The sequence below is a fragment of the Candidatus Saccharimonadales bacterium genome, assembly GCA_035945435.1.
GTDB lineage: Bacteria > Patescibacteriota > Saccharimonadia > Saccharimonadales > DASZAF01 > DASZAF01.
In genome coordinates this window covers 1-40,773 of record DASZAF010000020.1, presented here as the reverse complement: position 1 = coordinate 40,773, position 40,773 = coordinate 1, and the positions used below count along the sequence as shown (strand labels likewise).

General features: G+C 49.3%; 49 protein-coding genes, 1 tRNA gene and 1 riboswitch. Of the genes, 22 read left to right on the top strand and 28 right to left on the bottom strand.

The window, feature by feature from the left end; translation table 11 throughout:
* From VGS28_02595 to VGS28_02570, 6 genes are all read right to left on the bottom strand, one after another.
* On the bottom strand, positions 1 to 488 hold a 488-nt coding region (locus VGS28_02595), incomplete at its 3' end, for a histidine kinase dimerization/phospho-acceptor domain-containing protein (GenBank protein HEV2412674.1).
* Positions 488 to 1,171, bottom strand: a complete 684-nt coding sequence (locus tag VGS28_02590; protein ID HEV2412673.1) for a response regulator transcription factor — start codon at positions 1,169 to 1,171, stop codon at positions 488 to 490. The genes VGS28_02595 and VGS28_02590, both read right to left, overlap by 1 nt.
* Positions 1,172 to 1,234: 63 nt before the next feature.
* A complete protein-coding gene (locus VGS28_02585; GenBank protein ID HEV2412672.1) occupies positions 1,235 to 1,852 on the bottom strand; it encodes a hypothetical protein in 618 nt (205 codons plus the stop codon).
* Positions 1,853 to 1,872: 20 nt separating this feature from the next.
* Positions 1,873 to 2,331 carry a hypothetical protein gene (locus VGS28_02580; protein ID HEV2412671.1) on the bottom strand — a complete coding sequence of 153 codons (459 nt, stop codon included), beginning with the start codon at positions 2,329 to 2,331 and terminating at the stop codon, positions 1,873 to 1,875.
* A gap of 67 nt (positions 2,332 to 2,398) precedes the next feature.
* Positions 2,399 to 3,127 carry a hypothetical protein gene (locus tag VGS28_02575; GenBank protein ID HEV2412670.1) on the bottom strand — a complete coding sequence of 243 codons (729 nt, stop codon included), beginning with the start codon at positions 3,125 to 3,127 and terminating at the stop codon, positions 2,399 to 2,401.
* Positions 3,128 to 3,203: 76 nt separating this feature from the next.
* The gene (locus tag VGS28_02570; GenBank protein ID HEV2412669.1) at positions 3,204 to 4,421 is read right to left on the bottom strand and encodes a hypothetical protein; all 1,218 of its coding nucleotides are present in this window, start codon (positions 4,419 to 4,421) and stop codon (positions 3,204 to 3,206) included.
* 121 nt (positions 4,422 to 4,542) lie between these two features.
* On the opposite strand from VGS28_02570, the gene VGS28_02565 reads away from it, so the two are divergent.
* Positions 4,543 to 5,712 (top strand): MarP family serine protease, encoded by a 1,170-nt coding sequence (locus VGS28_02565; protein HEV2412668.1) that lies wholly within the window; start codon positions 4,543 to 4,545, stop codon positions 5,710 to 5,712.
* Between the two features lie 14 nt (positions 5,713 to 5,726).
* Positions 5,727 to 6,251 (top strand): hypothetical protein, encoded by a 525-nt coding sequence (locus VGS28_02560; protein ID HEV2412667.1) that lies wholly within the window; start codon positions 5,727 to 5,729, stop codon positions 6,249 to 6,251.
* Positions 6,252 to 6,257: 6 nt separating this feature from the next.
* Here VGS28_02560 and VGS28_02555 read toward each other — a convergent pair whose 3' ends face one another.
* Together VGS28_02555 and VGS28_02550 are read right to left on the bottom strand one after the other, a co-directional pair.
* Positions 6,258 to 11,135, bottom strand: coding sequence for a hypothetical protein (locus VGS28_02555; protein ID HEV2412666.1), 4,878 nt, complete (start codon positions 11,133 to 11,135; stop codon positions 6,258 to 6,260).
* A 206-nt stretch (positions 11,136 to 11,341) separates the two neighbouring features.
* Positions 11,342 to 12,217, bottom strand: coding sequence for a hypothetical protein (locus VGS28_02550; protein HEV2412665.1), 876 nt, complete (start codon positions 12,215 to 12,217; stop codon positions 11,342 to 11,344).
* 60 nt (positions 12,218 to 12,277) lie between these two features.
* On the opposite strand from VGS28_02550, the gene VGS28_02545 reads away from it, so the two are divergent.
* The 5 genes from VGS28_02545 (at position 12,278) to VGS28_02525 (ending at position 17,271) form a co-directional block, all read left to right on the top strand.
* Positions 12,278 to 13,030, top strand: coding sequence for a hypothetical protein (locus tag VGS28_02545; protein ID HEV2412664.1), 753 nt, complete (start codon positions 12,278 to 12,280; stop codon positions 13,028 to 13,030).
* Between the two features lie 82 nt (positions 13,031 to 13,112).
* Positions 13,113 to 14,240, top strand: coding sequence for a hypothetical protein (locus VGS28_02540; GenBank protein ID HEV2412663.1), 1,128 nt, complete (start codon positions 13,113 to 13,115; stop codon positions 14,238 to 14,240).
* Between the two features lie 48 nt (positions 14,241 to 14,288).
* Positions 14,289 to 15,311, top strand: coding sequence for a hypothetical protein (locus tag VGS28_02535; GenBank protein ID HEV2412662.1), 1,023 nt, complete (start codon positions 14,289 to 14,291; stop codon positions 15,309 to 15,311).
* An 86-nt stretch (positions 15,312 to 15,397) separates the two neighbouring features.
* On the top strand, positions 15,398 to 16,642 hold the full coding sequence (gene tyrS / locus VGS28_02530) for a tyrosine--tRNA ligase (protein HEV2412661.1): 1,245 nt from the start codon (positions 15,398 to 15,400) through the stop codon (positions 16,640 to 16,642).
* 29 nt (positions 16,643 to 16,671) lie between these two features.
* Entirely contained in the window at positions 16,672 to 17,271 is a 600-nt protein-coding gene (locus tag VGS28_02525) for a CDP-alcohol phosphatidyltransferase family protein (protein HEV2412660.1), read from the top strand.
* Between the two features lie 61 nt (positions 17,272 to 17,332).
* Here the strand turns inward: VGS28_02525 and VGS28_02520 are convergent, their stop codons facing one another.
* From VGS28_02520 to VGS28_02495, 6 genes are all read right to left on the bottom strand, one after another.
* Positions 17,333 to 18,826 (bottom strand): LPXTG cell wall anchor domain-containing protein, encoded by a 1,494-nt coding sequence (locus tag VGS28_02520; protein ID HEV2412659.1) that lies wholly within the window; start codon positions 18,824 to 18,826, stop codon positions 17,333 to 17,335.
* A gap of 218 nt (positions 18,827 to 19,044) precedes the next feature.
* The gene (locus VGS28_02515; GenBank protein ID HEV2412658.1) at positions 19,045 to 19,290 is read right to left on the bottom strand and encodes a hypothetical protein; all 246 of its coding nucleotides are present in this window, start codon (positions 19,288 to 19,290) and stop codon (positions 19,045 to 19,047) included.
* A 35-nt stretch (positions 19,291 to 19,325) separates the two neighbouring features.
* A complete protein-coding gene (locus VGS28_02510) occupies positions 19,326 to 19,961 on the bottom strand; it encodes a hypothetical protein (GenBank protein HEV2412657.1) in 636 nt (211 codons plus the stop codon).
* A 59-nt stretch (positions 19,962 to 20,020) separates the two neighbouring features.
* Positions 20,021 to 20,782, bottom strand: coding sequence for a slipin family protein (locus VGS28_02505; GenBank protein ID HEV2412656.1), 762 nt, complete (start codon positions 20,780 to 20,782; stop codon positions 20,021 to 20,023).
* A gap of 64 nt (positions 20,783 to 20,846) precedes the next feature.
* Positions 20,847 to 22,223 (bottom strand): MFS transporter, encoded by a 1,377-nt coding sequence (locus tag VGS28_02500; protein ID HEV2412655.1) that lies wholly within the window; start codon positions 22,221 to 22,223, stop codon positions 20,847 to 20,849.
* A gap of 21 nt (positions 22,224 to 22,244) precedes the next feature.
* Positions 22,245 to 22,421 (bottom strand): hypothetical protein, encoded by a 177-nt coding sequence (locus VGS28_02495; GenBank protein ID HEV2412654.1) that lies wholly within the window; start codon positions 22,419 to 22,421, stop codon positions 22,245 to 22,247.
* A 100-nt stretch (positions 22,422 to 22,521) separates the two neighbouring features.
* On the opposite strand from VGS28_02495, the gene VGS28_02490 reads away from it, so the two are divergent.
* The 5 genes from VGS28_02490 to VGS28_02470 are packed head-to-tail and all read left to right on the top strand — an operon-like array spanning position 22,522 to position 27,455.
* Positions 22,522 to 22,863: a DUF488 domain-containing protein gene (locus tag VGS28_02490; GenBank protein HEV2412653.1), complete on the top strand. Its 342-nt coding sequence runs from the start codon at positions 22,522 to 22,524 to the stop codon at positions 22,861 to 22,863.
* 59 nt (positions 22,864 to 22,922) lie between these two features.
* The gene (locus tag VGS28_02485) at positions 22,923 to 23,438 is read left to right on the top strand and encodes an FMN-binding protein (protein HEV2412652.1); all 516 of its coding nucleotides are present in this window, start codon (positions 22,923 to 22,925) and stop codon (positions 23,436 to 23,438) included.
* Positions 23,439 to 23,440: 2 nt separating this feature from the next.
* A complete protein-coding gene (locus VGS28_02480) occupies positions 23,441 to 24,175 on the top strand; it encodes an FAD:protein FMN transferase (protein ID HEV2412651.1) in 735 nt (244 codons plus the stop codon).
* On the top strand, positions 24,175 to 25,701 hold the full coding sequence (locus VGS28_02475) for a hypothetical protein (protein HEV2412650.1): 1,527 nt from the start codon (positions 24,175 to 24,177) through the stop codon (positions 25,699 to 25,701). The genes VGS28_02480 and VGS28_02475 overlap by 1 nt, the downstream gene beginning before the upstream one ends.
* A gap of 35 nt (positions 25,702 to 25,736) precedes the next feature.
* Positions 25,737 to 27,455 (top strand): GspE/PulE family protein, encoded by a 1,719-nt coding sequence (locus VGS28_02470; protein ID HEV2412649.1) that lies wholly within the window; start codon positions 25,737 to 25,739, stop codon positions 27,453 to 27,455.
* Positions 27,456 to 27,459: 4 nt separating this feature from the next.
* Here VGS28_02470 and VGS28_02465 read toward each other — a convergent pair whose 3' ends face one another.
* On the bottom strand, positions 27,460 to 27,696 hold the full coding sequence (locus VGS28_02465; protein ID HEV2412648.1) for a hypothetical protein: 237 nt from the start codon (positions 27,694 to 27,696) through the stop codon (positions 27,460 to 27,462).
* Positions 27,697 to 27,721: 25 nt separating this feature from the next.
* The gene (locus VGS28_02460; protein HEV2412647.1) at positions 27,722 to 28,159 is read right to left on the bottom strand and encodes an SRPBCC family protein; all 438 of its coding nucleotides are present in this window, start codon (positions 28,157 to 28,159) and stop codon (positions 27,722 to 27,724) included.
* An 81-nt stretch (positions 28,160 to 28,240) separates the two neighbouring features.
* Between VGS28_02460 and VGS28_02455 the strand changes: the two genes are divergently transcribed.
* Genes VGS28_02455 through VGS28_02440 form a run of 4 tightly spaced genes read left to right on the top strand, consistent with a single transcriptional unit; the run spans position 28,241 to position 30,430 of the window.
* The gene (locus VGS28_02455) at positions 28,241 to 28,687 is read left to right on the top strand and encodes a hypothetical protein (GenBank protein ID HEV2412646.1); all 447 of its coding nucleotides are present in this window, start codon (positions 28,241 to 28,243) and stop codon (positions 28,685 to 28,687) included.
* Between the two features lie 10 nt (positions 28,688 to 28,697).
* Positions 28,698 to 29,066 carry a hypothetical protein gene (locus tag VGS28_02450; protein ID HEV2412645.1) on the top strand — a complete coding sequence of 123 codons (369 nt, stop codon included), beginning with the start codon at positions 28,698 to 28,700 and terminating at the stop codon, positions 29,064 to 29,066.
* Positions 29,067 to 29,082: 16 nt separating this feature from the next.
* Complete coding sequence (locus tag VGS28_02445) at positions 29,083 to 29,574, top strand: hypothetical protein (protein ID HEV2412644.1); 492 nt, start codon at positions 29,083 to 29,085, stop codon at positions 29,572 to 29,574.
* Complete coding sequence (locus tag VGS28_02440) at positions 29,567 to 30,430, top strand: hypothetical protein (protein HEV2412643.1); 864 nt, start codon at positions 29,567 to 29,569, stop codon at positions 30,428 to 30,430. The genes VGS28_02445 and VGS28_02440 overlap by 8 nt, the downstream gene beginning before the upstream one ends.
* Positions 30,431 to 30,433: 3 nt before the next feature.
* Here the strand turns inward: VGS28_02440 and VGS28_02435 are convergent, their stop codons facing one another.
* A complete protein-coding gene (locus VGS28_02435) occupies positions 30,434 to 30,736 on the bottom strand; it encodes a hypothetical protein (protein HEV2412642.1) in 303 nt (100 codons plus the stop codon).
* Positions 30,737 to 30,855: 119 nt separating this feature from the next.
* Here VGS28_02435 and VGS28_02430 point away from each other — a divergent pair, with 119 nt between their 5' ends.
* The 5 genes from VGS28_02430 (at position 30,856) to VGS28_02410 (ending at position 34,600) form a co-directional block, all read left to right on the top strand.
* Positions 30,856 to 31,461 carry an NUDIX domain-containing protein gene (locus tag VGS28_02430; GenBank protein ID HEV2412641.1) on the top strand — a complete coding sequence of 202 codons (606 nt, stop codon included), beginning with the start codon at positions 30,856 to 30,858 and terminating at the stop codon, positions 31,459 to 31,461.
* A gap of 47 nt (positions 31,462 to 31,508) precedes the next feature.
* Positions 31,509 to 31,620: riboswitch (SAM riboswitch) on the top strand.
* 48 nt (positions 31,621 to 31,668) lie between these two features.
* Positions 31,669 to 32,805 carry a methionine adenosyltransferase gene (gene metK / locus VGS28_02425; GenBank protein ID HEV2412640.1) on the top strand — a complete coding sequence of 379 codons (1,137 nt, stop codon included), beginning with the start codon at positions 31,669 to 31,671 and terminating at the stop codon, positions 32,803 to 32,805.
* A gap of 47 nt (positions 32,806 to 32,852) precedes the next feature.
* Entirely contained in the window at positions 32,853 to 33,536 is a 684-nt protein-coding gene (locus VGS28_02420; protein ID HEV2412639.1) for an endonuclease/exonuclease/phosphatase family protein, read from the top strand.
* Between the two features lie 42 nt (positions 33,537 to 33,578).
* Positions 33,579 to 34,097, top strand: coding sequence for a hypothetical protein (locus VGS28_02415; GenBank protein ID HEV2412638.1), 519 nt, complete (start codon positions 33,579 to 33,581; stop codon positions 34,095 to 34,097).
* 59 nt (positions 34,098 to 34,156) lie between these two features.
* On the top strand, positions 34,157 to 34,600 hold the full coding sequence (locus VGS28_02410; GenBank protein ID HEV2412637.1) for a hypothetical protein: 444 nt from the start codon (positions 34,157 to 34,159) through the stop codon (positions 34,598 to 34,600).
* 52 nt (positions 34,601 to 34,652) lie between these two features.
* Here VGS28_02410 and VGS28_02405 read toward each other — a convergent pair whose 3' ends face one another.
* The 4 genes from VGS28_02405 to VGS28_02390 all read right to left on the bottom strand — a co-directional run bounded on the left by VGS28_02405 (position 34,653) and on the right by VGS28_02390 (position 36,926).
* Positions 34,653 to 34,982: a hypothetical protein gene (locus VGS28_02405; protein ID HEV2412636.1), complete on the bottom strand. Its 330-nt coding sequence runs from the start codon at positions 34,980 to 34,982 to the stop codon at positions 34,653 to 34,655.
* Positions 34,983 to 34,988: 6 nt separating this feature from the next.
* Positions 34,989 to 35,354 (bottom strand): DUF1801 domain-containing protein, encoded by a 366-nt coding sequence (locus tag VGS28_02400; GenBank protein HEV2412635.1) that lies wholly within the window; start codon positions 35,352 to 35,354, stop codon positions 34,989 to 34,991.
* 284 nt (positions 35,355 to 35,638) lie between these two features.
* On the bottom strand, positions 35,639 to 36,130 hold the full coding sequence (locus VGS28_02395) for a hypothetical protein (protein HEV2412634.1): 492 nt from the start codon (positions 36,128 to 36,130) through the stop codon (positions 35,639 to 35,641).
* A 337-nt stretch (positions 36,131 to 36,467) separates the two neighbouring features.
* On the bottom strand, positions 36,468 to 36,926 hold the full coding sequence (locus VGS28_02390; protein ID HEV2412633.1) for a hypothetical protein: 459 nt from the start codon (positions 36,924 to 36,926) through the stop codon (positions 36,468 to 36,470).
* Between the two features lie 109 nt (positions 36,927 to 37,035).
* Between VGS28_02390 and VGS28_02385 the strand changes: the two genes are divergently transcribed.
* The gene (locus VGS28_02385; GenBank protein ID HEV2412632.1) at positions 37,036 to 37,218 is read left to right on the top strand and encodes a hypothetical protein; all 183 of its coding nucleotides are present in this window, start codon (positions 37,036 to 37,038) and stop codon (positions 37,216 to 37,218) included.
* Positions 37,219 to 37,463: 245 nt separating this feature from the next.
* Here VGS28_02385 and VGS28_02380 read toward each other — a convergent pair whose 3' ends face one another.
* The 7 genes from VGS28_02380 to sodN all read right to left on the bottom strand — a co-directional run bounded on the left by VGS28_02380 (position 37,464) and on the right by sodN (position 40,707).
* Positions 37,464 to 37,742, bottom strand: coding sequence for a hypothetical protein (locus VGS28_02380; protein HEV2412631.1), 279 nt, complete (start codon positions 37,740 to 37,742; stop codon positions 37,464 to 37,466).
* Positions 37,743 to 37,858: 116 nt separating this feature from the next.
* Positions 37,859 to 38,320 (bottom strand): VOC family protein, encoded by a 462-nt coding sequence (locus tag VGS28_02375; protein ID HEV2412630.1) that lies wholly within the window; start codon positions 38,318 to 38,320, stop codon positions 37,859 to 37,861.
* Positions 38,321 to 38,383: 63 nt separating this feature from the next.
* Positions 38,384 to 39,094, bottom strand: a complete 711-nt coding sequence (locus VGS28_02370; GenBank protein ID HEV2412629.1) for a hypothetical protein — start codon at positions 39,092 to 39,094, stop codon at positions 38,384 to 38,386.
* 71 nt (positions 39,095 to 39,165) lie between these two features.
* Entirely contained in the window at positions 39,166 to 39,768 is a 603-nt protein-coding gene (locus tag VGS28_02365) for an AAA family ATPase (GenBank protein ID HEV2412628.1), read from the bottom strand.
* Positions 39,769 to 39,907: 139 nt separating this feature from the next.
* Positions 39,908 to 39,982 (bottom strand) — tRNA-Gln (locus tag VGS28_02360).
* Positions 39,983 to 40,011: 29 nt separating this feature from the next.
* Complete coding sequence (locus VGS28_02355) at positions 40,012 to 40,284, bottom strand: S24/S26 family peptidase (GenBank protein ID HEV2412627.1); 273 nt, start codon at positions 40,282 to 40,284, stop codon at positions 40,012 to 40,014.
* A 12-nt stretch (positions 40,285 to 40,296) separates the two neighbouring features.
* On the bottom strand, positions 40,297 to 40,707 hold the full coding sequence (gene sodN, locus VGS28_02350) for a superoxide dismutase, Ni (GenBank protein HEV2412626.1): 411 nt from the start codon (positions 40,705 to 40,707) through the stop codon (positions 40,297 to 40,299).
* Positions 40,708 to 40,773: the final 66 nt, after the last annotated feature.

Here is a 40,773-nt window from a genome sequence, read left to right as displayed (position 1 = left end):
AGGACGTTTGTAAGTGTAACCAGACGATCAACCTCTTCAAGATTGCTGGTGAGTAGTCTCTGATACTCTGACAATGGTAGCTTGCCATCTCGTAACGCGACTTCAATCTCTGACTTCATAGCCGTCAGTGGTGTTCGAAGCTCGTGTGAGGCATCGGCAGCGAATCTAGTCTGCATTTCATGAGCTTCTTCGATTGGCTCAAGAGTTTGCCTAGCTAGGAGATAGCTGGCGGTCGTAGCGGCTACGAGAACGATCAGGTTGAAGTAGACCAGGTCGACAAGCAACGCGTGCGAGCCGAGATTGTGCTGGCTGATTATCTCGGCTCTGATCTTAGGTACCCGTGGCAGCAGAAAGACCATCTGCTGATGAAGCCGATCGTCAAGTTCGTGCAGCGAGACCTCGTAAAGACTGACACTGAAAAGAATGCTGATAAACATGATGATTAGTGCGTACCAGGCGGTCAGTCTGACTGTAGCCGATTTGAACACTACGAGCGCTTCTCCCCAAGTCGATAACCAAAGCCGCGAACTGTATAGATAAGAGGCGGTCGGTTCTTAAAGGCCCGGTCAATCTTGTTACGAAGATAGCCGATGTAAACCTCAACCGTATTGGGAAGGATATCCGCTTCATCGTTCCAGACATGAGCAATCAGAGCATCTTTCGTAATCAGCTGCCCTTCGTGACGCACCATATACTCAAGAAGCGAGTACTGTTTGCTTGTAAGAGTAATGTCCGTATCGCCACGCCTGACTGCTTTATTGGCAACGTCTATTACCAGATCATCTACTGCAAGAAGGGTTTGGAGCGTCTTCTGTGGTCGTCTGAGTAGCGCTCTAATACGGGCGAGTAGCTCCTCAAACGCAAATGGTTTGACCAGATAGTCGTCAGCTCCAGCATCAAGACCGGCTACCCTGTCGTCTGTCTGTCCCCGTGCCGTCAGGATGAGAACAGGTGTATGAATCTTCTCGGCCCTCAGCTGACGGCAGATCGAGAGACCGTCTTGGCCTGGCAGCATCCGGTCAAGAACAACCAGATCATAGTCAGGATCAAGGGCATACGATAGACCTTCGTCTCCGTTATAAACGACATCAACGGCGTATGACTCTTGCTCAAGCCCTTTCTTAATAGCGTTCGCAATCTTTTGCTCGTCCTCAACAACCAGTATCTTCATATGGCACTATTATATACACCTTGCTAAGAAGGAGCTGAGAGAAAACTGAATCGTCTTAAGTACTTACTGGATGAGGTCACGGGTGCCTGGAAGCATAACTAGAAGGAAGGAAGCAACGAGAGTGCCGAACAGTGTTACGAATGCCATCTTGGTTAGGTTACTTTCGTTCTGTTCAACCAGTCTTAGAGAGGTCGCCGCAATGACGTATCCAGATTGGGACTTGGTGGTAAATGGTTTGATGACAGTTGCCTCACGTACACTATTGTCAGGCTGCCAGGTAATAGCGTCCTCACCCGACGCTGAGGCGCTGTTCAAGGCCGATGTTGGCGGCACAGGCGGAGTGCCGTTCAGCTGTCCAGAGGCGGCAAGAACTTTTCCGCTCTTGTTGGTAACAATGACGACGACATCGAGGCTTTTGGCCATATTAATACCATACGTAGGTGCCACTTCACTAATTGGGGCACCGTTATTGAGTGCCGTTACTGCATCTTCCGCGTATTGAGTCGGTAAGTTATTGGCAGTCTGCCTCATGTCAGACTGAACAGCCACGTAGGTAAAGAGGCTGAGTCCGGTAACGAGGACGGCGAACGGGAGCCAGAGGATGAAGACCTTAGCCATATTGACTTTCGTCATTGGGCTGGCCTTGCTGGTTGCCTGTTTAGGCGTTGACTTTGTTGGCATTGTACTTATCCCTCACTTTCTTACTCCGATTCTGCATTCGGATGTGGTTCTATTCTATGAATATATACCATAACCCAGTGCGCAATCAAAAAGGAAAGAAGCGCAAGGGGTATTTCAACGAGAACTGCGACCAGTATCGCCTGTATCTGCTGGTGGCCATGACGAGAGGTAATGGTATCAAACCAGGCGTCTATCAGAAGCAAGGTACCGAGAGCTGAGGCAAAGAGAACTGCAGCGCTCGATTGACGAGCAGTAGCTATCGTAGTCATGACTAACAAAATAAACATAAGGATGTCAAAACCGGCCCACGCCAGGTCCCAGTGATGCGAGACATATCTATTTGGTAGCTCGTCCGCAAGATAGAAGATCCATGGCAAGAGCAAGACGCTAGCTGACCCGTAAAGCCAAACCACCCAATTCGGAAAGTCAATAAACGGAAATGGCTTCCTGACAATTATCCTATTACTTTTCTGAGCCATGTTTATTTCCTAGCTTATGCTATAAGCATAACAGGGTAAATAAAAAATCACAATCTGAGGAAACTGACTAGCTCAACGTGGCACGAGCCAGTCTCGCAACATGTCCACCCAGCATATGGGCCGCAGCAACTGCCTGCATATAGGCAAGTTGTTCGGATACTTCGACGCCTCGATTGTCATCATCATAAACTACCTTGACCGTCTCACTTGTCACGGCAGGTGAACTTTCTTCGCCCTCGCTAGGACCCGTTGGTGTAACTGTAGGAGGATACCCAAAGTTGACAGCCAATAGACCAAGACGGCTCGCCCCAGAATGCAGTCGATTAAAACCAGGATCCAGCTCGTCACCGGTAACACGAGCATGTGCGAAGACTAAGCTATGTGACGGTAGTGGCTGTACTGCACCCTGTGGAGGAAGAGTGCGGATACCAGGGAATAGCCTGATACTCGTTTGGAGTCTGTCACGATCATCGGGTTGTACGGTCGCAACTAAGAGACTGCCTACGCTATCAGATGCCTGGCCCACCCTAACCCTTAGCGAGTACGTCTCACTTCCCGTGTCAACCGTGCTGCTACCTCCATTGGTCGAGCTCCTGGCTGCGAGAGACATCGCTACGATTCTTAAAGCATCGAGCGGACGACCAAGCCTAAGGCTGAGCCCATGACGGTCATGTGCACCAAACTGGGCTACAACATCACGCGCACCTACAAGAGTTAGATCCTCTAGATCCCTTAGAGCTGCTCTGGTTCTGTCACCTGATGGAAGACGATGCCTATCTATGACAGGTTCAAGCATGACTGAATCTCCGTTTCACTTTTGTTTCATAGTAACGGAGTACTGCCTCTGATACAAGTTTAACGCTGACCCGATATCAAAGACGTGGGTGCGTCAAGCGCCACCAGAATGAAGGAGCTTCGAAACGCTGACCTGAAATAGCGTACGTACTAAACTCGCTCTGACCCAAAATTACGCTCACCTTGCCCACCGTAGATCCGTTTGAAATGGGAATCTTGCTGCTAAATAGGCTGACTTTATACTGCGGTTTCTCGCCAGCCCAGGTCGCCAGTTCAATACCCTGCGCAGCGACAGCTTTGTAGGTGCCGCTCCACGGAGTTGGGTACTCCCCTACCACCTGGCCGGCGTGAACAATCGTCGAGACGCTGATAACTTTTTCTGCCTGTTGGACAAGTGATTCTCCCTGGGCAAGAGCCGCACCAAGATCTTTAGCACCTATAATCGCCCCGACAATGCTGACTGGCATATTATCGAGCGTTTCAGATGATGCCACTACATAGCACCCACCGGCCTGTGGAGTATTCCCCGTCTTAATCCCGATTATATTGTGCTGACCAATTAGTGTGTTGACGTTTGAGACAGTTCCTGCAACCGGCAAGTTAGCTTTGGGCAGAGAAACTATTTGCGTAAAAACTGGATTGGTCATAGCTACGCTGCTTAGTGTGACCAGGTCAGCAGCGGTACTGATGGTTTGTGACGAGAGTCCACTCGCGTCAGAAAAGTACGAATCGTGCATGCCGAGACTGAGGGCATAGTTATTAACGAAAGTGACATACCCACTAGCGGAACCGAACGCCCAGTTAGCAAGAATATCCGCAACGTTATCAGCGGAAGGGAGGAGGAGCGCCTCTAGGGCCTGGTACTCACTCAATTGCTCTCCTGCCACCACCGGTACAACAGAGTCCCCAGCAGCGAGATCGGCTTGGTACGCAGCTACATCCGCGGCTGAGATAGTTATTTCTGGGCCTTGCTCACCAATGTGAAGTGGTCTCTGGTCCAGTATAGCTAGGGCGGTCATTATTTTAGCCGTACTCGCCGTTGGCAGGGCAGTCTGGCCACCGTGAACAGCCAACACACCGGCGTTATTTACAGAGAGGGCGGCTTCAGATGTGACATTTGCCGGCCATGGAAAGTTATTAGTCGATTGTGAAGCTGATGTGTCCAATACGACTGTTGGCGCGAGAACTGGTAGGGGCATACTGTACGCAAAGAGTCCATAGGCTACGACTAGCAAAATAAGGCCAGCAATAGTCACCCTCATCGCTCTCTTTTTGACTGGAGTTTTAGGTATCACGGATAGTATCTCTTACGCTTATTCTACCAGCTTATAACCTATATGGAGTGCATTGTGGCGCCAGTGAAACGTAAGATGATCCTGTATACTAAGTCATAAGCAGATAGCTATTTCAAGAGATATGGACCTTATAGACATCCTCATTATTTTGACTGTAGTGGCGGCAGGTGTTCGCGGGCACCAGGCCGGGTTCTTCCGTGAAGGGCTTTCTTTCGGAGGGTTTATATTGGGAATTATCATCGGTGCAGCCGTAGCGCCATATGTCGCCCACTTTGGCAGTACGCCGTTAACCAAATCTCTCTTGACGTTTGCAACAGTTGTTTTGAGTGCCGCTGTACTGGGTGGTATCGGTGAGACAGTCGGTTTTCGTATCGCCGACCTTTTCAAACAGATCCATCTCCGCTGGTTCGATCAAGGAGGCGGTATCGTGATGGGGGCTTGTGTAGCGCTGCTTTCTGCCTGGATCGTCGGTAACATGTTCTCTAGCAGCCCGTTTGTCGCCCTTAACAGCGAGCTCCAGCGCTCAGTAATCCTTCAAGGCCTCAACAAGGAACTTCATCCACCAACTGCTCTCATTGCACGCATTAAAGGCGAATTTCAAGTCGATGGCTTCCCGCAGGTCTTTACTGGACTTGAGCCGATAGCCCCGGGTCCCGTTCAGGAGCTTGGCCAAGGTCCGGTAACAATGGCAGCCAAGCTCGATGAAGCATCAGTCGTCAAGATCGTCGGTGCCGGCTGTGGCGGTATTAAAGAAGGTACTGGTTTTATAGCCGCCAACAATCTTGTGATGACAAATGCGCATGTTGTTGCCGGTATTGCTCACCCTGAGATAGTCGACCAGAGTGGTTCGCACACGACGACAGTTGTACTTTATGATCCTAATCTTGATATTGCTATCCTTAGAACGTCAGGTTTGACAGGAAAACCATTGTCGCTTCATAACTCCATAGCTGGACGCGGTCAGCAAGGAGTTGTACTCGGCTATCCTGAAGACGGCCCATACACGGCTGATGCCGCAGCCGTTCTTGAAAAGCTGACTGCTGAAGGTCAGAATATCTACGACTCTCAGGAAGTCACACGTGATGTATATTCGCTTCAAACGACGATAAAGCCTGGTAATTCCGGAGGGCCACTGGTCGGCACCGATGGCAGTGTCTGGGGAGTTGTCTTTGCTAGTTCTTCGACTGACTCAAGCATAGGTTACGCCCTTACCTCTCAGGAGACACTATATGACCTTAATCAGGCCATCGGAAGGTACGACCCCGTCAGTACTCAGGCGTGTAACCAATAGGAGGAGCCCGACGTATGCATGAAAAGCTTCGAGATTCATCCAGTTCTAGTCTATTGATGTTTGGCATGATCGCACTGATCGTTATAGCATCTGTCTTTGCCCTTGTGGGTTGGTATTTTTATCAGAGAAGTAGTAATGCCAGCATCCCTCCTTCGGTAGTCCAACAGATCTTGTTCGGTATCTACTACCTGCCCCACGAACTACCCACAGGTTATAGAATAGACCGATCTAGTTATACGGTTCGGGAAGCAACACTTCTATTTGGCGCAACAGATAACCAAGGGGACAATATCGCCTTCAGTGAGCAGTCGGCTCCAGCCAACTTTAACTTCCAAAACTTCTACTCACAGGCCATGCTCAGACCAGTTCGACTACTCGGTACCCCGTTCAACAGTGTCGCTGGCAGAGCACGAAGCAATCAACCTCGTAACCTATTAAGTATCGAGGCTAATGGTACTTGGCTATTAATTACAGCTCCGCTCTCTCTTACAAACGCACAACTGACATCAATCGCTCAGCACATTGAACCTGGTCACTAGAAGTAGCTATCTTTGCAAGTAGGAGCCTGATGCCTGCCACTGGGCCATATAGTCCATCGTTAAGAGCGATACGGCTGTTGTGCCGCTGTTGACTGCCACAACTCCGCTACCAACAGCAGTCGTAGGGATGTCCGTTGTGGTCGTGCTCGACCATAGCGACGTCCCGCCGTTAGCACCATCTGTCCATGCTTGGTAGCTAATCGAGTTACCGGCGCTGTTGACGGTAATGCGCACCCTATACCACGTACCTGCCACAATTGTTTGGGTGGTACCCGTAGTAGCACATGTACTAGCGCTACATGATTGTCCTTCCAGTGTCGTACCGGTAATGTTGATAAACACTCCGTTAGCCGGCGCCGCACCTGAGTTAGTGCCGCTAAATCCAAGGTATTCGGTTGTACCAGAAGTAGTGGTCGGATTGAAAATAGCCTCAAACGTCTGGCCACCAGATGTCATCACACTGCTTGCTGTGTTTGTAAAGAAACGATACCCACTGCTTGCTGTGGTTGATGATTTCAGTATGTCACCGCCAGGATGATTGGCGACGCCCGTGGCCGCTGATACCGTGCCACTACTAATTGCAGCCCCTGCCCAAACGCTTGATGCACCGGTATCCAGGAACGGTTCACTGTAAAACGCCTGCTCTCTCTGGTCGTCTGGATCAATCGAGATACAGTTCTTCCACTCGCCTCCTTCATAACAACGCATGAGGCTATCGCCAACGTTATAGTACATCGCACCATTTAGGCCTGATGGATCGCTACCGGCAGTCGTGTAGTTATTGAGGACGAGTAAAGCAGTACTGGTGTTGCTGCTGGTTGAGCCTACTATAACGCGGCCGTCTGTCGTGTCGACTGTAAAGAGTGCACCAGCCGGGCTGAAGCTATCTACGACAAATGATGTTGTTGAGTTTGCCGATGGGTTTACGAGGAGCGAGTTCGCGTAGTTATCACCGAAAACTGCAGCCGTCTGGGTTCCTGCCGGAAGAGCTGCCTGAAGGGCAGTCTGGGGTGTCCAAGCCCAGGTGTCGTTGGTACTGCTAACATCTTCTGTCGTTGGAGCATAGAAGATGGTCATGTTGGTGGTTGGCAGTTCCATCCATAACTGTTCGACTTCAGAAGTACCTCCAGTTGTGGTGTTGACCGCCATGAAGTCAGCATAACCAAGATCTTCCATAACATTATCCACCTGAAGGTTGACGATAGGCGGGTTGGCTATTGTGCCCGCCTCTCTGATACGCCAAGTCAGCGTCGCTCTGACTGTTGTTGTTGCTGTCCCCTGGTTGCCTGTCAGGTTTATAACGGTCTCGCACTGCGTGTTGACGGTAATGATGGTGCACTGGGCAAGCTCAGTCCATTCGCCGGCGCCACCCGAGCCAGAGTTCGGCGTCGAGAAGCCTGACTGCGTTATGCCACCCCTTACATCCAGAGGAGCGGCTGGAGCGTTTGTGCCGATACCGACATACCCATCAGTAGTGTCAACATCAAGCGTATCGGTACCCCCCGTTTCAACTTGAAATGCGGTCGTAGAGCTGGTTCCCACTTCTGCAGTACCATTAACTGAAAGGGTTTGGCCCAATGAAGCACCCGCACCCACAGTCGTCCGATCGTTCGCTGTGTCGACAAACATATCAGCCGACCCCAAGTGGTTTTCAACCATGAATGCATTGGTCGAGTCGCTGCCGTTTGTCTCAACGACGCCTACTCCATTGATGGTGGTGGTATTATTAGTTCCTGTATTCCCTATATTGACGCTGGTGGCATTAGCGTTACCAATATCGAGAGCAGTGTTGGTAAGAACATCAAATGCCGAAGCACTATCAATATTACCTCCGGCAGTAATAGCAGCAGTAGTCGTACCCCCAGAGTTCTCAACTGCAAACGCGTTGGCCGTCTGGCCGGACCATGCCTGCAATGTCAGGGTCGTGCCCGTTGGGGCAGTGGGAGGGAATGTCGGTCCAGTTGTTGTGCCTGTGTCCGTATATGTCGGGGTTGTTCCGTTTGAGACTATAGCCAGCAGGAGTGAGCCACTCGTGAAGGTATTGGTTGTGTTACGGTATACCTTATAGCCAGTAGCACCGTTAACTTGGGCCCAGGTTAACTTAATCGTGTCATTCCCAGTCGTTGGCGTATCGTTGACCGAACCAGAGGACACCGTCTCATTCAGCCCTTGGTTGTCCGTAGCCGTTACCTCGTAGTAATAGGTGGTCCCTGTCGCCAGTGAGCCACCCGCCACTAAGCTCGGTGTTATCGATGATGGCGCACTTAAATCCAATAGGTTTGTGTTGTTCCCATAAGATACGAGTCCGCCAGAGGGCCCAAAACCACTCTCTGTAGCCCCGTTATTATCCTGGATATTAAAGGTATTCGCCGTCTGGCCAGATTCAGACTGAACGTTCTCGGCCGCTTCACCCGCCACCAATGACTGCACGTCAAAGGCCGGAGTATTCCAGAATGAGCTCCCTCCTTCAACATATGTTACCGCAGCCGTCTCGTTAGTCCGGAGTAGAGATACACCGTCTGCGGCCTCGACGTTAAAGGCGTTGTAGTTGACGTTCGCTCCATTCGAGCCAACGACAAGAAGACCGTTATTCCCATTGGCCGTATTTACTTGGAGAGCTGATGGTACAGTAGCTGCCGCAGTTGTACCAGCGTTAATGTCGACATTGCCATTGAAGGATAGGTGGCCCTCTTCATATGGTTGGAGTGTACCAGTCGCAGTTAACTGAGCACCGTCAACGTAGAAAACACGCGAAACAGCATCGCTCTGATCTATATATAGATAGGTGGAACCCGACGTCGTGCCTGTAAGAAAGGTGCATGAAATCTCTTGGAACTGAGTAGCAAAAGCCGTTTGTGCCGTCGTACAAGTCGTATTTGTACTTCCGTTTTCAGATCTTCCGAGCTCGAAGGTCCCGACAGTACCTGAGTTTGTCTCGACGAAGACCGAGAAGGTATAGGTAGTCGAGCTGGCCAGATTATAAGCATATTCAGCACCATCGTTAGCCGTAGCTGTCGTGGAGACCTTCAGGGAGTTATTACCGAACAGCGCTTTCGTTGATGACTGAGCGATCGTTGCACTCCCCTTTCCCGACCAGCCAGTCGTATTGGTCTCGATGCTTGAGTTAGTGATTAGGTTTGAGTTGGTCGTATCAATGTTAAATAAGTTGTCGCCGTTGCTGGTCTGGACTTCCAGAGCATTCGTCTGGTTAGCAAGAACTGTCTGCAGGTCAAGTGTATTAGCCACTGAGTCGCCATAAGAAGCTGTAGTCTGAGTACCTGCCGGTAAGCTCGCGTTAAGACCTGCTGATGGCGCCCATACCCACTGCACGTTTCCATCGTTAAATGTTGGTGAGAAATATGAGGTTATGAAGTTGATGTTGTACATCATCCAGAGCTGAACAACAGTTTGCGTGCCGTTGTTAGTCGTTGTTACCGTTTCAAAGTCGTTGAGCGTCTGTGCTTCGAGCGCATTATCGACATAGAGCGAGATGAGAGGGGCGCTTCCCATGGCAGCCTGCTGACGTACCCAAGCCGTTACTGTCGACTGTATGATGCTATTCGCGTTATCCGAGCCAGCAATATTGATCTGCATCTGGCAGTTCGTATGTACAACGGTCAGCGTACAGCTCCCTAATTCTGTCCACTCATTTGCACCACTTGACCCAGCGCCGGTTGCCTGCATACCTGTCTGCTGGATGCCGCCCTGTACATCTAGACCTGTGCCTGGGGTAGATGTGTTTATGCCGACACGACCGTTCGTGGTGTCTACATCAAGAACGGTGCCTGTTGTTGATGGCGCGCCCTCAACCTGAAACGCAGTTGTTGCGTTAGTCGAAGTCTGAAAGACGTCTGACCCCTGGTAGCCGAATGTGGCTGTCTTTGCCGCACTTCCATTTACAAGATCGAGAATATCCGCTGTACCTGAAGCGTTACCTTCCAGAGTCCCAGCCACTGAACTACTACTCGCTGCCTGAACGTTAAAGTTACCTGATTGGGTTGTGGTGTTGTTAACGATGTAGCCTGTGCCAGTAAAGTTACAGTTCTGAGTATTTAGACAGACCGTACCTGAGGCGTTCGGGAACTTAATAGTCTGGTTACCAGTCAGAGTGTTGGTCTCGACCTTGAGGCCGAAACCGTCTGTTGTACCATCAGCAAGCTGAACAACGCCAGTGACGTCCTGGGCAGCAGTCGTACTTATGTTGCCAACATTTACATAGCCGTTAGTGGTGTCGACACCGAGCACGTCGTAGCCTGAGTTATTCTCAACGTTAAAAGCGGCTGTCGAGTTCGAGGTATTCTCGAAAGTCGCCGTGCCGGTATTGCCGATCACGGCTGTATCTGCGCCACCCTTCTGTAATTCCAGAATGTCACCAGATGTACCGGTCTTATTAATGAAGATCGAACTGAGGGTACCGCTGTCTACCTGAACCGCGGTAGGGGCCAGCTGGACAAACTGGCTGGCAGTCAGACCGCCGAGTTCACTGGAGTTCTGCGCGTATGGGCTGGCAGTCAGCATTTGGAAAGGAGACATTTCCCCATCCCAGGTGATCGTACCGCTGGTATTCGTGCCGCCGATATTTATCGACAGACAGAGGGTGCTGGTTGTCCAGTTGACGCTCGACCCGAAAGCAGTGATGCTGCCCAGTGGCACAGAGAAGTAACCGTTTTTAACGGTCACCATCGTCGAGTTGTAGGTCCAGTCCTCAGTCCAGTCTAGGGTGTTGCCGCTCGCACAAGCACCGGTGCTCGCGTAAATCTTGAACTCCATGTTGTAGCTACCATCAGCGACGATTGCCCCCGCACTATTAAGCAGCCGCCCCTGGTAGTTTAGATCATTGATGCCACCAGCATTCGCAACGGGGCTACGCGCAACAAAAAACACACAGAATAGAGCACAGAAAATGCCGCCTAAAATATAAGCAACATTACGGCCTGTAACACGTACACACCCCAAGAATCGTGTTTGTTTTTTAATTTTTATTTTTTAACTCCACCGGCTTGCTCTTCTCAGGAACAAGCTTAGTTTGACTTCATGATACCCAAACCATAAGCATTCGTCAACAGTGAAGACACCTCAAGAACGGAAAACTATGCGTTCTCTCTGGTAGCTAGTCGCTTGGTTATAAACACACCGATCAATAATCCTATGACAAGGGCAACAATATTAGTCGCAATGATTGTCTCTTTGAAGGTAACCGGAGCACCTAGTACATGTGTTACGACATTGCTCGGGCTGAGCGGACCGTTCACCAGAAGGACGAACTGCATAAATGCCTCGTGGCCAGCCTTATCCGCTACCTGTATGACGACAGTAAAGTGGCCTGCTTTGGCATACGTATGCTCAACCGTAAATTGGTCTGTATTCTGACGGCTGAAAACGCTCGTTGAACCATCACCCCAATCAACGCTCACCGCGTACGGCGCTACCCCGCCAGCAAAATGGATTGGCAAATAAAACGGTTGGTTAACAAAAATCCCTTCTAGTGAGTATGAGTACTCAATAATGAGAGGACTGGTCGAAGATGAGCAGCTAGTTGACGAACTGTAAAAAACTCCGACAACTGATGATGGGGGACTCGGTTGGTTATTTGAGTTGTATTGATAGGCAACAATGTTGTTCTGGCAGGCTAGAAGATCAATCTCAATCGCAAAGGTGCCGTTTGGCTGGCAGAGACCCGAACCTGCGAAGAGATTATTGCGGTAAATGCCAACTACAAGGCCTGCTGTACAACCACCTTTTACCTCCACTGTCCCAGGCCCAGTAAGCTGCGAGCCATTTACTGGCGAGTCGATTGTTGGCGGCGTAGATGGTGCCGGACCCTTAACAGAACCAGTAATGCTGACCGAGCCGGTCTGGGCGTAGACATAGGCGTAATTTGCAATACCAAGCACTAAGATGAAAGACAGCAACAGCATCAGGGATGCCACTAACTTTGACCGCCGAGTCTCCCCACCAGTTTTCATGGTTGCATTGTAGCATAAGAGAGATAACTGGTTTACAATGGTGTCGTAAAGATGTTGTGGGTGAGTAAAAAACAAAAGACCAGACGTATTTTAAAGCTTGTCTACGTCATCAGCTCGATGTCGCTTCTTTTTAGTACGCCCGCCATGGCAATGAGTTCTGCAAACTACCAGGTCATCGATTCTTTTGTCGGTAACGGCGGCGTAGTCAATGGCAGTTCAGCGCACTATGAGTCAGTCACTACGAACGGATCTGACATCGGAGGCAACGAATCTTCTGGTAACGCATACCAGATCAACAGTGGCGCTATTAGCAGCAAGGATCCTAATCTCAGCTTTGGTGTCAGTACTGGCTCAATTAGCCTCGGCACCCTCCATACCAACTCGACAGCCACCGCCACTGCTGCTTTCACCGTGCTTAACTACACCAGTTATGGTTATACTGTCAGCTTGCTCGGCAACCCGCCAAGCAGCGGGTCGCATACACTTGCCAAAATCAGTGTCGGATCAGCCAACAACTCTTCAGCTGGAACGGAGCAGTATGGTATCAATTTAGAGGCAGATACTAGCCCTTCTATTTCCGGCTCTGCCGCCCCACAACAGATCCCAAGCTCAAGCTTTAGTAATGGTAATGCAGTTGGTAACTACGCTGTCTCAAACGAATTCCAATACAACTCTGGCGATACGATCGCTCAGGCCACTCAAAGCTCTGGCCAGACAAGCTATACGGTCTCCTACATAGCCAATATCTCATCAACAACGCCGAGCGGATCATATAGCGGCGTGGAGACGTTCCTGTGTACGGCGACCTACTAGACTACGAAGTGACGACCATCACAAGCAGCGACGTAGCGAATATAACCTGCTTATGGTAGAGTCGTAGTAATTCATATATAATTTGGGAATTAAGAACATCCGTCACATGTTTAAGAGAAACTTACTGACCACACTCACCTATGTCCTGATGTGCGCATCGTTGATTGTGACAGCTCTCCCTCCTCTAGCGCATGCCGGCGCAACTGGCCAACTGACCTCCCGCAAATTTGCTATGTCAACATCGCAACCAAGCGCAACCGGCGGAACCTACACGTTCACCTTTAATTCGGTAAGTGCGACAACGATCGAGTCGGTCGCCATTGACCTCTGCTCTTCGTTGACGGGTTGTTCTCCGCCATCAACAAATACGCCAACTGGTGAAACGACGACAGGCGCCAGTCTCTCTGGTACTCCGACCGTCCCCGGATCTGGGGGTAGCTGGACGGCAACCGTTTCGACAAATAACTTACTAGAGATCGCAAATGCTTCAAACACGGGCGGTAGCGCAGGTGCTGTCTCTATCGCGTTCACCGGCATCACTCTGCCAAGCACTGCCAATACAACGATCTACGCCGAGATCACGACTTATTCAGCCTCCAACTGGACAAGCCCGCTAGACACCGGTAACTTTGCCTCCAGTACAGAAAATACAGGGGGCATATCCGTTACAGCTTCAGTTTTGGAATCGTTAACGTTCTGCACCGGCACATCAGGGATCACCTCATCTAGCTGTGGTGGCGCAACTGGATCAAGCGTAGCGCTCAGCCCAAGCCCAATCACAACTGCGGCAGTTAGCACTGGCACTTCACAGCTCGGGGCCGCCACAAACGCAGGAAACGGGTACACCATTACATACTCTGGTACCACATTAACGTACGGCTCTAATACCATAACCGGGCTAGGTTCAACAGCTGCGTTGGAGACCCCAGGTTCCTCACAGTTCGGCTTCAACCTTGAGTCCGATACATCAGTAACAGGAAGTGCTAACCCTTCGGGTTCGGGAACCGCAGCCGTAACGGCGCAATACAGTACGGGTGGTGGATCAGGAGCAGCGAAATACGCCTTTAATAGTGGCGATACAATCGTCAGCACCGGGACTGCTCAGCTCTTTAACTTGTTCACAGTGGCCTACGTTGGCAACATCGCCGCCAATACTGCAGCCGGTAATTACTCGACGACGCTAACGTATATTTGTACTGCTAGCTTCTGAGATGATGTAGTTCGTAGTTAGGTGTTTTTACTGTACAATAGTCAGAGCATGAGAGGTTGGAGACATAGCTTTGTAGCTGCTGGGGCAGTGATGTTCATGACCAGCAGCCTGTTATTGTTGCTTTCGACATCAGCACAAGCTGTCTCACAAACACCAACGGTTTCTAACGGAGGGCCGAGCGGCCAAGCCTATACGATTAGCCCGCCAGTCGTCACATTAAACACCGACCCAGGTCAGGTTGTCGACGCATCGATCAATCTTACCGATATCGGCCAAAGCAGCTTGAACAACACTGCCGCCGTCAACGATTTCGGTGCCAAAGGCGAGACTGGTAGCCCGAACATACTTTTTGGCAACCAAACGTCCGCATATGGCATCGGAAACTGGGTTACTTTACCGAACTCGTTTATACTCGCGCCAGGTCAGACCAAGACAATCACTATTCCTATTACTGTGCCGAAGAACGCTTCACCTGGTGGTCACTATGGGGTAATACGATTTACTGGTTCACCGACTACAGGAGGTCTTGATAGCGTTTCCCTATCGGCAAGTATCGGTAGTCTCATCTTCGTCAATGTCAGCGGAGAGACGGTCACTAACGCGACGCTCGCGAGCTTTTCAGCAGCCGACCAGAACTACACCCCATCATCATTTTTTCAGCACGGGCCAATCAACTTCATAACAAGAGTCCAAAACAACGGGAATGTTATCGTACAGCCGACGGGGACAATCACCGTCAAAAGCTTCTTTGGGAGTACTATCGGTACAATACGAGTAAATGGTAACCCAAATAGCCCGCTAAACCAACCTGGACGCGTGCTCCAGGGCACTATACGGCGCTTTGAAAACTCACTCGGCCAAAAGACCCTGCTCGGGCGCTACCAAGCATCACTTAATTTAAGCTACGGCAGCCCGACGCAGTATATTAAGAAGAATATCTACTTTTGGGTTATACCTTACACCCTGATCATTATCGTACTAGTAGTGTTAATTGTACTGGGTCTCGGTATATGGTTTGGACTCAAGAAGTACAAGTCCTACATTCTTAAACAGGCTAGACGTCACAGATAGCTCAATCATAATGACAGGTAGCCCTATCTTGATATATGATAGGGCTGATATCACTAGCCTCTAGAACGGGCCAACAAGGAGATACGATGAAACTATCTGAAGAGCTCACCTGGCGTGGCTTTGTCAACCAGATGACATTCACTGACATCAAAGACATCGACAAGCAGATTTGGACGTTCTATCACGGTTATGACTGCTCCGCTGACTCCTTTACCGTCGGCAATCTCGCCGGCATCATGTTCGACAAGGTCTTAATTCGTCATGGGCACACCGCCTTCATCTTGGCGGGTGGAGCAACTAGTTTAATCGGTGACCCGGGGGGTAAAGATTCAGAGCGACCACTTCAAGGTGAAAAGATCATAGCTAGGAACGTCTCGGGTGTTGAGAAACAGATGAGAAAGATTCTGACAGGTTACGACTTTACGATGCTTAACAACCTCGATTGGACCAAGAATACGAATGTCTTAGACTTCATGCGAGATGTGGGCAAGCACTTTGGCATGACAACTTTACTCCAACGAGACTATATTGCCCGCCGACTCGGCGAAGGTGGTTCGGGCATCAGTTACACAGAGTTTAGCTATACGCTACTACAAGCGATGGATTTTCTGCACCTCTACGACAAATACGGCATAACCCTCCAAGTAGGTAGCTCCGACCAGTGGAGTAACTGCGTCGGTGGCGCCGATCTTATCCGTCGTGCGCGCAACGCTACAGCGCATGTGCTGACACACCCTCTTGTCATAGACAAGAAGACGGGTCGTAAGTTTGGTAAGAGCGAGGCGGGAGCGATATGGCTTGATCCTGAAAAGACCAGCCCTACCCAGTTCTACCAATTCTGGGTCAATACAGACGATGCAGGCGTTGAAGACTTTCTGAAGATCTACACGGAGCTCGACAAACCAGCGATTGATAAAATTATGACCAAGCACCGTGAAGATCCAAAAGAGCGTTCGGCTCAACGACGCTTAGCCCAAGAAGTTACCCTTATCGTCCACGGCAACGCGAATCTTTTGATTGCCGAAACAGTTACAGATGTTCTAACTGGCAAAACGCCTGCCGCTATCTTACCCAAACCAGTACTAGATGCTATTGGCAAAGAGATACCCGTCATTAAGACCAAACCAACTGCCGATCTTACGGATGTTCTCGTCAAAAGCGGGTTAGCGTCCTCGAAGAGTGAAGCCAGAAGACTACTAAATAATAAGGCGGTCACTATCAACGGCAAAAAGGCTAGTGGAGACAAGTTAAAGGCTGAAGATTTCCAGAACGGACGTCTTCTCGTCCGTAAAGGAAAAGCCTTTAAAGACTCCGCTCTTGTTGAACTCTAGTCATACAAAAAGTAAGTTATAATAGCGCCATGTTAAGTCGTGTTAAGCCCGCCGCCGAGAAGGCACTCGGCCCAGTTGCCGTCGTCTTTCGACGCCTCAACCCGAACACCATTACGATCCTAGGATTGATCTTCCCCATCATCTTCTTCGTCCTTATTTTGAAGGGCTGGTATTGGTTTGCCATTGTGGCCCTCTTCCTCTGTATCCTCGACATGATAGATGGTATGATCGCCCGCCAAGAGAATAAGGTCAGTCCCTTCGGAGCTTTTTTGGACTCCACTCTAGATCGAGTGGCTGACTTTGTGATTATCACTGCCTTCGGGTTCGCCAACCTGGTCCATTGGTATGTCGTACTCCCCTTCCTCTTATTCGCCTACCTGACAAGCTATGTGCGTTCACGAATCGAGCTGGCCGCAAAAGATCATAACGATAAACTTTTGGCCGGTGTGGGCATCCTGGAACGCCCCGAGAGGATCATAGGCATTGGCGTCGCCCTTTTGCTCTATATCCTTTTCCCGCACGTCATGATCTGGCACCAGAACACCATTGCTCTGTTGTTCATCGTGTTGATCGTTTTGTCTGTCATCACTGTCTGGCAGCGGTTCGAATTTGCGCGTAAACACCTTTGAACGAACACACCCTTGTCTCGCATTGAGCGAAAGCGACTTGCTTTTTCTCGGCCTCAGACTGTCAGCGCTTAAGCCGGTCGATGAAGGCGACTATCTTACCCCGACTGGCATACTTACGCCGTGAACGGATGTAGTAGCCGGCGGCCGTGACAGTGCTCGAGAGACCAACCGTAGCGGCAGGGATCTCATCTGATGCACCAGTTGAAGGGAGCGGTGCTGGCGGAGTCGACTGACAGACGGCGCCAGTCAAGCCGCCATTCTCACAGCTAGGTGTTTCACACTGCCCATTAACTTGGATCTGACCAGGTGTGCAGGTTGGCGGCGGGGTCGATGGGATAGTGATGGTGGCCGTACAGTTGTCGCTCGTACTAGTGGTGTTGTCGATAGTATTGAGGTAATCGACAGTCAGCGTGGCCGTCGCACTTTGCGTGTAGGTATGACTGGTGGTCGCTTGGAAGGTGTCTGGCGTATTGGGCACAGGGGTAGTTGTGGTGGTTGTAAACGGCGTACTACCATCACCGAAGTCAACCATCAGTTTGGTCACCTTTTCGCCGGCACTGTGACTCTCGGTGGCCGTGAAGTCAACATTACCGCTTGAGTCGGGCGCAGTCGCGCTGAGCTCGACACAGGAAGCGAATTGGGCTTGCGGTGTTGGGACTTTGAAGGGCTTCTTACAGTCCGGGCTCAGACTGCTGGTGATGGTCTTGCCATCCGGTGTTTTAGCCTGGGCCACCGCTTCGACGGTATAGTCTCCTGGTGTCGTCTGAGTGTAATTCCAGACGCCGTCAGCTCCTGCCTGGTGAGTGGTAATGGTATTACCGTTTGAATCAAGTATGGTGTACATGAAGCCGGTTAGGACTGCCCCACCTGATACTGAACCGGTTGCGTGAAAGATGAAGTTGGTGCTTGAGGTTTGGTCGACAGAGACTTTCACGCAGTTACACTTTGGAGTCGGTGGCGGAGGTGGCGGAGGTGTGTGATGGCCACTTACTGGGTTATCACAACTTGAAATGATGGCGAATTGGAACACGCCGTTCTTCATCACAACGTAGGCACTCAATGTCGGATTGAGGAATGACTGCTTTGGTGTGTTGGTGTAGAAGATAGTACCGTTGTTATCTCGCTGCGTACTACCGGGGATGTCTCCACGGCCCGCAGATAACGCGTCCGTAGCGACGACCTTGCCGTTGACGACGACTTCGTTCGTATCACGTGTGACAAAGCCCATGACGACCTTCTCACCATTGGCGCCTGTCACCATACTATGAATATCGTCACTGGTTATACCAAAACCACTCCAGCCGTAGATGTCTTGTATGCTCTTGGCTGTATCATGGCCAGGTACTCCATGATCATAATCATTGACTAGGTTACTGATCGACCCCGCGCCGCAATAGACGACGTCGTTAGCTGGGTCGGCCTGTCCACAGATAGCACCTGCGGCTCTAGAACCAATCGCACCTACACCGACGAGACCGACGGCAAAGAGGGTGGCAATCAACCCTTTAATATATGCGCTTTCTAGCGCCTTTGAGATAACCGTACGTATACTCATGGTCACGTGTCGCTTCCTCCCGTTAGTTTATAAAGACTCGCTCTCCACCCTCTCTCTCGTGCTCCCTCACAAAACACGTGAGAATGGTTGGTAGTATAATATAATGTTACTGTTAAACTGTCAACCAACCACACTCTAAGTTTTCACTTACAACTATGATTTTAGTCAAATACGTGTAGAAGCACAAGAAGAACCGTGTGACTTACGGCCTTTCTTTATTAACAGGAGCAGATCGATTTAATCTCTTTGGAGGTACTACCAGCCGGTATCATCGGGCAACTACAGATTAGAGGTGGTCCTGGCTTCTTCCCTGATGAGGTTGTCGAGGATGACGTGGTTGATCGGTCTCTATAATGCATATAGAGAACACCACTACCAAAACCTACTAACAGAGCGACAATTATCAGGATAGGCACCAGATATTTGTTTGGCGCACTAGCTTTCTTGCTGGACTTCGTGACCATAGTGTTTATCCTTAGTTGCCTCAACTATACCACGACTAGTCGTCAACCATCTCATGCGCGCCAAACAACCGCGGGCGAAGCGCAATGAGACGTATCAGTATGGCCAGGCAATGGACGAGAAGTATGACCCATAGGGCTGCGAGGATAGTGCGCTCCCAATCATGTATGTCTTTGGTATGACTAGCGCTAACTCGACCTGCAACAGTCGCATACGGAAAAAGACTGTAAAGCAGGTAGTGAAAGACGGGCCACCAGATGATTAGGCCTGCTGTTCTGATGAGCATGTGAACGGCCAGCTCTTCCTCCAAGCTCTTCTTATCGGCCTTGAAGTACCCCATCTCGTCGGTCATATTTCTAGCCGTACGATAACCTTCAAGAATGGCATTAACGATAAAGTACGAGGCGAGACCGATCAGCCCCCAGAAGATAAAGATGGGGGCATCACTCATATATATATTATTGGTGATAGCGTGGCTGACGGAGTTTGTTGCTGCCGTAAAATCCATCGAGTGAACGAGGTGAACTCCCTTGAACGCCGAGCTGAAGTAAGCCGTCGACAGAAAAGGTATACCAACCGCCAAGGTTCCTGCAAAAACGGCTATACTGCCACTAACCCAAGATGGCGTCAGCAGGAGTTTTTCATTGACGGTTATGCTGCCATAGCGTGCCATTATTGAGATCTATTGTAAAAGGGGCAGCTACTGACGTAAAGCGCTTACTCTATTTGGTCCTACTTACCTTCTTTGGTCATAAACTGCTTGATACTTGAAACCGTGTCCATGAACTGGGCCGGAAAAACGATAGTACTGTTCTTGTCCGAAGCAATCTCAGAGAGTACTTGCAGGTTTCGAAGCTGCAAGGCAATCGGGTGATTCGAAATAACATCAGCAGCCTTCGCCAAGGCATCAGCACTCATCTGCTCGCCTTCGGCGGCAATGATCTTAGCCCGCTTCTCTCTTTCAGCTTGTGCTCCAGCTGACATGGCATTCTGCATCTCAACTGGCAACTGGATGTCTTTTAGTTCAACCATACTGACGTAGACCCCCCACGTCTCAGTCGTCTTGTCTAGGATGGCTTTTATCGACTCGTTAAGTTTTGAAGTCTCGCTCAGGACATCGTCAAGAAGATTCTGACCGATAACATTCCTGACGGTCGTCTGAGCGATTTGATAGACGGCTGACTGAATATTTTCGATCTCAACAACTGACTTGATCGGATCCTTGACTTGGTAGTACGCAACAGCGGCAACGTCAATCGAAACATTATCCTTGGTAATTACCTTCTGAGAGTCAACAGGCTGAGTGATAATCCGCATATTAATCTCCCTGATCTTGTCCACAACAGGGATGATAAAGCGAAGACCTGGCTGTTTCACACCCGGCCGGACCTTCCCAAGGCGCAGGACAACACCTCGTTCGTACTGATTAATAACACGTACGCCACTGGAGAGAATGACGATAATGACAATGACGAGAATAATCGTTAAACCCACAACCAACTCCTAGTTATAACTAGAGTTTCTACCCAAATGGCTGTTTCCGCAAGAGATCGGCACCTTATTCAGAGACAGATCGTTTGGGCAAGCCTGTAACAACGTGGTCTTCTACAACAAGATAGGATATTACGCCTGCCGCTACTGCCATTCCAGCTGAGAGAAGAATAGCAAAATGGTAGTAACTGGACGCTCCTAAAAGACCGAGGAGAGCCACCACGATCAGGCCGGCAGCTCGAGAAACAGCGTTGTTGATACCTGAAGCGATACCCGAGTCTTCTTCCTTTACTGACGTCATCACCGTCGTCGTCAACGGTGAGACGGTTAGAACGAGGCCGCTTCCAAAAATAAGAACCCCGGGCAGGATGTCTACAAGGTAAGAGCTCCCGTGATGCATCTGGTAGAGACTCAGAATGCCAATCCCAGCTAATATCGGGCCGATGGTCATGAAGATCCTAGGCCCAAACTTACTCGAGAGACCACCGACCCTACCAGCGAAAAGAAACATCAGAAAACTGACCGGCAAGGTACTGAGCCCGGTCTTCAGGCTCGAGAAGCCGACATACTGCTGCATGTAGATTGCCAAAGCCACCGTAAAGCCACTCAGCGCGCCGTACATACCAAACGTCATCAGGTTGGAGCCACTAAAGTTCCTCGACTTGAACAGCGTGAGATTAACCATCGGATCTGGGTGATATGCTTCATAAAAGACAAAGGTCACACCAATAAGTACTCCGACTATAAGAGCGGCGACTATAGAGACGCTCCAGTGGCTCACCGGACCTTCAATAAGGCCATAGGTTATACCCGCTAATGATAGGGCTGCTAACGCTGCGCCAAGCCAGTCGACTCGGCGCTTGATTTTATCTTTACTCTCCGCAATTGACGGCAGAGCGATAAGGAGGCAGATGAGAGCGATCGGCAGGTTGATGATGAATATCCAACGCCAGCTTGCAACATCAAGGATCACGCCTCCGACAAGCGGCCCTGCCACAACAGCCGCGCTAGTCCAGGCCGTCCATCGGCCGATTGCCTTACCACGATCTTTTAGCTCGAAAGCGTTGTCTATGATCGATAGACCACCCGGGACTAAAAGTGCTCCGAAAATACCCTGAACGATGCGAGCAATAATTAAAAAGAGAGCTGACGGAGCTGCTGCACAAAAAAGAGAGCTGACAGCAAATCCAACTAATCCAATCAAGTAGACCCGCTTGCGACCGAAGATATCCCCGAGCGATCCACCCAATAGGATAAGAGCCGAGAGGGTCAAAGTATAGCCGTCGACGATCCACTGCAATACCGAGAAGCTGGCATGAAGATGCACGCCTATCTTATGAAGCGCCAGGTTAACAATATAACCGTCGAGAAGAACCACTGAGCTACCGAGAATGGTAGCAATCAGCGTCATCATCTGCCGGTGCTTTGATAACCGCTTGATCATTAAGAGTATTGTAGCAGGGGCTTAAGAAGCTGGTGCCGCATCGAGATCGGCTTTGTAGGCCTTATCCTCGTCTTTCACTTTCTCATTCCAAGTGCTGACCAACTCTTTGACGGCCTCGTCAGTCGTCTTACCCTTTGCTGTCGCCGTACGAACTGCCTTTTTGATGTCTTCAACAACTATATTGTTGTTGTCACCCATCTTGTCGTATGGCCTCTTACAACCACATTGTAAGCACATAGAGGTACCCTCCCATTACATTGCTGCTTCAATTATACAATCCTCGTGTACCATAGACAGTATGAGTCTGCAGATAAAGCGTATCTACGAAGCCACCTCATCTGAGGACGGCTACCGTGTGCTAGTCGATAGACTGTGGCCACGTGGAGTTAGCAAAGATAAAGCGAAAATTGATCTCTGGCTCAAAGAGATTGCACCATCTAGCGAGCTTCGCACCTGGTTCGGACATAAGCCAGAACGCTTCCATGAGTTTGCGAGGCGCTATGAAGCAGAACTTGATAACAACCCAGCCGTTAAACAGATGCGGGAGATCATTAAGGACCACCACAAAGTTACGCTTTTGTACGCAGCACGTGATACTGAAAATAATCACGCCAGTGTTCTTTATAATTATTTGACATAACTATAGGGACCTGTCAGTTGTTTTACAGCTAGACATGAGACTGTTAACGGGAATATTCTATGCAATTATTTTTTAAGAAAGCAGTAATCGGCCTAGGTGTCGTTGGCGTTTTTTTAGTCTACAGCTTGGGAATCAGGCGCCATCTGCCAGTATTGGCCAAGCCAAGCTCACTGGCCAGTACAAAGACATCGACCAGCCGTTCGAATAGCTCACAGAGCAGCTCTTCCACTAGCGGCCAGCAATCGAGTGGATCCTCGAGTTCGAATAACACAAGCCAGCCCACATCATCCACATACAAAGACGGGACATACACCGGTAGTGTTGCCGACGCCTACTATGGTAACGTCCAGGTTTCGGTTATCATCTCTGGTGGCCAGATAACAGACGTGAAGTTCCTGCAGTACCCAAACACCCACGCCACATCTGTCTTCATCAACCAGCAGGCTATGCCGTACCTAAAGCAGGAAGCTATCCAAGCTCAAAATGCCAACGTTCAGATTGTCTCAGGTGCTACCTTCACTTCCCAGGCCTTCTCTCAGTCACTTCAAGCGGCCCTAGCGCAGGCGAGATCATAAGTATGAAACAGACCAGACTAATCATGGGTATGCCGATCACCATCGAGATTGTCGACAAGGCAAGCGAAGACATAGTTGAAACCGTCTTCGCCTATTTTCGGCAAGTCGACGCCCGCTACAGCCCGTTCAAACCAGATAGCGAGGTCTCGAGAATCAACAGTGGGTTACCTGACGCCGAATGGAGCAGTGAGATGAGGTCGATCCTAGAACTCTGTGAGTTGACGAAACGACAGAGCGGAGGGTATTTTGACGTCTTTCACGAAGGAAGATTGGATCCGTCAGGTTTAGTGAAAGGCTGGGCTATTAAAAACGCTTCGAAGTTAGTCTGGGATACGGGCTACAGGAACTACTACGTTGAGGCCGGTGGAGACGTTCAAGCACACGGGCTGAATGACAAAGGTAAGCCATGGGCAGTTGGTATACGTAATCCTCAGAAGATCAACGAGATTATTAAAGTGGTCGGGCTAAGTGATGGGGGCATAGCTACTTCTGGCACCTACATCCGCGGCCAGCACATATACAACCCTGTTCAAGGCTACGGACAGATAAACCGCGTCAAAAGTCTGACTGTCATCGGGCCTGACATTTACGAAGCAGATCGTTTCGCCACCGCGGCCTACGCCATGGGTCCGAAAGGTATCGCTTTTATTGAAGCAATGCCGGAACTCGAAGGATATATGGTCGATACAAACTTACGAGCTACTTTAACGAGTGGCTTTGAAAGGTATCTCGCTTGATGCTCGGCGCCATCAACTCTTTCATCGACCGAATAACGATGTACAAGCTCTTGCTCTACTATCTGATTGCCCTCCTGGGCGTGGCAGTTATCCTGGGCACAACAGGTGATTTAGGATACAAACCTCTCTATATCGCAATCTCAGCAATCCTACTGCCGACAGCTTGTTGGGTAATTAATAAGATATTCGCTTGGATCTTTCATGCACCCACAAATAGCGACTCGTCGCTGATCACCGGCTTAATCCTCGCCTTGATCATCACACCGGATCCAACTTTGACGAACTACGGCCTTACATTTATGTTGGCGGCGGCGGGCTTAGCTGTCGCCTCGAAGTATCTTCTCACTATACGGAGAAAGCATATCTTCAACCCAGCGGCCATCGCTGTTGTTCTAACCGCCCTAGGACCACGACAAGACGCCAGCTGGTGGGTAGGGACAGCTGTCATGTTGCCGTTCGTGATTATTGGTGGCGTCTTACTGGCAATCAAGCTCAGAAGGTCAATCATGATCACCACCTTCTTTGGTTCGGCCATCGTGGCGACGGTTCTTTTCTCGCTGTTTACAAGCACGAGCGTGACTACCAGCCTCCACAGTCTTCTTGTCTCTTCACCGCTCTTCTTCCTTGGCTTCGTGATGCTGACAGAGCCATCTACATCGCCGACGATGAACACCAAGCAAAACATCTACGCCGCCCTCGTTGGTATTCTTCTGCCCCCTCAGGTCCACATCCTGAGGCTTTACTCCTCGCCTGAGCTAGCACTGACCACCGGCAACTTGTTCTCGTACTTAGTCAGTTCCAAAATAAAGCTTTTTCCGATCATTAAGGACAAACAGCGGATCACGTCCGACAGCGCCGACTTTGTCTTTGATCCAGGTGCAAAACTCAAATATTTGCCAGGACAGTATATGGAATGGACACTTCCTCATCATAAGACTGACCTCCGGGGTAACCGCCGCTACTTCACCCTTGCATCATCGCCGACTGAATCGGATGTCCGCATTGGCGTCAAATTCTATCAGCACGGTAGCAGTTATAAGAAAGCCCTACTGGCCATCGATCGATCAACACCTATCGTCGCTGATCAGCTTGCAGGAGATTTTGTAATGCCAAAGGATAAGAAGACAAAACTGGTCTTTGTCGCAGGCGGTATCGGCATAACGCCTTTCAGAAGTATGGTGAAATACTTGCTTGACACGAACGAAGAGCGAACCATCACACTGCTCTATTCCATTAAGAAGAAATCCGATATCGCATATGGTCCGGTTTTTGAGGAGGCACACAAGAAGATCGGCCTTAAGATCGTATACTTGGTTACTGATGAGTCTCCCGCCGAAGATGAGCAACATGTAGTTCACGGGCGCCTGACAACAGGGACGATCAAGAAACTAGTACCGGATTTTGAAGATCGCCTATTCTACGTTTCTGGGACTCACCAGATGGTCCATGATGTACGCAATATGCTTATCGACATGGACGTGCACCAGTCTCAAGTCAAGATCGATTTCTTCCCCGGATACTCGTAAGTAGTCGGGCGTAAGCGTTTTGCTATACTACTGATATGGCATTATCCGAGCAGCTGTATCGGAAGGTGTTCGTCGATGAGAAGAAGGTTCTCAACGATTTCGAGTATAGCCGGGCAGTCAGGGAGGCTGATGAATCGAAGCGGCCCCTTAGCCTTGTACTCATGGAGAGAGCCTACCTTTCGCCGACTCAATTTCTACAGATCTTAGCCGATCATTTCGATGTCCCTGCTCACGAACTGAAGGTTGGGAGCATCGATATCGATGTTCTTAGGCTTATCCCTGAAGACTTTGCAACATCAAATCTGGTTGTAGCCTTTGATCGCTCCGACAACTCTATCAAGGTAGCCTGTGAGGATCCCAGCGATCAGCATCTTGTCGAAGAGCTGCAACAAATACTCCAATCTAAAATTGAACTCTATGTTGCAAGTGAATTTTCACTAAGACGAGCTCTCGTCCTCTACGACGGCGACCTCACCCAGAAGGTCAAAAGCGTAGTAGCCCAGCTCGAGACACTCAATGACGTTGAGGACAACCAGCAACCGACCGTTCAACTCCTCGGGGCAGTCATCGAAGCAGCTGTCTTGATGGATGCATCGGACATCCACATCGAACCTTACGAATCGGAGATTATCATTCGCTTCCGAATCGATGGTTTACTGAGAAGCATCGTGACCGTGCCGAAAAAAATGTCCCCATCGATTTTGGCTAGGCTCAAGGTTGTAGCCGAGCTAAAAGTCGACCAGACTCGGCTACCACAAGATGGACGCTTTACGGATAACATCAAGGGGCAAGAGGTTAACTTTCGTATCTCAACAGTCCCAACTTTATGGGGCGAGAAGGTAGTTATGCGTGTGCTGCCAAGAGAAGCTCATCTTTTCGATCTGCATAATCTTGGTATGCTGCCTGGTGACTTAGAGACAGTCGAGTCATATCTGAAGCGTCCACACGGCATGATTCTGGTGACAGGCCCGACCGGATCTGGAAAGACAACGACGCTCTACGCCTGTCTTCAGGAGATTGGTAATGACCGGATAGATGTTGTCAATATAACCACTATAGAAGATCCCGTTGAATATACCATGCCGAGGATCACCCAGATCCAGACTCAGGCTGAGATTGACCTGACGTTCGCTAGCGGCCTGCGAGCCCTTCTGAGGCAAGATCCTGATGTCATCATGGTCGGTGAAATTCGCGATAAAGAGACGGCAGATTCAGCCATTCGTTCAGCCTTGGTCGGCCGGTTGGTCCTCTCGTCGCTGCATACCAACGATGCAACCTCGACGATTCCTCGTCTCCTCGATATGGGGATCGAGCCGTATCTCGTCTCTTCAACGCTCTCACTCGTTATCACCCAGCGTCTGGCCAGACGTCTCTGCCCATACTGTCGCAAGGCCTACAAGCCTGAAGAAAAGACGATGCAGGACTTAAAGCGCAATCACAACTTTGACGAAGTAATCCAGCGGCTTCAAAAGTTTGGCTTTATTGAAGAGGTGGCTATGGATAACCTGCAGTTTTATAAAGCGATGGGCTGCAGACGCTGCGAGGGAGTGGGTTATCTTGGCCGCCAAGGTATCTATGAAATACTCAAAGTCACTGAACGCCTTGAGACTGCTATCAACGAGCGCGAGGACAGTAATAAGATCAGGCTAATCGCCCTAGAAGAGGGTATGAAAACGATGTTTAGCGATGGGATCGCCAAGATGATACATGGCCAACTCGACCTACCTGAGCTATTACGGGTTGCGTACAGCTAAAGAATTACATCTTTAGGAAGAGAAGCAGATGGTAGACCAAGAATGCAGGCCAGACCAGGGCTTTTAAGAATGCTAGGATAACAAGCCAGAACGTCCCTGAATGAACGTGCAGGTAGTAGATTAGTGCCCCGATAAAGCCTAGAAACCAGAGCCCGTGTGAGCTTTTGTTGATGACTGTCCTGTTGGCTTTTATCGAACGTGTCTGTTCACTTCGAACTTGCGTATTTTTGTTGTCAGCCATATCTTCACCCTCCTTACCTATCTAATTATGAGGTGCCCTCTAGGACTTGTTTCAGCTTGTCTAAGCAGGCCACCTCGTTTTTCATAGTCTTTGTGATCATTGGCTCCATTAGCTTTGCCAGGCCTTTTGTCTGGTAGTCCAGGCTGAATGTGATACTAGTCTTACCTGTAGATTCCTTCAGGCTGAAGTCACCTGTTGGCCGTGCCGGACCCGTGGTGACAACAAAGCCAATGTGACTGTTAGGCTGGACCGCCGTAAGCTTGTAGTCGCCCGCTATTCTACGACCACCTGGGCCCTTAAGAGTCTGGGAGTATTCTGCACCGACAGTTCCTTTGACACCTGATTTGAGGCTGATATCAATGACCGCATCCCGCCATTTCGGATTGTTAAGACCGTCAACAAGAAAGTTAAAGACAAGGGCGGCAGACTTATTGACAGTTACCGTATAGTCAGCATGAGCCATGGACCTCCTTCTTCAACTTATGTAGATAAGTATAGCAAAACTAACAACCGAGAAGTGATATGATGTTAAAGGAGGAATATTATGAAGAATAGCAACACAGTACTTATCATAGTAATCGTCATCGTCTTAGCAGTTGGAGGATACTTCATCTTCCATAAGTCACCAAAATCGACACCATCAACTTCAACCCAAAATGTGGCGGCCGTAAACAATGCAGTCCTCAAGACCAAGACAACATCGGGAATTGGCCAATACCTAGCCTCTCCGAATGGAAAAGCCCTTTATACCTACCAGCTTGACAGCAAGAACACCAGCAACTGTAGCGGATCTTGCCTTGCGCAATGGCCGGCTTACGTTGACACTGGCTCAACCTCTAACCTTCCGAGCGGAGTCGGAGTCATTAAGCGATCTGATGACAATCAAGAACAATACACCTACAAGGGAATGCCGCTTTACTTCTTCATTTCAGACAGCTCAGGTAAAGTCACCGGTAACGGCATTGGATCGTTCTCGGTTGCTAAACCATAGCGATTAACACATGGCAAAAGCGTCGTTAGCTCTTACACACAACGACTCGCTTGCCCGGTGGCTTTTAAGGGTTGGGCTAGCCTTCGTTTTCGTTTACGCTGCAGTCTCGTCGCTGATCCACCCGCTCGTATGGGTTGGCTATCTACCTAACCTTATAACAAACCATTTAGACGGCACTCTCATTCTCAAGCTGATAGCGATCTATCAGCTTCTGCTCGCCGTATGGCTCATGAGCGGGCGGTATGTGCGTTACGCGGCACTTCTTGGTGCGCTAACGCTTGCTGGCATCGTCATTTCAAATCCAGGCCAAACACTTGTTACTTTCCGTGACGTTGGCCTTATTTGTATGGCTCTTGGGTTGGCGGTAATCGAAAAGTAGCCGATAATTAAGGTTGATGCAGCTTACTGTCGAACAGTTTACGGAGCAGTTCAAACACCATATACGCGTCTTGCTCGACTACGACGCTCTTACTCGCCACGATGAGATAGCTATCAACACAGGCTATCGCAACCTGAAAGAGATGTCCGACTATTATTGCCCCTGGTATTACAATGGGAAGCGCTATAGCTGTATCCCCGAGGAGATAATTAACGACGCTTCATACAGAGCTATACACCTATCGCAGGGTGCAAATTTTCCTGAAACGGTTGAGTATATCAAAAAGCGACGAACGTATCCAAAAAAACTCTGGCCGGTTCCCATCATGACCGATCTAGCCACCCATCAGACTCTCCTTCTGGACGGAAATCATATAATGTCAACTCTCGTTCACTACGAAAAATTTGAGCAGAACATACCAGTCTGTGAAGTTGCTGGACGCGATCTGTCTGATGTTCTGATAGACTTTGAGTTCTTGAAGCGATCTGTTGGGGTGCACCATGAATGACTTTAGGCCCAGGCGACGACACGTCTACGCACAACCTGGGAGATTACGGCTTCCAAGCTCAAACTATCGTCCTGCGCGTCGCACGGCTTTTCAGGGGGCACGACATCAAGCCTGGCAAGTACTAACCAAAGTCCCGAAGATTACTGCGTACTTCTGGATCATTAAGATCTTAACGACTGGGATGGGTGAAGCGCTATCGGATTTCCTGGTCCACCGTTATAATCCCTATCTTGCAGTGCTTCTCGGGACAGCGGGAATTGTTGCCGCTCTCGTCTGGCAGTTCTCGAGAGAAGGATACAGCGTTTGGGCTTATTGGACGGCAGTTGCTATGGTCAGCGTCTTCGGAACGATGGCAGCAGATGTACTACACGTAAAACTAGGTATTCCGTATATCGTTTCAAGTCTCTTTTACGCGGTTGTGCTGACCATCATATTTGCTGTCTGGTACGCTAGCGAGCGAACTCTCTCGATCCACAGCATCCATACGAAACGGCGCGAGGCATTCTACTGGCTGACTGTCTTAGCGACTTTCGCCCTGGGCACCGCTACAGGTGACCTGACGGCTGCAACCTTTCATCTCGGATACTTCTTCTCGGGTGTCCTCTTTGCTGTCATCTTTGCGATCCCCGCTCTCGCCTACTGGCTCTTCCGCATTAATGCCGTCTTTGCGTTCTGGTTTGCCTACATCATCACCAGGCCTCTTGGGGCCTCGTTCGCTGACTGGTTCGGAGTACCACACTATTTAGGAGGCCTTAATTTCGGCCGGGGTAATATTAGCCTCGTGTTAACTGCCCTGATCGTAGTGTTCGTCACGTTCCTCGCTATCACACATCGTGACGAGCAGGCAAAGATCTAGCAGCTACTTATTATATTCCGGGTGTTTAGACCACGTCATTGCCAGTAAGAGGCCCATTATGAGCACACCGGCTCCCACAAGACACATAGTCCTGAGCGGATGAAGACGGATATGGGAGCGTACGACCGCCAAGAGACCAGCTGCAACCACGAAGTTTGCCCAGCCCCATGCAACGTTGACCACAGCTGATGATGGCCTACCAAACGGGGTCATATGCTTCTGCCCGGTTACGCCTTTAACAAAGTGGGGCACGCCGTTGGCAGCAAAAGCACCCGCAAAGAAGCTCGCTACGTATAGTTCCCACATACCTATCCTCCTTATGCTTATACTCTATAGTTTACTCCCACTGTCCAGAGAGCTGAAACAGAACTTACAGAGAGTGAATGAGATTGCTCAAACTGAACAATCATTGTATAGTAGTGTTCATGACTGAGGCGTATGCGGGAGCTGAGGCACTTGAGTCCACCGACAACTATAGTCTTACGATCGTTCGGAAAAACGGTCGTATTTTGCTTGGTCGCAAGACTCGCGGTTTCGGGATGGGCAGATTGGTAGCCCCAGGGGGCAAAGATGAGTATGAGCTCGCATTTGGCATGAATTTTTGGGACGCCTTAAGAGAAAATGCTCGAAGCGAGCTCTCTCAGGAAACCGGTCTTGATCTAGTCACAAGCAGTTTCAGATGGGTTGGGAATCTGAATCTAACAGACAGCGAAGATGAGACGAGTACGGTCACACTGTTTGTCGTTGATTGTCCGCCATCTAAGGAGACTCGCGATGAAGACAGCAGAGAGGACCCCGAACTAGTTGACCTCGAGTGGTTTCAGGAGGATCAGATTCCGTACGATCGCATGCCAGACGATTACAGGTTCTGGTTACCATACATACTGAGTGGTGAACGCGTAACTGCTTTCTTCCGTGACGAAGGTGACTCTCTCGTGAACGGCGAGGTCTATCACCAGAAAATCGAACCCGAGCTTGAACGTATGCAGCTCGTCAAAGTCGTTGGTGGTGCCGTCCTCCAAGCGGCATAGTGCTAACTCTAGCGCTATGTTACAATCGACAGTGCTTAACAACTTAAACAATATACAGAGTGCAGCGAGAGATCTAGCTTATTGACCTGCCGGCAACCTGCTTGGGAACAAGTGTTGGTGCCACATCTAGCCCGCCGATTGCGGTGGGGAAGATATTTCGACAGTGTCGTATCCTTTCCGCCGACAACAAGGCAGAGAGGATTTTTTATGCCCAATAGCTTGGACAATACTACCCTATTTACCAGTGAGTCAGTCTGCGCTGGCCATCCAGACAAGATCTGCGACGCAATATCTGACGCAGTAGTTGATGCCGCACTCGCCCAAGATCCTCATAGCCACACCGGCATCGAGACGGTTGCTGGGGCTAATCAGATCTGTCTTTTTGGTGAAATTAAGAGCAAGGCAAAGATCGATTACGAAAAGATCGTCCGAGACAAAGTTCGTGAACTGGGTTACGACGTACCTGCATGGGGTTTTAGCTATCAAGAATCGACATTTAGCAACGACGTTCACGAACAGTCACCAGAGATTGAGATGGGTGTTGACCCGGGTGGAGCCGGCGACCAAGGCATGATGTTTGGATTTGCCTGTGACGAGACACCGGAGCTGATGCCGCTACCAATTGCTATGGCTCACGCTCTCACTCGACGGATCGACGAAGTGCGACAGAAAAAACTACTAGCCTGGCTCCGCCCGGATGGTAAGGCCCAGGTAACCATACGCTACGAGAGCGGTCGGCCGGTTGCTGTCGAAAAGCTCGTTGCTGCCGTAGCACATGATGAGAAAACATCACATACAAAAGTTCGGGCCGAGATCATTGAACACGTCTTCACTCCAGTTCTCAAACACTATGGCTTTAAATTACCGAAAGATGCCGACATTGTCGTAAACGGCACAGGTCTTTGGTTTATACCTGGGCCTGAAAGTGACGCAGGCCTGACCGGCCGCAAGATCGTGGTCGATACCTATGGTGGATACGCCCGTGTCGGTGGCGGCGCATTCAGCGGCAAAGACCCGAGCAAGGTTGACCGGTCCGGTGCGTACGCTGCCAGATATATCGCCAAGAATATCGTCGCTGCTGGTCTTGCCAGCAAATGTGAGGTTGGGCTTGCCTATGTCATCGGCCATGCAAAACCCCTTATGCAGACGATCGACACCTTCGGAACGGCCACAGTCATAGAGAAAGCCCTCTACGACTTCAAGGATAAGCTGATCGATACGAGCGTCAGTGGCATCATCAAGAAACTTGATCTGGGCCGCCCGATATATGGTCAGACGTCAGCCTATGGGCATTTCGGGAAGAGTGGGCTGCCTTGGGAGAAAGTAAACACCATAGGTAAGTAGGTTCGACAGCTTGATTGTGTCACTGAGTGCGGTAAACTCAAGATGACATGAAGCTAGTCTTTCTCAACACCATGAATGGAGGGGTGGATAAGCCTCTTCGGGCTTTTTTGGCCGAAAAGACGAATGATACTGACATCTTCTGCTTCCAAGAAGCCTATGAGACAATGCGCCACCTGGCTTCAGAAACACTCACTGGTTACAGATCTCTGTATAAGCACAAGTTTGTCAGCACGAATGACGATTTCCATCAACTTGTATACTGTCAAAGAAATCTAGACCTAGTTGAAACTGGTACGATCTTTGGTGACAAGGCCGGGGTTGGCCTAGGTCTTTATTTACATGTCAAGACTTCTAATGGTGACCTGTACGTCTGTAACTACCATGGCATGTCCAGACCTATCGATAAACTCGACACTCAGAAACGCATCATGGCGTCACGTGGACTGATAGATTTCTTCAAGGATAAAGACCACGTCGTTATCGGGGGTGATTTTAATCTCTTCCCACAGAATGAAAGTATCAAGTTATTCGCGGAGAATGGTTACAGAGACTTAATTAACGAGTTCGACATTAAGAATACGCGGAATCGTCTCATTTGGGAGAAGTACCCAAACAATCCTAGGCAGTATTACTCGGACTACACCTTTACGAAGGGCGTGGCGGTCAAATCTTTCTCTGCTCCTAATATAGAGATATCCGATCATCTTCCTCTTATCCTTGAGCTTGCTTAGCCTTCCCTAGACTATAGAAGCATATCATTGTACTGTAATTGCATGTCTGTAGACGTACATCCAACAGAGCGAGCTCGAACCCTGTTAGAAATGTCGGCGGGAGGATTGCTGGCAATCGATGACCTCGCTGAACCTTTCGACCAACCAGGCCAACCTGAGGGTCGACTTTCCAGCCAACTTAACTGTGGGGACCTTGGACGCATTTGTTTGGCGGTTACGCCAGAGAGAGGGCGTCGGCTTGTGACACCACGAACACTCGGAAGGTGCACGATATGGGTCCTGCAGAGCGTCAGCGATCCTGCATCAGGAAGCGACAGCGCCCTTGAGGTAATACGCCTGCTCCGTTCTCTGCCACCTCGTGTTGACCGACAGCTATCGAGGGGTGTTGCGTATCCGTTTTGTTTTAGAGATAGCGAAGTTGAAGCGATGCTAACCTCCACACCCGGTGCATCTAACAGGGTGCTCGCATGCCGCCGGGCACTACTGGATGAGATCCTGTCCATCTCCGCAGAAGTCTCCATGGCTACCGTTGAAGCGGTGGCTGCGGGTAGGCAGCAGTAATAAAGCTCACACCCCAAATTCACTGAATAACTAGACAACAAGTTGTAGAATAGAAGTATATGGGTATTTGGGTGGGCACAAATAAGAAACGAGCTGCGACTCTAGCATTCTTGCTTATCCCCGCTCTTGTTGGCCTTGCATTCGCATTCACATCGAGTAGTCATCAAAGTCTGACGGCCACCGATGTGACATGGATCGTGCCGCCAGAACAACATATCAATGTTCGGCTTCCTGACCTCAAGTCTCACTTTGAGGCAATGGCCGCCCTACCATTACCGCCACCCATGGAGACATCAGGCACATCTACAGCAACTATAAATGTCCCGAATTCATGCGATAAGTCGGTTAGCTCAGGCGTGGACGGTATCAGGGCCTTCATAGAATGTATGTCTAAGAATGATGATGACTCTAATAGCAATGTCAACATCTCTGATGTTAGCCAACAGAGCGGCAATGCCACGAGCACTAGTAGCAGTTCTATCAACGTGACAATCAATCAGTAGGCACTATTCGCCAAGCAGCACACTCATTAAGCTTGTTTTGCAGTACCGCTCCTTATAACCACGTTCGTAACTTGTTTCGTTCTTCTTTTTCACGAAAGGCAGCCTCCATATCCACGCCGAGCTTATTCGCAATCGCAGTCAACATAATAAGAACATCGGCAATCTCGCCACCAGTATCGAATTCATAAGTCTTATTAACATCGATTCCCATCGACGTATGGGGTGACTTGCGAACCACTTTGCAAAGCTCGCCAACCTCTTCGATAAGTAGCAGACAGTCTTCTGTCAGGCTGTTATTAAAGCCACGTTCTTTTTCGAGGTCGATAACATATTTTTGGATATCGGAAAGAGTCGGATTAGATTTTAGATGCAAGTTGCTCATACGTTCTCAGCTTACTGCTTTCTTCACGAGTGCACCGATTTTTGCCTCTTCAGCGGCTGTGAGCTCAGTTAACGCAAAGTAAATAGGCCACATGCCACCATCATCGAGTTTCGCCGAGTCATTAAAACCCAGGGTCATGTACCTCTCACCGAATTTCTGTTTACTGCGGAAGAAACAGACTATTTTACTGCCATTTGTGTACGCGGGCATGCTGTACCAAGTTCTCGGTATCAGCGACGGTGCACTGGTCGTGATAACAGCATGGAGACGTTTACTAATCGCACGGTCAGGTTCCTGCATCGCAGCGATTGCAGCAAGCACCTCGGTCTCTCCTTCAGTTCTCAGCTTTGCTTTTTTATCGTCTTCTTTCATCGGCGTCCCCTTCAAACCTTTCTACGCATCATTTAGGTTCATAAGTGCAGTATAACAAAAACCTAGACTAGGGCGCTTTTGGAAGTACAATGATGCCATGAACAAATCATACAAGTCGTGGGCAACCTGGAGCGTGACGGTTTTTATCGTTTGGGGGATCATATTTCTAATTCGATGGGGGCTCAAGAGCTCCCCGAGCATCGGAGACCTGGCCTTAATCTTCGCTGGATACTGTGCAGCTTGGATCATAGCGACGGTACAGTTTGTTTTAATTACCAAAAAAATCAATTAGACGTAATCTGCCACGTTGAGTCGCCGTATGACAAGCTGTCTGCTGCCACGTTTGAGATACTGAAGGTGACCTGGTCGCTACTACAGTTCGCACCGGACCCGGTCGGAGATACGGCGCCGTCAGGGGTAGCAATGGAAAAATTCTGAAGGCTAAAATTTGTATCCGAACATGAATTGGCGGGTTCACCGTTATCAGTAAGCTTATAAACAATCGTTAGTGAATACGACTCATTGTCGTTCGCTTCGGTAGCGGTAATGGCTTCGGGGGATATACAGATCACACCCCTGCGCCCGCTTAACAGGGCTCCGACCGAACACTTCTGGTTCTCGTCGATAGAATACGCTGGCGGCGTATACGAAGGCGGAGGGATTGTTACCGTAACTGGCGGTGCGGTATTGTTCTCCTCCTTTGGCCCCTTATATGTAGGCGTGATGGTGGAGAGTGGCGTGCAGACAACTTGGCTGCTTCCACTGTTCGTCGGCACACAAGGTGCAGTTTTGGCGACAGTTTTAGTCGGTGTCTTTTTTGCAGTGGCCGTAGTCTGTCGATTATGAGTATATGTATGAACGTAGCGACTAATGAGAATCAGGCTACCTCCTACCACTAGCAGGCATACGAGACCAGCGATCCATAGCGTTGGCCGCTTTGCTAGGTGTTTGAGATACCTAAGATATACCTTCTTGCTTACTTTCCAACTACTCACCAGCTTCACCATTCATTCGTGACTTCTTATGCAGAGATTATCGATCATTGGAGCGTTCCATTCAAGTACGCATACGCCTTTAGCTCAAAGTTAAGGTCTAGACCGCTAACAATTGGGCTTAGCTTTCGATCTGTTGCCTCAGCTGCTCGGCCAGATCGCTTGGTTCATGGTACGGAATATGGACCGCTCTCCCAAGAGCAACAAGTTCCCGCATAACCCAACTTAGTCTTTCACCTGGTCCTGTAGCTAGAAATACCCTGTTGCCGCTATTGTAGGCATGCTCAACTTCTACGCCACGACCGTCCGACCCGACCCCATCGACCAATGCCAAAAATGTAGGACGAGCTTCGATATCTGCGAAATTCTGCGCCATGCTTGCTCCAGGCTCCTTATCGCTAATTCTCCAGCCCTCGGCTTCGACAGCGCAGTAGACAGCGAAACCACCAACTCCTCTCAGGGCCGTAAGAATATCCTCAATTCTCTCCCTGAAGTCGTCATGTACAGCCCCGGTGTCATAATCTACATGACCCGAAAACGAAGTTGCAAAGAATAAATCTCTTTCAAGGGATTCTGCCATAGTTATATAAACCATAGCATAATAGCTGTATAAATCAAATTCTGGCCTGCCCCTACTGTTAACACCTCCTCGATTTTTGTGAAGCCACTTGCGGGTTTATAATATTGTCATGATCAAAAAATACCCGTACCGGGTTTGGGTTATTGGCGCCATTGTGGCGTGGGCTGTCGTACTCTTGTTGACTTGGCGGTTCATAAGTACCCACAGATTCCACCAAGTACTTATCTTCTTCTTCGGGTTTTGGCTAGGTGTTCTTGAGGCACGTCTCGCTCGTAAGGTCTCTAAGGAATAATAGGATGGGAAGAACTTCAATCACTATAATTTACCTTCTAGCCATGGCCGCAACGGTGGTATCTGTTGACGTACTCTTCTTCCGACACCATTTTTGGGAGCGGCTAATGGTCAACGTGGGAATTGTTTTGGTGTATGTATCGTTCTATTTAGTATTCCTTTTGCACAGGAAGTCCTAATAGCACTTACACCTATGGCTAGTCAGGTGAACCGATTTCAAAACCCCGTCGACGACGAGCTAGACATTTACTCCGGCATACCCGGCATCGAGACGTACTCCAGGATTTCAATATCAGGACCATCGGGGTTTTTGAAATTAGGGTGATCTTTCATGATCTCAACCGCTTGATCTAAGTTTTCGGCCTGGATCACCGAATAGCCTGTAGTCCAGCCCTGGTCGTCCTCAACCACCCCTTTGTCTAGTTTCTTCGATGGCTTCACGGGCGATCCAAAATCAACAAGCGCATTACCATGACGATTCTTCCATTCCATCCACTCGGCCATGCTGGCTTTCATTTTATCCATACCAGCTTGCTTGATTCGCTCTTCAGCTGAAGTTGGCGAATAATAAAGGACCAAATACTTTTTCATAAACCCTCCTGTTGTCTAAATTATAGATCACTCGGCTGTACTCGGGATCCCTAAAGCTCATCTATAACGAACTTCTTCATCTTCATCATGTGCGCAAAGGCGTTCGGTCGACTTAAAAGCTCGTCCATATTCTCTGGGACTATTTGCCAGCTCAGCCCATAGCGGTCTTTACACCAACCACATTGTTCAGCCTCTGGTACATTAGAAAGCTTTTCCCAGTAATAATCGATCTCTTCTTGATCTTTACAACCTACTACAAAGGAGACAGCCTCATTAAACTTAAATTCTGGCCCAGCGTTTAACGCCATGAAACTTTGCCCGTTTAGCTCAAAGTCGATTACCAGTTCCTTGCCTGCCATATCTTTCTGGAAATCAGCAAGCCCTTCTTCCGCACTGTTTGGGTAGTGCATCGTATTAACTATTTTGCTGTCTGGAAATACCGATACGTAATAATCAACAGCCTCTTTAGCGTTACCATCAAACCACCAGCAGGACTTAATTTTTTGTGCCATGTGCTCTCCTATACTTGTATTCTTAGAGTAACACGGCGTAACAGTCTAAGGCTGAAGTTCGGCCTAAGCACGTCCAGCTTGCATCGCAAGATCAAACACAAACCCCCAGCCATACTTCGCGTAGACGGCTTTGGCTCGATTGAACTCTTTCGATGAATATTTGCCGATAACCTTTTTAACAATCTGCCGCTCTTGTTCTGAAGGACTTAGACGATCCCAGTTCCTCACGCCATTCTTGATCCTCTCTACAGACCCCGACGTAGGTGTCCACCCGAGTTTTGCCATACGACGGCACCCTTCCATACATACGTAGACATCTTCGGCAGGTGTAGGCATCCTTCCGTCTTCGGTGTCGTACGTGTTCAGCCGTAAGACTCGGCCCATGGCGTCCTTAAAGCCGTAACCTGTCGGATCGTGGAGCTTGCCATCCGCAGCAAGATAGACCGTATCGATACTGCATACATAGAAACGAAGATAGTTTTCTACCGTGTGCCTCAGTCCATAGGCCTGTTGGGCGTTCCAGATACCATTGACATCCCAGTCACCCGCCGGCTTTACCTCGTCTAGTATGGTTCGTAAGTACTCCCGCGCTCTTTCATGGGGCACGGTACCTACATAAGAAATATCGATATCACTTGGGGTTGTATCAGTTAAAAAGCCACGAGTCCATCCTGAAGCAATAGCGGGTTCGATGAGACCTTGATTCTCGAGCTCGGCAAGTACACGACTTGCTTGTTGGACTTGGGGTAGTGCCTCGATAGCTGCCTTCTTCATGATGTACATATAATAGCAAAACCCCTGCGGAACAGAGGTTCTTTTAGAATTAGGGATGAACCAAGGCCTATCTAGGTCACGTGTCTATGGCTTGTGAGACCCTTTGGTCCTAGTAATTCCCGTAATTGTTTAAAGATCCCCTCTTCATCTATCTGTACAAAGTCAGTAGTATCTACTTCAATAATCGGTCCTTTGAGTTCTAGTGTCCTATCTTTTTCCTTTAGCATCTTCGCCTCAAAGCCGGCTATGTCTTCTGCCTTGTCCTGACCAGGATGTCGCTCTATAGACTGGGAACGGTGTTTATATCGTTCAAGGAGTACTTTGCCATTTGCATAGCAGAGTATTTGTACACACTGGAAGTGGTAGAGTTTTTGTAATTCTTGCAGCCTTTCATTATGGAACTCGGGGTGGAAAGGACTCTCTACTATAAGTGAGCTACCTCCTTTAAGTTGTCGCTCTATGAAGTAGAAGACTAGGTCATAGGTGGTTCTTCCCAGCTTCATCGACCACTGTATGTCACTCCAACCTAGATTGTCGAGGAGTACTTCCTTGATGCCGTCTTTGCTAATAAGCGGCAACTGTATCGCTTCCGCTATTTTCTGGCTTAGCACTGTCTTGCCCGAAGCAGGCAGACCAGTGACCAAGATGAGTGTTAATGGGGAATCATCGTTCATGGAGGACACTTTAACACAAACGGTGTTATACGAAGGCTAATAATTTGAGCAGATTGCAGGAATTGTTTTTTAATGAAGCTGTCGCAAATGGAGGACAACTGGTCGCATATGGGATTCAAACACTAAATAACAGAGTTACTGGCTGGCGAGGTAGGATTCGAACCTACGATCTCCGCGTCCAGAGCGCGGCGCCTTACCACTTGGCCACTCGCCAATAACACATGAGGGATTATAACCCGTATATCAGTATGATTCAATCTGTTGTCTATTAACCCGCGGCCAAATAAGCTTGCCGACAATCTGGTTCGCATCACTTAGAACATAGCGTGAGGACCTTGAGTTAGCACCGACCAAGTGATCACCGTGTAGGTATTTCACAACCTCACCGTCAGGGTGTACCCTGGCAATCACAATATGACCAGTTGTGTATCGTCTGCGTCTCAAAAAGACGCATATCCGACCGGACTTCAGTATGGGCTCCATACTCGCGCCCACAACTCGACGGACGTACAGCATAGCGAGGTCTGACTACTTCTTCTTGGAATCAGCGAACATTGTGGCGATATCAGCTACCATGTCACAGAGCTTCTGGCACTCTTCTTTGCTCACAGTCTGCTTCACCTTGCCGCATTGTTTAGCAGCCATCCAGAACTTTTCGTGAAGGTCTGGGTACTTATCAAGATGCTCAGGTTTAAAGTAGTCACTCCAAAGGGTATAAAGCTCCCTTTTGCACTTGTTAGCATGCTTCTCCTTAACCCAGACACATCTATTTAAAGTGGCTTTCTTCTCGGTTGTCGTTGGCTCTCCAAGCTGTTCAAGCAGCTCGACCATCCGAACGCAGGTCTGAGCAGCGTGAGTCATGGTGTCCGTTTCGTAGATACCGCATGGTATATCACAGTGGGCATAAACTGGTTTGATCAGCCTCTCTATAATCTTCATCGTTGCTCCTCCTTAGATTATCTGAAAAAAGTGCTTGCGCTTACTCTTCTTATCTATTACTATAAT

Bases quoted from the DNA above. Each gene is read 5' to 3' on its own strand.
- VGS28_02590 (HEV2412673.1), bottom strand. From the start codon at position 1,171: ATGAAGATACTGGTTGTTGAGGACGAGCAAAAGATTGCGAACGCTATT.
- VGS28_02585 (HEV2412672.1), bottom strand. From the start codon at position 1,852: ATGCCAACAAAGTCAACGCCTAAACAGGCAACCAGCAAGGCCAGCCCA.
- VGS28_02580 (HEV2412671.1), bottom strand. From the start codon at position 2,331: ATGGCTCAGAAAAGTAATAGGATAATTGTCAGGAAGCCATTTCCGTTT.
- VGS28_02575 (HEV2412670.1), bottom strand. From the start codon at position 3,127: ATGCTTGAACCTGTCATAGATAGGCATCGTCTTCCATCAGGTGACAGA.
- VGS28_02565 (HEV2412668.1), top strand. From the start codon at position 4,543: ATGGACCTTATAGACATCCTCATTATTTTGACTGTAGTGGCGGCAGGT.
- VGS28_02560 (HEV2412667.1), top strand. From the start codon at position 5,727: ATGCATGAAAAGCTTCGAGATTCATCCAGTTCTAGTCTATTGATGTTT.
- VGS28_02550 (HEV2412665.1), bottom strand. From the start codon at position 12,217: ATGAAAACTGGTGGGGAGACTCGGCGGTCAAAGTTAGTGGCATCCCTG.
- VGS28_02535 (HEV2412662.1), top strand. From the start codon at position 14,289: ATGAGAGGTTGGAGACATAGCTTTGTAGCTGCTGGGGCAGTGATGTTC.
- tyrS (HEV2412661.1), top strand. From the start codon at position 15,398: ATGAAACTATCTGAAGAGCTCACCTGGCGTGGCTTTGTCAACCAGATG.
- VGS28_02525 (HEV2412660.1), top strand. From the start codon at position 16,672: ATGTTAAGTCGTGTTAAGCCCGCCGCCGAGAAGGCACTCGGCCCAGTT.
- VGS28_02520 (HEV2412659.1), bottom strand. From the start codon at position 18,826: ATGAGTATACGTACGGTTATCTCAAAGGCGCTAGAAAGCGCATATATT.
- VGS28_02515 (HEV2412658.1), bottom strand. From the start codon at position 19,290: ATGGTCACGAAGTCCAGCAAGAAAGCTAGTGCGCCAAACAAATATCTG.
- VGS28_02510 (HEV2412657.1), bottom strand. From the start codon at position 19,961: ATGGCACGCTATGGCAGCATAACCGTCAATGAAAAACTCCTGCTGACG.
- VGS28_02500 (HEV2412655.1), bottom strand. From the start codon at position 22,223: ATGATCAAGCGGTTATCAAAGCACCGGCAGATGATGACGCTGATTGCT.
- VGS28_02495 (HEV2412654.1), bottom strand. From the start codon at position 22,421: ATGGGTGACAACAACAATATAGTTGTTGAAGACATCAAAAAGGCAGTT.
- VGS28_02490 (HEV2412653.1), top strand. From the start codon at position 22,522: ATGAGTCTGCAGATAAAGCGTATCTACGAAGCCACCTCATCTGAGGAC.
- VGS28_02485 (HEV2412652.1), top strand. From the start codon at position 22,923: ATGCAATTATTTTTTAAGAAAGCAGTAATCGGCCTAGGTGTCGTTGGC.
- VGS28_02480 (HEV2412651.1), top strand. From the start codon at position 23,441: ATGAAACAGACCAGACTAATCATGGGTATGCCGATCACCATCGAGATT.
- VGS28_02475 (HEV2412650.1), top strand. From the start codon at position 24,175: ATGCTCGGCGCCATCAACTCTTTCATCGACCGAATAACGATGTACAAG.
- VGS28_02470 (HEV2412649.1), top strand. From the start codon at position 25,737: ATGGCATTATCCGAGCAGCTGTATCGGAAGGTGTTCGTCGATGAGAAG.
- VGS28_02465 (HEV2412648.1), bottom strand. From the start codon at position 27,696: ATGGCTGACAACAAAAATACGCAAGTTCGAAGTGAACAGACACGTTCG.
- VGS28_02460 (HEV2412647.1), bottom strand. From the start codon at position 28,159: ATGGCTCATGCTGACTATACGGTAACTGTCAATAAGTCTGCCGCCCTT.
- VGS28_02455 (HEV2412646.1), top strand. From the start codon at position 28,241: ATGAAGAATAGCAACACAGTACTTATCATAGTAATCGTCATCGTCTTA.
- VGS28_02450 (HEV2412645.1), top strand. From the start codon at position 28,698: ATGGCAAAAGCGTCGTTAGCTCTTACACACAACGACTCGCTTGCCCGG.
- VGS28_02445 (HEV2412644.1), top strand. From the start codon at position 29,083: ATGCAGCTTACTGTCGAACAGTTTACGGAGCAGTTCAAACACCATATA.
- VGS28_02440 (HEV2412643.1), top strand. From the start codon at position 29,567: ATGAATGACTTTAGGCCCAGGCGACGACACGTCTACGCACAACCTGGG.
- VGS28_02435 (HEV2412642.1), bottom strand. From the start codon at position 30,736: ATGTGGGAACTATACGTAGCGAGCTTCTTTGCGGGTGCTTTTGCTGCC.
- VGS28_02430 (HEV2412641.1), top strand. From the start codon at position 30,856: ATGACTGAGGCGTATGCGGGAGCTGAGGCACTTGAGTCCACCGACAAC.
- metK (HEV2412640.1), top strand. From the start codon at position 31,669: ATGCCCAATAGCTTGGACAATACTACCCTATTTACCAGTGAGTCAGTC.
- VGS28_02420 (HEV2412639.1), top strand. From the start codon at position 32,853: ATGAAGCTAGTCTTTCTCAACACCATGAATGGAGGGGTGGATAAGCCT.
- VGS28_02415 (HEV2412638.1), top strand. From the start codon at position 33,579: ATGTCTGTAGACGTACATCCAACAGAGCGAGCTCGAACCCTGTTAGAA.
- VGS28_02410 (HEV2412637.1), top strand. From the start codon at position 34,157: ATGGGTATTTGGGTGGGCACAAATAAGAAACGAGCTGCGACTCTAGCA.
- VGS28_02405 (HEV2412636.1), bottom strand. From the start codon at position 34,982: ATGAGCAACTTGCATCTAAAATCTAATCCGACTCTTTCCGATATCCAA.
- VGS28_02400 (HEV2412635.1), bottom strand. From the start codon at position 35,354: ATGAAAGAAGACGATAAAAAAGCAAAGCTGAGAACTGAAGGAGAGACC.
- VGS28_02390 (HEV2412633.1), bottom strand. From the start codon at position 36,926: ATGGCAGAATCCCTTGAAAGAGATTTATTCTTTGCAACTTCGTTTTCG.
- VGS28_02385 (HEV2412632.1), top strand. From the start codon at position 37,036: ATGATCAAAAAATACCCGTACCGGGTTTGGGTTATTGGCGCCATTGTG.
- VGS28_02380 (HEV2412631.1), bottom strand. From the start codon at position 37,742: ATGGATAAAATGAAAGCCAGCATGGCCGAGTGGATGGAATGGAAGAAT.
- VGS28_02375 (HEV2412630.1), bottom strand. From the start codon at position 38,320: ATGGCACAAAAAATTAAGTCCTGCTGGTGGTTTGATGGTAACGCTAAA.
- VGS28_02370 (HEV2412629.1), bottom strand. From the start codon at position 39,094: ATGAAGAAGGCAGCTATCGAGGCACTACCCCAAGTCCAACAAGCAAGT.
- VGS28_02365 (HEV2412628.1), bottom strand. From the start codon at position 39,768: ATGAACGATGATTCCCCATTAACACTCATCTTGGTCACTGGTCTGCCT.
- VGS28_02355 (HEV2412627.1), bottom strand. From the start codon at position 40,284: ATGCTGTACGTCCGTCGAGTTGTGGGCGCGAGTATGGAGCCCATACTG.
- sodN (HEV2412626.1), bottom strand. From the start codon at position 40,707: ATGAAGATTATAGAGAGGCTGATCAAACCAGTTTATGCCCACTGTGAT.